Origin of the sequence: Microbacterium sp. ZW T5_56, assembly GCF_044987425.1 — a bacterium.
In the GTDB taxonomy this organism is placed as follows: Bacteria; Actinomycetota; Actinomycetes; order Actinomycetales; family Microbacteriaceae; genus Microbacterium.
Genome location: NZ_JBJDRI010000001.1, coordinates 113388 through 171058, shown reverse-complemented (window position 1 = coordinate 171058; position 57671 = coordinate 113388). Strand labels below are relative to the sequence as shown.

50 protein-coding genes (1 of these 50 only partly in view) are annotated in these 57671 nt (G+C 66.4%); 13 read left to right on the top strand and 37 right to left on the bottom strand.

From position 1 onward, the window contains the following. Positions 1–303: 303 nt before the first annotated feature. The 10 genes from dnaB to ACI3KU_RS00720 all read right to left on the bottom strand — a co-directional run bounded on the left by dnaB (position 304) and on the right by ACI3KU_RS00720 (position 7638). Positions 304–1683 carry a replicative DNA helicase gene (dnaB, locus tag ACI3KU_RS00765; protein WP_404920490.1) on the bottom strand — a complete coding sequence of 460 codons (1380 nt, stop codon included), beginning with the start codon at positions 1681–1683 and terminating at the stop codon, positions 304–306. Between the two features lie 677 nt (positions 1684–2360). Beyond that, a complete protein-coding gene (gene rplI / locus ACI3KU_RS00760) occupies positions 2361–2813 on the bottom strand; it encodes a 50S ribosomal protein L9 (RefSeq protein WP_404920370.1) in 453 nt (150 codons plus the stop codon). An 11-nt stretch (positions 2814–2824) separates the two neighbouring features. Continuing rightward, positions 2825–3079, bottom strand: coding sequence for a 30S ribosomal protein S18 (gene rpsR, locus ACI3KU_RS00755; RefSeq protein ID WP_017203799.1), 255 nt, complete (start codon positions 3077–3079; stop codon positions 2825–2827). 37 nt (positions 3080–3116) lie between these two features. Beyond that, positions 3117–3635: a single-stranded DNA-binding protein gene (locus ACI3KU_RS00750; RefSeq protein ID WP_404920369.1), complete on the bottom strand. Its 519-nt coding sequence runs from the start codon at positions 3633–3635 to the stop codon at positions 3117–3119. A 5-nt stretch (positions 3636–3640) separates the two neighbouring features. Then, positions 3641–4012 carry a 30S ribosomal protein S6 gene (rpsF, locus tag ACI3KU_RS00745; RefSeq protein ID WP_404920368.1) on the bottom strand — a complete coding sequence of 124 codons (372 nt, stop codon included), beginning with the start codon at positions 4010–4012 and terminating at the stop codon, positions 3641–3643. A 168-nt stretch (positions 4013–4180) separates the two neighbouring features. After that, positions 4181–5206, bottom strand: coding sequence for a hypothetical protein (locus ACI3KU_RS00740; protein WP_404920367.1), 1026 nt, complete (start codon positions 5204–5206; stop codon positions 4181–4183). Further along, positions 5190–5774 (bottom strand): RNA polymerase sigma factor, encoded by a 585-nt coding sequence (locus ACI3KU_RS00735; RefSeq protein WP_404920366.1) that lies wholly within the window; start codon positions 5772–5774, stop codon positions 5190–5192. Before ACI3KU_RS00735 ends, ACI3KU_RS00740 begins: the two co-directional genes overlap by 17 nt. Before the next feature lie 59 nt (positions 5775–5833). Continuing rightward, entirely contained in the window at positions 5834–6478 is a 645-nt protein-coding gene (locus ACI3KU_RS00730) for a peptidase M23 (protein ID WP_404920365.1), read from the bottom strand. A gap of 69 nt (positions 6479–6547) precedes the next feature. Beyond that, positions 6548–7045 (bottom strand): GNAT family N-acetyltransferase, encoded by a 498-nt coding sequence (locus tag ACI3KU_RS00725; RefSeq protein ID WP_404920364.1) that lies wholly within the window; start codon positions 7043–7045, stop codon positions 6548–6550. Next, positions 7039–7638 (bottom strand): hypothetical protein, encoded by a 600-nt coding sequence (locus tag ACI3KU_RS00720; RefSeq protein ID WP_404920363.1) that lies wholly within the window; start codon positions 7636–7638, stop codon positions 7039–7041. Before ACI3KU_RS00720 ends, ACI3KU_RS00725 begins: the two co-directional genes overlap by 7 nt. On the opposite strand from ACI3KU_RS00720, the gene ACI3KU_RS00715 reads away from it, so the two are divergent. Next, positions 7637–8758 (top strand): hypothetical protein, encoded by a 1122-nt coding sequence (locus ACI3KU_RS00715; RefSeq protein WP_404920362.1) that lies wholly within the window; start codon positions 7637–7639, stop codon positions 8756–8758. The two genes, ACI3KU_RS00720 and ACI3KU_RS00715, sit on opposite strands and share 2 nt — an antisense overlap. Positions 8759–8872: 114 nt before the next feature. On the opposite strand, the gene ACI3KU_RS00710 is transcribed toward ACI3KU_RS00715, so the two are convergent. From ACI3KU_RS00710 to ACI3KU_RS00695, 4 genes are all read right to left on the bottom strand, one after another. Next, positions 8873–10564 (bottom strand): dipeptide ABC transporter ATP-binding protein, encoded by a 1692-nt coding sequence (locus ACI3KU_RS00710; protein WP_404920361.1) that lies wholly within the window; start codon positions 10562–10564, stop codon positions 8873–8875. Further along, on the bottom strand, positions 10561–11556 hold the full coding sequence (locus tag ACI3KU_RS00705) for an ABC transporter permease (RefSeq protein WP_404920360.1): 996 nt from the start codon (positions 11554–11556) through the stop codon (positions 10561–10563). The genes ACI3KU_RS00710 and ACI3KU_RS00705 overlap by 4 nt, the downstream gene beginning before the upstream one ends. 1 nt (position 11557) lies before the next feature. Continuing rightward, positions 11558–12631: an ABC transporter permease gene (locus ACI3KU_RS00700; protein ID WP_404920359.1), complete on the bottom strand. Its 1074-nt coding sequence runs from the start codon at positions 12629–12631 to the stop codon at positions 11558–11560. Between the two features lie 77 nt (positions 12632–12708). Beyond that, entirely contained in the window at positions 12709–14367 is a 1659-nt protein-coding gene (locus tag ACI3KU_RS00695; protein ID WP_404920358.1) for an ABC transporter substrate-binding protein, read from the bottom strand. 268 nt (positions 14368–14635) lie between these two features. On the opposite strand from ACI3KU_RS00695, the gene ACI3KU_RS00690 reads away from it, so the two are divergent. Next, positions 14636–15871: a hypothetical protein gene (locus tag ACI3KU_RS00690; protein WP_404920357.1), complete on the top strand. Its 1236-nt coding sequence runs from the start codon at positions 14636–14638 to the stop codon at positions 15869–15871. A gap of 58 nt (positions 15872–15929) precedes the next feature. Here the strand turns inward: ACI3KU_RS00690 and ACI3KU_RS00685 are convergent, their stop codons facing one another. Next, positions 15930–16604, bottom strand: coding sequence for a YitT family protein (locus ACI3KU_RS00685; protein ID WP_404920356.1), 675 nt, complete (start codon positions 16602–16604; stop codon positions 15930–15932). An 87-nt stretch (positions 16605–16691) separates the two neighbouring features. On the opposite strand from ACI3KU_RS00685, the gene ACI3KU_RS00680 reads away from it, so the two are divergent. Continuing rightward, positions 16692–18086, top strand: coding sequence for a PLP-dependent aminotransferase family protein (locus ACI3KU_RS00680; protein ID WP_404920355.1), 1395 nt, complete (start codon positions 16692–16694; stop codon positions 18084–18086). A gap of 5 nt (positions 18087–18091) precedes the next feature. On the opposite strand, the gene ACI3KU_RS00675 is transcribed toward ACI3KU_RS00680, so the two are convergent. The 4 genes from ACI3KU_RS00675 to ACI3KU_RS00660 form a co-directional block, all read right to left on the bottom strand. Continuing rightward, entirely contained in the window at positions 18092–18484 is a 393-nt protein-coding gene (locus ACI3KU_RS00675; protein ID WP_404920354.1) for a DUF779 domain-containing protein, read from the bottom strand. Between the two features lie 58 nt (positions 18485–18542). Continuing rightward, positions 18543–20093 (bottom strand): aldehyde dehydrogenase family protein, encoded by a 1551-nt coding sequence (locus ACI3KU_RS00670; RefSeq protein WP_404920353.1) that lies wholly within the window; start codon positions 20091–20093, stop codon positions 18543–18545. 81 nt (positions 20094–20174) lie between these two features. Continuing rightward, positions 20175–21485, bottom strand: a complete 1311-nt coding sequence (locus tag ACI3KU_RS00665; RefSeq protein ID WP_404920352.1) for a GAF domain-containing protein — start codon at positions 21483–21485, stop codon at positions 20175–20177. Between the two features lie 82 nt (positions 21486–21567). Then, complete coding sequence (locus ACI3KU_RS00660) at positions 21568–22170, bottom strand: HD domain-containing protein (protein WP_404920351.1); 603 nt, start codon at positions 22168–22170, stop codon at positions 21568–21570. A gap of 134 nt (positions 22171–22304) precedes the next feature. Between ACI3KU_RS00660 and ACI3KU_RS00655 the strand changes: the two genes are divergently transcribed. Next, positions 22305–23438: a hypothetical protein gene (locus tag ACI3KU_RS00655; RefSeq protein ID WP_404920350.1), complete on the top strand. Its 1134-nt coding sequence runs from the start codon at positions 22305–22307 to the stop codon at positions 23436–23438. 25 nt (positions 23439–23463) lie between these two features. Here the strand turns inward: ACI3KU_RS00655 and ACI3KU_RS00650 are convergent, their stop codons facing one another. From ACI3KU_RS00650 to ACI3KU_RS00615, 8 genes are all read right to left on the bottom strand, one after another. Beyond that, positions 23464–24456 carry a malate dehydrogenase gene (locus tag ACI3KU_RS00650; RefSeq protein ID WP_404920349.1) on the bottom strand — a complete coding sequence of 331 codons (993 nt, stop codon included), beginning with the start codon at positions 24454–24456 and terminating at the stop codon, positions 23464–23466. Between the two features lie 39 nt (positions 24457–24495). Next, a complete protein-coding gene (locus tag ACI3KU_RS00645; protein WP_404920348.1) occupies positions 24496–25578 on the bottom strand; it encodes a magnesium and cobalt transport protein CorA in 1083 nt (360 codons plus the stop codon). A gap of 108 nt (positions 25579–25686) precedes the next feature. Continuing rightward, positions 25687–27117, bottom strand: a complete 1431-nt coding sequence (locus ACI3KU_RS00640) for a CCA tRNA nucleotidyltransferase (RefSeq protein ID WP_404920347.1) — start codon at positions 27115–27117, stop codon at positions 25687–25689. Between the two features lie 33 nt (positions 27118–27150). Then, positions 27151–27810 carry a GNAT family N-acetyltransferase gene (locus tag ACI3KU_RS00635; RefSeq protein WP_404920346.1) on the bottom strand — a complete coding sequence of 220 codons (660 nt, stop codon included), beginning with the start codon at positions 27808–27810 and terminating at the stop codon, positions 27151–27153. 22 nt (positions 27811–27832) lie between these two features. Then, on the bottom strand, positions 27833–29122 hold the full coding sequence (locus ACI3KU_RS00630) for a hypothetical protein (RefSeq protein ID WP_404920345.1): 1290 nt from the start codon (positions 29120–29122) through the stop codon (positions 27833–27835). Positions 29123–29194: 72 nt separating this feature from the next. Further along, the gene (locus ACI3KU_RS00625) at positions 29195–29779 is read right to left on the bottom strand and encodes an RNA polymerase sigma factor (protein WP_404920344.1); all 585 of its coding nucleotides are present in this window, start codon (positions 29777–29779) and stop codon (positions 29195–29197) included. Positions 29780–29829: 50 nt separating this feature from the next. Continuing rightward, on the bottom strand, positions 29830–30258 hold the full coding sequence (locus ACI3KU_RS00620; protein ID WP_404920343.1) for an SMI1/KNR4 family protein: 429 nt from the start codon (positions 30256–30258) through the stop codon (positions 29830–29832). Further along, positions 30255–31790: a methyltransferase gene (locus tag ACI3KU_RS00615; protein WP_404920342.1), complete on the bottom strand. Its 1536-nt coding sequence runs from the start codon at positions 31788–31790 to the stop codon at positions 30255–30257. Before ACI3KU_RS00615 ends, ACI3KU_RS00620 begins: the two co-directional genes overlap by 4 nt. Positions 31791–31940: 150 nt before the next feature. Here ACI3KU_RS00615 and ACI3KU_RS00610 point away from each other — a divergent pair, with 150 nt between their 5' ends. The 4 genes from ACI3KU_RS00610 (at position 31941) to trxA (ending at position 37250) form a co-directional block, all read left to right on the top strand. Continuing rightward, positions 31941–34211, top strand: coding sequence for a DUF6049 family protein (locus ACI3KU_RS00610; protein ID WP_404920341.1), 2271 nt, complete (start codon positions 31941–31943; stop codon positions 34209–34211). Next, positions 34204–35820, top strand: a complete 1617-nt coding sequence (gene murJ / locus ACI3KU_RS00605; RefSeq protein ID WP_404920340.1) for a murein biosynthesis integral membrane protein MurJ — start codon at positions 34204–34206, stop codon at positions 35818–35820. Before ACI3KU_RS00610 ends, murJ begins: the two co-directional genes overlap by 8 nt. Before the next feature lie 67 nt (positions 35821–35887). Beyond that, on the top strand, positions 35888–36841 hold the full coding sequence (trxB, locus tag ACI3KU_RS00600) for a thioredoxin-disulfide reductase (protein WP_404920489.1): 954 nt from the start codon (positions 35888–35890) through the stop codon (positions 36839–36841). An 85-nt stretch (positions 36842–36926) separates the two neighbouring features. After that, on the top strand, positions 36927–37250 hold the full coding sequence (gene trxA, locus ACI3KU_RS00595; RefSeq protein WP_404920339.1) for a thioredoxin: 324 nt from the start codon (positions 36927–36929) through the stop codon (positions 37248–37250). A gap of 682 nt (positions 37251–37932) precedes the next feature. On the opposite strand, the gene ACI3KU_RS00590 is transcribed toward trxA, so the two are convergent. The 10 genes from ACI3KU_RS00590 to rpmH all read right to left on the bottom strand — a co-directional run bounded on the left by ACI3KU_RS00590 (position 37933) and on the right by rpmH (position 50712). Then, on the bottom strand, positions 37933–38277 hold the full coding sequence (locus ACI3KU_RS00590; protein WP_404920338.1) for a tryptophan synthase subunit alpha: 345 nt from the start codon (positions 38275–38277) through the stop codon (positions 37933–37935). Between the two features lie 1049 nt (positions 38278–39326). Then, positions 39327–40418, bottom strand: coding sequence for a ParB/RepB/Spo0J family partition protein (locus ACI3KU_RS00585; protein WP_404920337.1), 1092 nt, complete (start codon positions 40416–40418; stop codon positions 39327–39329). After that, entirely contained in the window at positions 40418–41323 is a 906-nt protein-coding gene (locus ACI3KU_RS00580; RefSeq protein WP_404920488.1) for a ParA family protein, read from the bottom strand. Before ACI3KU_RS00580 ends, ACI3KU_RS00585 begins: the two co-directional genes overlap by 1 nt. A 948-nt stretch (positions 41324–42271) precedes the next feature. After that, positions 42272–42457 (bottom strand): hypothetical protein, encoded by a 186-nt coding sequence (locus tag ACI3KU_RS00575; RefSeq protein ID WP_404920336.1) that lies wholly within the window; start codon positions 42455–42457, stop codon positions 42272–42274. Positions 42458–47579: 5122 nt separating this feature from the next. Continuing rightward, complete coding sequence (rsmG, locus tag ACI3KU_RS00570; RefSeq protein ID WP_404920335.1) at positions 47580–48221, bottom strand: 16S rRNA (guanine(527)-N(7))-methyltransferase RsmG; 642 nt, start codon at positions 48219–48221, stop codon at positions 47580–47582. 2 nt (positions 48222–48223) lie between these two features. Then, complete coding sequence (locus ACI3KU_RS00565; RefSeq protein WP_404920334.1) at positions 48224–48721, bottom strand: protein jag; 498 nt, start codon at positions 48719–48721, stop codon at positions 48224–48226. 11 nt (positions 48722–48732) lie between these two features. After that, positions 48733–49875: a membrane protein insertase YidC gene (yidC, locus tag ACI3KU_RS00560; RefSeq protein ID WP_404920333.1), complete on the bottom strand. Its 1143-nt coding sequence runs from the start codon at positions 49873–49875 to the stop codon at positions 48733–48735. Further along, positions 49872–50234, bottom strand: coding sequence for a membrane protein insertion efficiency factor YidD (gene yidD, locus ACI3KU_RS00555; protein WP_404920332.1), 363 nt, complete (start codon positions 50232–50234; stop codon positions 49872–49874). The genes yidC and yidD overlap by 4 nt, the downstream gene beginning before the upstream one ends. Continuing rightward, the gene (gene rnpA / locus ACI3KU_RS00550) at positions 50231–50566 is read right to left on the bottom strand and encodes a ribonuclease P protein component (protein WP_404920331.1); all 336 of its coding nucleotides are present in this window, start codon (positions 50564–50566) and stop codon (positions 50231–50233) included. Before rnpA ends, yidD begins: the two co-directional genes overlap by 4 nt. A gap of 8 nt (positions 50567–50574) precedes the next feature. Further along, complete coding sequence (rpmH, locus tag ACI3KU_RS00545; protein ID WP_156242570.1) at positions 50575–50712, bottom strand: 50S ribosomal protein L34; 138 nt, start codon at positions 50710–50712, stop codon at positions 50575–50577. Positions 50713–51029: 317 nt separating this feature from the next. Between rpmH and dnaA the strand changes: the two genes are divergently transcribed. The 5 genes from dnaA to gyrB form a co-directional block, all read left to right on the top strand. Continuing rightward, positions 51030–52433 (top strand): chromosomal replication initiator protein DnaA, encoded by a 1404-nt coding sequence (dnaA, locus tag ACI3KU_RS00540; RefSeq protein WP_404920330.1) that lies wholly within the window; start codon positions 51030–51032, stop codon positions 52431–52433. A gap of 650 nt (positions 52434–53083) precedes the next feature. After that, positions 53084–54226, top strand: a complete 1143-nt coding sequence (gene dnaN, locus ACI3KU_RS00535) for a DNA polymerase III subunit beta (protein WP_404920329.1) — start codon at positions 53084–53086, stop codon at positions 54224–54226. A gap of 84 nt (positions 54227–54310) precedes the next feature. Then, complete coding sequence (recF, locus tag ACI3KU_RS00530) at positions 54311–55486, top strand: DNA replication/repair protein RecF (protein WP_404920328.1); 1176 nt, start codon at positions 54311–54313, stop codon at positions 55484–55486. Further along, complete coding sequence (locus ACI3KU_RS00525; RefSeq protein ID WP_404920327.1) at positions 55479–55961, top strand: DUF721 domain-containing protein; 483 nt, start codon at positions 55479–55481, stop codon at positions 55959–55961. Before recF ends, ACI3KU_RS00525 begins: the two co-directional genes overlap by 8 nt. A 119-nt stretch (positions 55962–56080) precedes the next feature. After that, on the top strand, positions 56081–57671 hold the 5' portion of the coding sequence (gene gyrB, locus ACI3KU_RS00520) for a DNA topoisomerase (ATP-hydrolyzing) subunit B (RefSeq protein ID WP_404920326.1). 461 nt of this gene lie beyond the right edge of the window; the window shows 1591 of its 2052 coding nt (coding positions 1–1591); its start codon is at positions 56081–56083; its stop codon lies beyond the right edge, outside the window.

The following is a 57671-nucleotide window of genomic DNA, read 5'->3' as shown; positions in this document are numbered from 1 at the left end:
TCCCAAGGCGAACCTTCCTGACCCTACGCGACCGACCGTAGCGGAGTGGGTCCCGATTCTGCGAGGTCGCGCGCCACCGTCAGTCTCCGTGTGATCACAGTGATGCTCGCGGTGCGTCGATGGAGAGCCCGAGCATCGACGTCAGTTCGGCGTCAAAGAGCGCGTCGAACTCTGGTGCCATGAGCGCGAAGTTGCCTGGCGATCTCCATCTGGTCTGACGGACGCTTCACAATCGACGACCGGCCTCGTCAACACGCCGACGTCAGGCAGCCGACCGACGCCGATCAACATGACGTTTCCGCGTCAGTCGAAGCCGCCGCTGCCGCCTTCGGGACCGGGGCCACCGGGGGCTTCGCCCTGAGCCATATCGGTGAAGCGGGAGTAGTGGCCCTGGAACGCGACGGGAACCGTCGCGGTGGGACCGTTACGGTGCTTGGCCACGATGAGGTCAGCTTCGCCGGGCCGCACGTCCTTGTCATAGGCAGACTCGCGGTGCAGCAGGATGACCATATCGGCGTCCTGCTCGATGGAGCCGGACTCACGCAGGTCGCTGATGGCGGGCTTCTTGTCCTGACGCTGCTCCGGACCACGGTTCAGCTGGGACAGCGCGATGACCGGAACCTGGAGCTCCTTCGCGAGCAGCTTCAGCGCACGCGAGAACTCCGAGACCTCCTGCTGACGCGACTCGACGCGCTTGCCGCTGGTCATGAGCTGGAGATAGTCGATGACCACCATGCGCAGACCCACGCGCTGCTTGAGTCGGCGGCACTTGGCGCGGATCTCGACCAGCGTCATGTTGGGGCTGTCATCGATGTAGAGGGGCGCGTCGTTGATGCGTCCGCGAGTGGCGGCGACCTGCGTCCAGTCGCGGTTGTCCATCATGCCCTTACGGAGGTTCTGCAGCATGATGCCGCCCTCCGCGCTGAGCAGACGCATGGCGATCTCGGCGCGACCCATTTCGAGCGAGAAGAAGATGGTGGGCATCTCGTGCTTGATGGCCGCAGCGCGCGCGAAGTCGAGCGCCAGGGTCGACTTTCCCATGGCGGGACGCGCGGCCACGACGATCATCTGACCGCCGTGCAGACCGTTGGTGAGTTCGTCGAGCTCACGGAAGCCGGTGGGGATTCCGGTCATCCGGCCTTCGCGCCCGCGCGCGGCCTCGATCTCCTCGACGGCGGCGTCGACCGCGATGGTCAGCGGGACATAGTCCTCGGCGGTCTGCTGTCCGGTGACGCCGTAGATCTCCGCCTGCGCGCTGTTCACGATCTCGGTGGCATCGCCCTCACCGGCATAGCCCATCTGCACGATGCGCGTGCCGGCGTCCACCAGGCGACGCAGCAGCGCGCGCTCCGCCACGATGCTGCCGTAGTAACCAGCGTTTGCCGCTGTGGGGACGATCGAGGTGAGCGTGTGGAGGTAGTCCGCTCCCCCGGCGCGCTGCAGATCGCCGGTCTTGATCAGTTCGTCGGTGACGGCCACCACATCGGTGGGCTCACCGTGGGAGTACAGCGAGAGGATCGCCTCGTAGATGACCTCGTGCTTAGGGATGTAGAAGTCGGTGCCGCGCAGCGTCTCGATGACATCGGCGACCGCGTCCTTCGACAGCAGCATGCCGCCCAGGGTGGACTGCTCGGCGAGAAAATCGTGCGGCGGGGTGCGCTCCGGGCGCGGAGCACCGCCCATCCGGTCCTCCGTGATGTCAGCGATAGACACACGCACTCCTTCCCCGCGCCGGGCGCAACGATGTGACGGGACGTGCCACCCGTCGATTCCGACCGAACTCGCGTCTTCTGCATGAGATCACGAGCCTCCGACATCCCTCTGGATCGAGGGGTGCGGGGCACGCGCGCGGGGACGAGATCCGGTCGTGAACTCACGCTATGACCCGCTCCTCCACAGGTCAAATGCCCCTGTGGATAACTCTGTGGAGAGCCTGAGCGAAACGCCGTTCGAACTGTGGACAAACCCTGGGGAGAACTGGGGATAACTTGTGGATGGCAAACTTTTTTATGTGAATCTACCTGGCCTTTTTCCATCCACAGTCGGTCTGGGGAAAGAATCTTGAAGTACCTGTTGAATGTTAACGACCGCCGGGCGTGCCCTGTGTACAAAACGGGGGATAACCGCGGCGCGATCCTGCTCGTATGAGCGAAGCGGCATGTTCCCCATTGCTCGCTCGTCGAGGCCCTCCGGTGTCCTGAGACGAGGAGATTTCGCCGGGATGAGGGCTGGGCGGTGGCTCTCGTCCTCTGCTCGCGACAAAGCCCTCGTTTCAGGACACGCGCTCGACCGGCGGCGAGCGTAACAGCAGAGCGCCCCTCCTCCCGAGGGAGAAGGGGCGCTTACTGCGGTGCTGCTGCTTACTTGGCAGCGACAACCTGAAGGGTGATGACCGCGGTCACGTCGTCGGTGAGACGAACCGTGGCCTCATGCTCGCCCGTCGACTTGATCACAGAGGTGATGTGCACCTTGCGCTTGTCGATCTTGCCCAGGCCAGCGGCCTCGACGGCGTTCGCGATGGTCTCGGTCTTCACCGAACCGAACAGACGACCCTCGGCGCCGGCCTTGACAGCCAGGCGGACCTTGGCGGCCTCGATGCTGTTCTTCAGCGCGACGGCCTCATCGTGGTCGTGGATCGCACGCGCCTGGCGAGCGGCCTGGATCGAAGCAACCTGCTTCTCGCCACCACGCGTCCAGTTGACGGCGAATCCCTGGGGAACGAGGTAGTTACGGGCGTACCCGTTCTTGACCTCGACTACGTCACCGGCGCTACCGAGCCCGGCGACCTCATTCGTGAGAATCAGCTTTGCCATTCCGGTGCTCCTTAGCGGCCAGCGCCGGCGTAGGGCAGGAGCGCCATTTCGCGCGCGTTCTTGATCGCGGTGGCGATCAGACGCTGCTCCTGCACCGAGACACCGGTGATACGACGGGCGCGGATCTTGCCACGCTCCGAGACGAACTTGCGAAGGGTTGCGACGTCCTTGTAGTCAATGACGCCAACCCGGATCGACTTCGCGGGAGCGGCGTTCTTTGCGCCCTTCCGCGGCTTGCGGCGGTCGCCGCTCGACTTTCCAGCCATGGTTTTTCCTTATCGAGAATGTGTGCCCGGAGGCGAATCAGAACGGGGTGTCGTCGCCGTAGGCGCCGGGAGCTGCCCAGCCGTCGCCACCCGAGGAAGATCCCGGGGTCGACCAGGGCTCTTCCGAGACCTGCTGCTGGGGGCGGCTCTGGCCGCCACCACCACTGAAGCCTCCGCCGGCACCGCCGGACGAGGCTGCACGGGTGACCTGAGCCGTCGCATAGCGCAGCGAGGGGCCGATCTCGTCGACCTCCAGCTCGATCGCCGTGCGGTTCTGGCCCTCGCGGTCCTGGTAGGAGCGCTGCTTCAGGCGGCCCGTCGCGATGACGCGCGAGCCCTTCGTCAGCGATCCGGCGACGTGCTCGGCGAACTCACGCCACACGCTCGCACGCAGGAACAGCGCTTCGCCGTCCTTCCACTCGTTCGCCTGACGGTCGAACGTACGCGGGGTCGAGGCGATCGTGAAGTTCGCCACCGGCAGGCCGTTCTGCGTGTAACGCAGCTCGGGGTCTGCCGTGAGGTTACCCACGACGGTGATGATCGTTTCGCCGGCCATCGTGATTACGCGTCCTTCTTCGGAGCCTTAGGCTTGCGAGCGGCCTTCTCCTCGGCGCGCTTGGCCTCAGCAGCGACCAGGGCGATCGCCTCTTCGGCACGCAGCACCTTGGTGCGCATGACGAGCTCGCTCAGCTTGAGCTGACGGTCGAGCTCCAGCGTGGCCTCGCTGGTCGCGGTGAAGTTGACGACGGCGTAGATGCCCTCGGTCTTCTTCTGAATCTCGTATGCAAGACGGCGCTTGCCCCAGACGTCGACGTTGTCGATCGAGCCACCATCATTCGTGATGACCTTCAGGAACTTGTCGAGGTTGGGGGCCACCTGGCGCTCGTCGAGCTCGGGGTGAAGGATCACCATGAGTTCGTACTGGTGCGTCACAGACCCACCTCCTTCGGACTAATCGGCCGCGAAGACTTTCCCCGCGGCAGGAGGGTGTGTTGCATGTGCCCGGGCAGAATGAGCCCAGGCAACCACAACAGCCTACCGTATGGATGCGCGCGGAACGCCCCGGGTCCACAGAGCGACCCGAGGCGTTCATTCGCAGAGCTACTGCGGTGTCGGCGCCTCATCCACGATCGACGTGGTGAAAGTGATTACCTGCTCCGGGATGTCCGCGGGCACAACGTTCCCCGGATGCCGCTGCACATCGGTGAAGCTGAGGATCTGGCCCGTTGAGGTATCGATGGTGAGCAGGGTGTTGCGCGCTTCCGGCCCGTCGGACAACGGAGCTTCCTGCACCACGGCGATGTTCCCGTCGCGCGACACCAGCGTATAGCCAGGGACACGCGCCAGCGCCCCGAGCATCGCGGCCCGGATGTCTGCGGGCGGCAGGTTCTGGAACAGGGCATTCGTCAGCTCGAACCCCACATAACTCTCGGGAGCTCGAGTGCCGAACCAGGCCAGGAGCTCATCCGGATCGCGGGGCATCGTGTCGTAGTCGTCGCGATACTTGTCGATCGGCTGACCGTCACGAACGCCTTCCGGATAGGCGGTGAGCACGTCCTGACTCAGTCCCTCACTCAACACGTTCGCCGTGAAGGCCTCCGCATCGTCACCGTAGAGCGCGACCACTTCCGCAGCATCTGCCTCGACGATCCAGTCCTCGCTTCGATCGGCGGGCACATACAGCACGCTCACTTGCCGTAGCAGGAACCCCGCCTTCTCGGCGGCAACGTCACTCTGAGAGCCGTCCGTGGTGAGCTGCTCGGTGACCTGCTCCACCCGCAGATACTGTCCGGGCTCCAGCGTCACATCGGCCGCGCCGATACCGTCCAGCACGGATTCCTGTGCCTGCAGGAACACCTCTGCCGCCGCCGCGTCCGGGCTCGGAACCGGAGCGAAGACGCTGCCCGCGACGATGCCCACCACCGCGAGCGCTCCGGCCACGCCGACGCCGCCGAGCCCGAGGCTCAGGCCCAGCCGTCGCGAACGCGGCTGCCGCGAGCGGGACCGACCATCCGACGCCGTCCGATCGATCTCCCGCTGAAGCGCGCGTCGCGCGGTCGCAAGCTGCGCCTCGGTCACCTGTGTCTCATCTGTCCGCACTGTGCGGACCTCATCTACCCACGACATTCGCTTCCTCCTTCGCAATCCACGTCACTCGTCCTGGTCCCCGAGAATCGGGTGGTCCGAGCTTCTGGCGAACACGACTGAGTCGCGAGCGGACGGTTCCCACCGGGATGCTGAGCGCGGATGCGATCTGCTCGTAGGTGAGTTCTTCCCAGGCGTAGAGAAACAGCACGTCCCGTTCCCGCTGAGACAACGCCGCGATCCGCGGGGCCAGTCGCCGCAGCGCCGATTCAGCATCCAGCTGAGCATCGGCTCGCGATTCGTGAGACGACACCGTCTCGGCCTCTCCGAATCCCGCTCGCCATTGGCGCGCCTCGATGCGTCGCAGCCGGTGGATGACGCGTGTCGCAATCCCCAGCAGCCACGGCCGGGCCGACGTCGCCTCGCCATCGAAGGTGGAGCGACGACGAAACGCGATGAGGAAGGTCTCGCTCAGCACGTCGTCCACCGCATCGGCACCCACCCGACGACGCGCGTACCCGCCGATGGCGACGGCATGCCGCTCGAAGAGCTCGGCGAAGGCGCCGGGCTCATCTTGCGACCGGCTCAGGATCTCGCTGTCAGTGTTCACACCTGGTATTCCTCATCGTTCGCGAAGGAGTTCCATATTCGCGTGCGATGAGCCGGGGGTCAGGACTGGGCCAGGGCTGCGATCACGGCGACGGCGGAATCCCAGTACTTCGCGTAGTGCTGCTCGTCGCTGTTCACCTGCACGAGATGGGCGACGACAGTCGGTTCCAGACCGTCGCGGTCGGGGACCTTGCGCAGCATCGCCGCATAGAACAGGTGAGCACTGGTGGACGGATCCAGCCGCTCGTCGCGCGTTCCCCACCAGTCCTGCTGCTGGAACAGCCCCACAGACGACGTGGGCGAGCCATCGGGATTCGTCCGCTGCGCGGTCTCCCAGTCGCCGTAGTCGATGTTGCGCAGACTGGATTCGCCCATCGCGGTCATCACGGCGATCGCCTGGTCGCGGGGGCCGAGGCCCAGCTGGTTTCCGACGTCGATGATCACCGCTGCGTTGACCAGCTGCTCCTGGTCGTACCCGTCCACCGTCATCGCCGGCACGGAGGAGGGGTCGACACGGACGCTGGCCACATCCGGCAGGACGGGTGCCGGGGGAGTGGCGGCGATGATCGCGACCGTGATGCCCACGACGCCGACGATGGCCGCGAGGATGATCCCGCGCAGTCGCCATTCGCGACGGGCCGCACGCTGCTTCTTCGTGAGGCGACGCTTCCGCCGTTGCGGGGAGCGCCGGGCAGGCGAGGTCATCACGCGATCATGCTCTCCGCAGCGCGCCGACTCACGAGCACCGGGAGGTCGTGTTCGCTGCGCACCCGCTCAGTCCAGCACGGCAACACCGGCGCGCGCTGGTGCGCCGCCGTGAGGATGCTCTGCATCGACCGAGGGTGCGTGGCGCACGAGAATGTCATCGATGCCGTCGGCGCTCACCAGCACGAACCCGTGGCGCTCGTAGAGGCGGCGCGCGTTCGAGCCGTCGAGCACCTGGAGATGGATGTGTCGATCACCCGCCTCGGCCAGCACGATCTCCAGCACGGCCGAGCCGATGCCGCGACCCTGCGCGGTGGGCTCCAGATAGAACATCTCGAGCCAGATCACCCCGTCTTCGGGACGCATCGTGATGGTTCCGATGCGCTTGTCATCGTCGCGCACGATCCGTGTCGAGGCGGGGGAGAAGTGGTCCCGAACACGCTCAGCGGACCGGTCCGGATTCCAGGCTCCGACCGCGCGCTCCAGGTCTGCTCTCAGAACTCTCGCCTTGAGGTCGATGACGTAATCGACGTCGTCGGGGGCGGCAGGGATGAGCGTGATCACCACATCAACCAGGATCGCACCGATCGGCGAACCTCCGGAACACGCCTTCGACACCAGGGAGCGTCGGCCCCGTCGCTAGCCAGCCGGATCCTCGAGGACCAGATCGGTACGCCGCGTCTCGGCATCGCGAACTCCGAACCCCGCAAGCACCCGACGCGCGATACCCGCCTGCAGCGATACCCGCCTGCAGCGATACCGCAAGCACGGAGCCGGCAATGCCCATCGCCAACAGGAGGCCTCCGATCCATCGGCCACACGAGGAGAAGGGCCACGATCAGCCCGCTCACGACACCCAGCAGAACCCGCGCCTCCGACGGGAAGCCCAGGTCCTCGATGGGGTAGTCGATCTGCTCGTGCAGGATGCCCAACACCATCGCGATCACGAAGGTCACGCCGGCGCCGAGCAACGTGCCGACCGACAGGTCACGCACTATGGCGGCGATGGACCCGAGCGCTCCCGGGGCGTAGGCGACGAATCGGTCATCGTCCGCTGTCTCGTGCCTCACCACGAACCCACCGTAGGCCCCGCCGAGCGTCATCTCCAGCGCCCGGATCGGCTCGAGATGTGCTGGATATCCTGTCGGAATGATGTCCATGAGCCCCTCGTCCGTCCCCCGCGACGACGACGAAGCCGCCCGTTCGCCGCTGCGCACGCGCGCGCTCACCGACGCGATCCGCTTCGGCGACGTGCGCCGCTACGCGCGCGAGGTCCGATCGCAGCTGCCGAAACGGCTGGCGTCGGGTGCGCGCTACATCGTGCTGATCGGCGTGCTGCTCGCGTTCGTCATGATCACGATGGCGTGGCCGATGGTGGACGATCTGCTCTCGGGCGACACCGACCTGGCCGATCTCGGCATCATCGCCATCGCACTCGTCGCACCGCTCACGGTTCTGGTGATCTGGATCTGGCTGTGCATTCGCCTCATCCGTGAGGATCGGCGCCGCTATCGGCTCTCGCGCTTCGCGGCGGACAACGGCTGGCGCTACGATCCGTGGCTGCCCACCAGCTGGTACTACGGGATGTACGCGATGCCGGGAGCCGTGGAGGACGTCTTCGACCGCACCGTGATTCCCGGGGCGGCCCCGATCGAAGTCGCGACCTACCGCGGGACGACCGGAACGGGCAAGAACCGCACGATCCGACAGACGGACTATGTGCGCGTGCAGCTGGGAGTCGTGCTGCCGCACATCGTGCTGGATGCGCGGGCGAACGATCGACCCTTCGGACGCACGAACCTGCCGATCGAACTCACGTCCGATCAGCGGCTGATTCCGGAAGGACCGTTCGCCGACGCGTTTCGTCTGTACTGTCCGCGCGGTTACGAGACCGACGCGCTCTACCTGTTCCCCCCGGATGTGCTGGCCGTGATGCTGGATCACGCTCGCGATCTGGACGTGGAGATCGTCGATGACACGCTCTACCTCTGTGCGCCGAAGAACGTGGTGAGCACGGACCCGCAGCGGTGGCGGTCCCTGCTCACCGCGGTCGAGGCGATCACGGCAAAGACGCGACAGTGGGAGGCGTGGCGTGATGATCGCCTGGCCCCCGACTCGGCCGACCCGCTGGATCGTCCGATCGGCGTCGCTCCGGGCGGGCGTCGCCTCCGCCAGCGCTTCGAGTGGTGGTGGGTGGTGGGCGGCGTGCTCGTGCTCGGGTTCGGGCTGTACTCCCTCATCACCGACTTCGTGACGTGGCTCATCTCCCTGTTCGCGTGACGCCTCGAGCCTGCGGTTGCCCCACTGCCTCGTCGCTGAACCAACGAAGGGGCCCGCGACGCGTGTCGCGGGCCCCTTCGGGAGTATATGCCTACTCCGGAATACGGTCAGGAGTCATTGACCGCGAGAGGCGGCCCGTGCCTTCTCCCAGTCCGCGCGGCGCAGCTCCTGCGCCACCGGATCCGGCACGGGCAATGATGCCAGGAGCTCCACCGTGTACGGATCCGCGGGGTGATTCAGCACCTGCGACGTGGTTCCCTGCTCGCGGATCACGCCGCGTTGGAGCACGATGATCCGGTCGGCCACCTCGTCGATCACGGCGAGATCGTGGCTGATGAACAGACAGGCGAAACCGAGTTCCTTCTGCAGCTGCACGAACAGCTCCAGCACCTTCGCCTGCACCGACACATCCAACGCGCTCGTCGGCTCATCGGCGATGAGCAGCTTCGGATCCAACGCCAGGGCACGCGCCAGCGACGCGCGCTGGCGTTGGCCACCCGACAGCTCGTGCGGGTAGCGGTCGCCGAAGTTGGTCGGCAGACGCACGGCGTCCAGCAGTTCGTTCACCCGCCCGCGCGCATCGGCCGTCGAGCGGGCGCGACCGTGGACCACCAGCGGCTCGGCGATGCAGTCCGCGATCGTCAGCAGCGGATTGAAACTCGTCGCCGGATCCTGGAACACGAATCCGATATCGGAGCGCTGCGCACGCAGCTGCCGTGGTTTCACGTGGAACATCTCTCGACCGAGCACCGACAGCGATCCGCCGACCACCTGGGTCAGTCCCACCATGGCCCGACCGATTGTCGTCTTGCCCGAGCCGGATTCGCCGACGAGACCGACCACTTCGCTCGGCCCGATCCAGAAGCTGGCACCCTTGACGGCCACCACGCCCGCGCTGCCGAAGCGGCCCGGGTATCCGATCTGCACGTTGTCGGCGATCACCAGGCTGCCGGCCGGGGGCGCGCTCGGCGCCTCCCGTGCCGGATCCTGCGAGGCGGACTTCCCGCGACCCACGTGCGGAACAGCCGCCAGCAGCTCCCGTGTGTACTCCTGCTGGGGTGCGGCGAAGAGCTCTCGCACCGGCGCCTGTTCGACGATGTCGCCGCGATACATCACGATGACCCGATCGGCGAGGTCGGCAACCACACCCATGTTGTGCGTGATCAGCACGATCGTCGCACCGAACTGATCGCGACAGCGACGCAGCAGGTCCAGGATCTCGGCCTGCACCGTCACGTCCAGCGCGGTGGTCGGCTCGTCGGCGATGATCAGTCCGGCGTTGAGCACCAGCGCCATCGCGATGACCACGCGCTGCTTCTGCCCGCCGGAGAACTGGTGCGGGTAGTCGTCGATCCGCCGCTCCGGATCGGGAATGCCGACCCGGCGCAGGATGTCGACGGCCTGTTCACGCGCGTCCTTCCGGTTGATCTTGCCGTGAGCACGCAGGCCCTCGACGATCTGCCACCCGATCGTGTACACCGGGTTCAGCGCCGTGGAGGGCTCCTGGAACACCATGGCGGCATCGCGGCCACGCATGGCGCGCAGCTGCTTGTGCGTGGCGTGCACCACGTCGGTCTCCTGGCCCTCGCGGCCACGGATCACAACAGCGCCGGACATCGTGGCGGTCTCGGGCAGCAGGCCGAGCAGCGTGTTCGCCGTGACGGTCTTGCCGGATCCGGACTCGCCCACGATCGCCACGACCTCGCCGGCATGCGCCTGCAGGTCTATGCCGTTGATGGCATGTACCGGTTCGCCGTCCGTCGCGAACGTGACCCGGAGGTCACGGATCTCTGCGATATCGGTCATGCCGCACCTCCCGCACGACGGCGCTTGCGCAGTCGTGGATCGCTCAGGTCGTTGAGACTCTCACCCACGAGGGTGATGCCGAGCACCACCAGCACGATCGCCACACCGGGGAACACGCCGGTCCACCAGATGCCGCTCGTGACGTCGGCGATGGCGCGGTTGAGGTCGTAACCCCACTCCGCCGCCTGCGTCGCCTCGATGCCGAACCCGAGGAAGCCGAGGCCCGCCAGGGTGAGGATCGACTCCGAGGCGTTCAGGGTGATCACGACCGGCAGTGAACGCGTGGAATTGCGCAGCACGTGACGGACCAAGATGCGCCCGGTCGGAACGCCGATGACCTTGGCCGACTCCACGAACGGCTCCTGCTTCACCCGCACCACCTCGGCGCGGATCACGCGGAAGTACTGCGGCACGAACACCACGGTGATCGACAGCGCCGTCGCCATCACACCACCCCAGAGGTTGGACTGACCGCGACTGATCACGATCGTCATCACGATGGCGAGCAGCAGCGACGGGAACGCGTAGATCGCGTCGCAGATCACCACGAGGATCCGGTCGAGCCAGCCGCCGAAGTAGCCGGAGATCAGGCCGAGGGCGATGCCCAGGAAGATCGAGCAGACGATGCCGGCGACGATCACCAGGAACGCGGTCTGCGCCCCCCAGATCACGCGGGAGAACACGTCGAAGCCGGACACCGTGGTGCCCAGGATGTTCGTGGCGTTCGGTGGCTGCTGGGTGCCGAACGAGGTCCCGTCGGGCAGCTTCTGCTGCGCCCAGCCGAAGGGGGCGATCAGCGGGGCGAACACGGCGATCAGGATGAACACCGTGACGATGATCAGACCGGCCACGAGCATTCCGCGCTGTAGGCCGACACTCTGTCGCAGCTGCGAGATCACCGGCAGGCGATCCTTGAGCGGCCGCTTCTGCGGCGCGATGGCCGCGAGCGTGGAGGTCTTCGGGGTGGGCAGGTCGCGAGAGGACTCGGACATCTCAGTACCTCACCCTCGGGTCGATCATGGCGGCCACGACATCCACCAGGAAGTTGGTCACCGCGACGATCACTGCGATCATCACGACGATTCCCTGCACCGCCACGAAGTCACGCGCTTTGAGGTACGCCGCCAGCATGAAGCCGAGACCCTTCCACTCGAAGGTCGTCTCGGTGAGCACGGCGCCGGCCAGCAGCATCGCGATCTGCATGCCCATCACCGTGATGATCGGGATGAGGGCAGGGCGGAACGCATGCTTGGTGACCAGTCGGGATTCGCTCACGCCGCGCGAGCGGCCGGAGGTCACGTACTGCTGACCGAGGGTCCCGATGACGTTCGTGCGTACCAGTCGCAGGAAGACACCACCGGTGAGCAGGCCGAGCGCGACCGCGGGAAGGATCGCGTGCTGGATCAAGTCGCCCACCGCGCCCAGATTTCCGACCCGCAGGGCGTCGATGAGATAGATGCCGGTCGGGTTCTGCACTCCGCTCATGAGCAGCTCGGTATCGGTGCTCGCGCGCCCGGCGACGGGAAGCACGTCCAGCCACACCGCGAAGATCAGCTTGAGCAGGAGGCCCACGAAGAAGATCGGTGTGGCGTAGGCGAGGATCGCCATGATCCGCAGCACCGCGTCCTGCCACTTGTCGCGTCGGTACGCGGCGATGAGACCCAGCGGGATGCCGACGACCAGCGCGACGATCACCGCGTAGATCACCAGCTCCAGGGTCGCCGAACCGTACTGGAGGAGGATCTCGATGACCGGACGACCGTCGGTGATCGTCGTGCCGAAGTCACCGCGGAAGACGTTTCCGAGGTACTCGAGGTATTGCACGATGACGGGCCGGTCATAGCCGGCCTGGTGGATGCGCTCCTGCAGTGCGTCCGGGGTGAGCCGACCGCCAAGAGCAGCGGTGATCGGGTCTCCGGTGAGACGCATGAGGAAGAAGACCATCGTGACCAGGATGAACACGGTCGGGATGATCAGGACGAGGCGGATGAGGATGTACCGCCAGAGCCCGCCGGAGGGTGCTTTGGCAGCACTCTGCACGACAGGGTCCGCGACGACTGTTGTCATGCGTGAACCTTAGCTGTGAGGCGACAGAGGCCGGGGGATCCGGCGCGCGAAACGCTGGATCCCCCGGCCTCGAGTCGTCACTTCTTGGTGAGCGGTCCGTAACGGAACTTGAACGACGCGTCCAGCGTCGTGCCGTCCACGTCGGTGCCGACGATCGCGACCTGCTTACCCTGCAGCAGGGGCAGGGTCGAGAGGTCAGCGGCCACCAGGTCCTGGATCTTGCCGATCTCCTCGAGGCGCTTGGCCGAGTCGGACTCGGTCTGCTCCTTGGTGATCAGGTCCTGAACCTCGGTGTTGTTGTAGTGGTTGTTCAGGAAGTTGTCCGCCGTGAAGAACGGGGACAGGTAGTTGTCCGGGTCGGAGTAGTCCGGGAACCATCCGAGCTGGTACATCGGGTAGACGTCCGTGCTGCGGTCCTTGGAGTACTGCACCCACTCGGTCTGCTGCAGGTTGACGGTGAACAGGCCGCCGTCCTCCAGCTGCGTCTTCACAGCCGCATACTCGTCACCCGACGACGGGCCGTAGTGGTCGCCGTTGTACTGCAGGTTGAGCGTGACGGGGGTGGTGACGCCCGCGGCCGTGAGGATCTCCTTGGCCTTGTCGAGCGAGGGGCCGCCGCTTCCGTCGCCGTAGAGCTCCTTCAGCGGCTCGGTGGCACCGGGCATACCCTCGGCGACGAACGAGTACAGCGGGCTGTAGGTGCCCTTGTAGACATCGGTCGCGAGGGCCTCGCGGTCGACGAGCGATGCCATCGCCTGACGAACGGCCAGGGCCTTCGCGGGGTCAGCACCCTCAGCCTTGGCACCGAACGGCATCGTGTCGAAGTTGAAGACGATGTAGCGGATCTCTCCACCGGGACCGTCGACGACCTTGACTTTGTCGTTCTTGCTGAGGTCTTCCACGTCCGTGGCCGACAGGCTGCGGAAGGCGACGTCGATCGCGTTCTTGCCGATGTCCAGCTTCAGGTTGGACGCGTCGGCGTAGTACTTCACCGTGACACCGGCGTTGTCCGGCTTGCCGAGGTTGCCCTGGTAGTCCGCGTACGGCTTGTACTGCACGAGCTCGTTGAACTTGTACGACTCGATCGTGTACTGGCCGGCAAACGCCTTGCCGTCCACGATGGCGGAGTCGTCGGTGAGCGCGTCGGCCGAGAACACCTCTTCGTCCACGATCGGACCCGCGGGGCTGGAGAGGATGAGCGGCCAGATCTGGTCGTTGCCGTTCTTCAGCGTGAAGACGACGGTGGTGTCGTCGGGCGTGGCGATCGAGTCGAGGTTTCCGAGCAGCGACGCGGGGCCGTTCTCATCGGCGATCTTCACGACGCGGTCGAAGGAGAACTTGACGTCGGAGGAGGTCAGGTCGTGGCCGTTGGCGAACTTCAGACCCGCTTTGAGCTTGACGGTGTACTCGGTGGGGGAGGTGAACTCCGCCGACTCGGCGATGTCCGGCGTGACCTCGGCGGTGCCGTACACGCTGTTCATGAGGAACGGGTACACCTGGTTCATCACCGCGAACGAGCCGTTGTCGTAGGAGCCGGCCGGGTCGAGCTTGGTGATCTTGTCGGTAGTGCCGACGACGATGTCAGAGCCCGACGACCCGGAGTCGCTGCTGGCCCCCTCGGACGGGGAGGTGTTGCCACCCGTGCTGCTGGTGGTGCAGCCGGCAAGGATCAGTGCTGAGGCGCCCACGGCGCCAAGGGCGAGAACCAGACGGCTCCGCTTGTTATGCGATGACATATATTGCTACCTCTGTGAAATCGGGTACGGGGCCGGCCCTGCGGGCGCGACCGTTGCGTCATCCTCTCCCTTCAAGCGCATTCACAGGAAGCACCCGTTTCACATCGTGACGAGACTGAGACTCTTCGGCGATGACACCGCGGACCGGCGAACGGTGCACGCTCTCGGTAAGATCTGTGCATCGTGCGGGGCACGAAGGGGGAAGCATGACTGTCACGTTCACTGCGGGCCCAGCGGGTCGACCGATCACCACACGTTGGCGGACGGCATGAGCATTCCGTTCGATCCCCGCCCCCTTCTCGACCCGGTCGACGAGCACGCCGCCCGTATCGAGGGGAAGCTGCGCCGTGAGCGCGATCCCCTGATCGCCCGCACCGCCAATCGGCAGCAACGGACCACGTGGATCCTGCTCGCCACGCTCGGGCCGTTCCTGCTGTCGCTGGTCAGTTCCGCCTTCGTGCCGATGATGCTCAGCGCGGTGAAGACCCCCTCACTCCTGCCCGCGCTCGTCTTCTTCGCCCTGCTGCTGGGTGCCTTCATCGCCGGCATCATCGCGCTCGTCGTCGTGCTGATGCGCTCCGCCCGACGCGCGCAGGACGTGCAGTGGTTCCGCTTCTCCCGCTTCGCCGCAGCCAACGGTCTGGAGTTTCATCCCTACATCCCGAACCCCCCGTTGCCGGGTCTGCTGTTCAGCGGCGGCAACGGAACGGATCCCGCCAGCGAGAACGTGCTGCGCGGCATGGCACCAAGGGTGGTGGAGTTCGGCGACTTCGCGTACACCGTGAGCAACGGCAAGAGCTCCACCCGGGTGCGCCGCGGGTACATCGCCATTCGCGTCGACAATCTGCTGCCCAACATCGTGCTGGACGCCAGGGGAAACGACGGTCCGTTCGGCGGTCTCAGCTTGGACCGCGCGCAGCGGCTGAGCCTGGAGGGCGACTTCGACCGCTTCTTCACGCTGTACTGCCCCACCGGGTACGAGACCGACGCGCTGTACCTGTTCACACCCGACATCATGCTGCGGCTCATGACCCAAGCCGCGGTGCTGGACGTCGAGCTGGTGGACAACTGGATCTTCTTCTACGCCAACCGCTCGATTCCGTCGATGGACCCGGCGGTGTGGGCGTGGCTGTTCTCACTGGTGCACGCGATGCTCACCAAGCTGGAGCAGTGGGAGCGCTGGCGTGACGAACGTCTGGCCGGCGTACACCCGGGCAGCGGGATCGCCGTCATTCCGTCCGCGCCGGGTATGCCGCCTGCGACATATATCAGCGGAGCACCGGCGCCGCTGGCAGGCGTTCCGTTCGCCGCACCGGGAAACCCGTCGCCACCGGCCGCATTCGTTCTGCAACCACCGGGGGTCGCCCAACCCGGCCGGCGTCTGCGCAGCGGATGCAGCGGACGCGCCTGGGTGGTCGTGCTCGTGGCGCTTGCCGTCGTGGTGATGCCCACGATCGCCTTCTTCGGGATCCTGGCGGCGACGGTGATCGGATCCGTGCGCTGAGAGAGGGAAATCGCACCCGGGACGGGCGTCTGCGGTGCGCTTTCGATCTCCGCTGAGGTCAGGAGGCCAATGCCGGAGCCAGCCGCGCCGATCGACGTGCCCGCCAGGCCGTGATGCGCGGCAGGAACAGTCCGATCAGTGGTCCCACGCCGAACGCGAAGATCACGGTTCCCACGCCCACCGGTCCGCCCAGCAGCCAGCCGACCAGCAGCACGCTGCCCTCGATGATGGTGCGAACGATCCACACCTTCCATTTCGTGACGCGCACCAGTCCGGTCATCAGGCCGTCGCGCGGACCGGGACCGAAGTCCGCGGAGATGTACACCCCCGTGGCGATCGACAGCACGACGACACCCGCCAGAAACAGCGCCGCACCGGCGACGACGTTCGGCATGTCGGGGATCAGCCAGAGGCCGACGTTCGCCGAGGGACCCACCAGGAGCGCGTTCAGCAGGGTGCCGAGCCCCATCTTCTGGCGCAGCGGGATCCACAGCACCAGCACCACGAACGAGATCACCAGCGTGGCGGTGCCGTAGTCGATCGGCACATGGAGGGTGGTGCCCACCGAGAGCACGTCCCAGGGCGAGAGCCCGATGCCGCCGCGGATCATCATCGCCAGGCTGATGCCGTAGACGAACAGACCGATCAGCAACTGCGCGAGGCGCTCCACCAGATCGCGCGGCGACGTGGCGGTGATGGGAAGCAGAGGTGAGCGGAAGGCCATAGGTGCCATGGTGCTCCTCATGCGGCCTGTTGTTCCCAGTCCACTGCCGGATAAGTGGTCTGTGCCTGGCAGTCCACATCGTGGCACAGTGTTGGTATGGCCTCCCGACTCGTCATGCTCCTCGGCACCTGGCAACCCGACCGCGCCGTCGCGGCGTCGTTGGCGGATCGCGTGCGAGCGCTGATCCTGGACGGCCGGCTGACCGTGGGGGAGCGGCTGCCCAGCGAGCGGGTGCTCGCGCAGGAGCTGGGTCGCTCCCGCGCCACGATCACGGCGGCCTACGGTCGACTCGAGTCCGCGGGCTATGTCGTGCGAACTCACGGCGGTGGCACGCACATCGCTCTGCCGCACTCCTCGCCGGTGCGTCCGACACTGCCCGGCAGCGCACCGATCGACTTCTCGATCGCGTCGACGGGTTCCGCTCCGGGCCTGCATGAGGCCACGATCCGCGCCCTGCCGCGCCTCGCCGCCCAGCGTGGCGGTACCGGGTACACGCTGGAGGGCGTCACCGAGCTGCGCGAGGTGATCGCCGCCCGCTACCGCGAGCGCGGTGTTCCCACGGACGCCGACGAGATCGTGATCACTTCCGGTGCGATGCACGCCCTGGCGCTCGTGCTCGCCGCGTTCTCCCGGCCAGGACGTGTGGCCGTGGTCGAGGAGCCCACGTTCCCGCACGCCATGGATGCGATCCGTCGCGCCGGGCATCGTCTCGTGACCACACCAGTCACGGCAGCGGGGTGGGACGTCGGCCACCTGACGACCACGCTGCTGGACCTGCACCCGCACCTGGCGTATGTGATCCCCGATTTCCACAACCCCACGGGCGCGAACATGTCGGACGCGGATCGCGCGGTCGTCGTGGCTACGGCACGCAGCGCGGGCACCATGCTCATCGTGGACGAGACCTGCGCCGACCTCGATATCGATCGCCCGTTCACGCCGCGCCCGTTCGCCACGTTCGGTGACGTGATCACCCTCGGCTCCCTGTCCAAGATCGCGTGGGGCGGATTGCGGATCGGCTGGATCCGCGCGTCACGCGCGGTGGTGAGTCGCGTGCTCGCCGTCCGCCCGACGATCGATCTCGGCACCGCCCCGCTGGAGCAGTGCATCGCCATCGAGCTGCTCGACGACGTGCCGGCACTGCAGCGGCACGTCCGCTCCCGGCTGGCCGCCGGCCGCGCCGCTGTCCACGCCGGGCTGGAGACGATCGGGCTGAGCATGCCGCAGACCTACGGCGGGCTCTCGGTGTGGATCGGTCTGCGCGGTTTCGATTCGACCGCCCTCTCGCTCGCCGCACACGACCACGGCCTGCGGCTGCCGCCGGGGCCGCGCTTCTCGGCCTCCGGCGTGCTCAACGGCTATCTGCGTGTGCCGATCACCCTGGATCCCGAGACCACCGCCGACGGCATGGTGCGGTTGGCCGAAGCATGGCAGGACGTGCATCGTGGATCCGTGAGCCAGGCGGCGATGGAGCACCTTGCCGTGGTGTGAGGGCGTCAGCCGCGGGGGATCAGCTCGAAGAACTCCAGCTCCGGCGTCGTGAGCATGCGTGAGCGCACGATGAACCGCAGCCCGGTGGGACTCTCCACGCTGAAGCCGGCGCCGCGTCCCGGCACGACATCGATGGTCAGGTGCGTGTACTTCCAGTACTCGAACTGGCTCGTCGACATGAACACGTCGATCGGATCGATCCCGGTCACGGGAACTGTCGCGAGATGGACATCGCCGGGTCCTGTCAGGAACATGCCCACGGGATAGCACATCGGGGCGCTGCCGTCACAGCAGCCGCCGGACTGATGGAACATCAGCGGTCCGTGCTGAGCCGCCAGGGTGCGCAGCAGATCCGCAGCGTCCGCGGTGACCGCAACGCGGCTCGGCTCCTCGGTCATGTCGTCACCTTTCGGCAGCGGAGCACCCGTCGGTGAAGGACGGGTGCTCCGCAGCGGATCAGAAGAAGCCCATGCTTCCTTCGGCATACGAGACCAGGAGGTTCTTCGTCTGCTGGTAGTGATCCAGCATCCGGAGGTGGTTCTCCCGCCCGATGCCGGACTGCTTGTACCCGCCGAACGCGGCGTGCGCGGGGTACTGATGATAGGTGTTCGTCCACACCCGACCCGCCTCGATCGCACGACCGGCGCGATAGGCGGTGTCACCCGATCGGCTCCAGACGCCCGCGCCCAGGCCGTACAGCGTGTCGTTGGCGATCGAGATGGCGTCATCGAAGTCGGTGAAAGAGGTCACCGACAGCACGGGTCCGAAGATCTCCTCCTGGAAGATGCGCATGTCATTGGTTCCCTCGAACACCGTGGGGGCGACGTAGTAGCCCTCGGAGAGATCGCCACCGAGATCCACTCGCTCGCCACCGGTGAGCAGCTTCGCGCCACCCGCCTTGCCGATCTCGATGTAGGACAGGATCTTCTCCAGCTGGTCGTTGGAAGCCTGCGCTCCGATCATCGTGCGCGGATCCAGCGGGTTGCCCTGGATCACCTTGCCGACGCGCTCCAGACCGTCGGAGAGGAAGCCGTCATAGATCGATCGCTGGATCAGCGCCCGCGACGGGCAGGTGCACACCTCACCCTGGTTCAACGCGAAGAGCGTGAATCCCTCGAGGGCCTTGTCGTAGTACGCGTCCGACGTGTCGCGAGCCACATCCTCGAAGAAGAGGTTCGGGCTCTTGCCACCGAGCTCGAGCGTCACCGGGATGAGGTTCTGCGAGGCGTACTGCATGATCAGTCGTCCCGTCGTGGTCTCACCGGTGAACGCGATCTTGCGGATCCGCTTGTGCTGGGCCAGCGGAGCTCCCGCCTCGATGCCGAAGCCGTTGACGATGTTCACGACGCCGGCCGGAAGAAGGTCGCCGATGAGGTCGAACAGGTACAGGATCGACGCGGGAGTCTGCTCGGCCGGCTTCAGTACGACGCAGTTGCCGGCCGCGAGCGCGGGTGCCAGCTTCCACACGGCCATGAGGATCGGGAAGTTCCACGGGATGATCTGACCCACCACACCCAGGGGCTCGGCGAAGTGATAGGCGATGGTGTCGCCGTCGATCTCGCTGATGCCGCCCTCCTGGGCGCGCAGGGCACCCGCGAAGTAGCGGAAGTGGTCGATCGCCAGCGGGATGTCGGCCGCCAGCGTCTCGCGCACCGGCTTGCCGTTCTCCCACGTCTCGGCGACGGCGATCTCCTCCAGGTGCGCCTCCATGCGATCCGCGATGCGGTGCAGGACCAGCGCCCGCTCTGCCACGCTGGTGCGTCGCCAGCTGCTGAAGGCGAACCATGCAGCCTCCACGGCGCGATCGATGTCCTCGGCGGTGCCGCGGCCGACCTCGCAGAACGGCTTGCCGTTCACGGGGGAGATGTTCTCGAAGTACTGCCCCTGGGCGGGCTCGACCCACGCGCCACCGATGTAGTGGCCATAGCGCGAGCGATAGTTGGCGACGGCTCCGGGCTGCCCGGGTGCAGCGTACGCGGTGGTGACGTCCTCGTCGACGAGTGTCATGGTGTCTCCTTTGACCGATCCATCAGCGGTATCCCGCCGTGGCAGAGACGTTAGGCGCGAGGACGTTGCAACAGGTTGCGGTCAGTGTTCGAGACGCTCGATGCGGGTCACCAGGCCGGCACGCTTCGGCGAGCGCGGCGGCAGCAGCTCGAGCGCCAGTCGCAGTACCTCCTCGTCCTCCTCGCCCGCCGCGGTGTCTGCGTAGGTGAGCAGCACGTCAGCGCTCGCCTCAGCGATGAGCGCATCGCGGAGAGTGGTTCGCACGGTGTCGCGGAACTGCTCCACCCCGGGAGCGACCGAGTCGATGAGCACGTCGCCCGCGTACGAAGCCAGCGCCACCCGGTGGGCGCCGCGATCCAGCAGAGAGAGCACGCGCTGCGCGTCGGTGTCGATGTCCGCGGTGAGCCGATACGGCCGCGACTCCACGCCGACGAACGGCGCCGACCGCGCGAGCATCTTGCGCAGCCGCACCATCTCCGGCCGCAGGGTGTCGACCGGAGCGTCCGGTCCGTAGACGAGTTCCGTGAGGCGTTCCGCCGTGAGGCCCTGCCGATGCAGGCTGAGCAGCAGAAGGATCTCCGCGTGACGACCCGACACGGCGTGACGAGTGAGCTCACGACCGTCATCCACGTCGAGGTGAGCCCGCTCCTGACCCAGCACGCGCAGCGTCGCGCGCTGCGGCCGCGTCGCGCTCGCCCGTCGTGGCGCGCTCTCGCGAGCACGCATACGCGAGATCAGCAGTTCACCCTCCACGGCGCGTGCGGCCGCATCGACCAGGAGCTGCGCCTGCGGCGTGATCACCTCGGTGCCGCCGGTGACATCGATGACACCCATGATGAGTCCGGTCTCGGGATCACGCACGGGTGCAGCCGTGCACGACCAGGGCTGCACGAAGCGGTTGAAGTGCTCGGCTCCCAGAATCTGCACCCCGGTGCCGAGCGTCAGCGCTGTGCCCGGAGCGGAGGTCCCGACAGCCGATTCCGACCAGTCGGCGCCGGCCACGAAGCCCATCTCACCCGTGAGGGTGCGCACCTGGCGATCGCCCTCCACCCACAGCAGTCGCCCCGCCGCGTCGCCCACAGCCACGACCACCCCGGCTTCCTCCGCCGCTCCGGGAAGCAACAGCGAACGGATCATGTCGCGGACGCCGGCCAGCGGGTGAGCTCGGCGATACTCCTCCAGGGCCGCGCCGGCGAGGGCGACGGGCGGCAGCGCCTCGGCGGCCACCGCACCGTCGCGACTGCGCCGCCAGGATTCTCGCACCAGCTGCCGCACGTCGGCGAGACGGCGATCATCGGCGTTGCCGGTGACGAACTCCTCGTGCGCGCGCTCCACCATCAGACGCGACGTCTGCGGGGAGACATCGCGTCGCTGCGACCAGCTCGATGACATGGATGATCCTGGGGCGACGTTGCGGCTGTGGCGCCAGTGTAAGCCAGCACCGCCCCCATGTCTGCGGCGCGGGCGGTGCCGATCAGAGCCGTTCGAGAGGATTGCTCGCGAGTCGGTCGATCACTCCACCGTCGAACAGGCGGCGAGCGTGACTGTGCGGCTTGCGCTGTGACTGGTCGCGCACGCCCGCACCGAACTCTGCGGCGAGGGTGAGACGCGGGTACTTCGCGAGCACCTCGTGTCGGAACTCGAGCGGGATGTCGGTGTCGCGTCGTCCGCCGATGTCGAGCCCCGTGGCGATCTCCAGCAGATACCCCTCGAGATCGAGAGCCGGATCGACCTCAGGCCAGTTGTGGCGCACGATGACCTCGTTGATGCGCTGCCGACGTTCCTGGGGCCACCCGGCGCCGGCGGCCATCGCCTCACCCACGTGTCCTCCAGCCTCCTCGTAGCCGAGGACGTGGTTGTCAAAGGCCGGGGCCAGCCCGATGTCGTGCAGCAGCGCAGCGGCGTACAGCAGCTCGTGGTCGACGCCTTCTCGTCCCTCGACCACGGCGAAGGCCTCGGCCCACAGCCACGACCGCAGCACGTGGTTGATGAGCGCCGGGGAGTGGTACTGCGCCATGAGTTCCCGTGCACCGCGGGCGGCTGCGGTATCCGGCACAGGGAAGTCGGTGATGCGCATGAGGCCAGGTTAGTGAGCGCCCGCGCGATCCGACACGCGAATGGTGCCAAGCTCCTACGGGAAACCGCCAGGTGGCGGGTCTGCGCCATCAGCCCAGCGCTCGGTACGGTAGAGCAATGGTGATGCGTGTGGCGATGACGAAGACTGCGCTCACCCGCCCGCTGTCGCACCGCGAGGCACGCGCGCTGATCGCCGCGGCGACCCCCGCCCCGACGGAGCAGCCGACGGGTCGAGGCAGCTTCAAACTCCCCCTCGCGTCACGTATCCAGCTGGGCGTGTTGGCGAGCATCGTCTGGATCATCGGCGCGGTCATCGTGGTGAGCGCGATCTTCGGCACCGTCGCGATCGCGGCGACCGTCTGGCATGATCCGATCGGTGCGCTGCGCTGGATCATCCCGCTGGCGGTGGTCGGCATCGCCCTCGGAATCCTGAAGCAGTATGAGGACCGGCAGCGTCTGATCCGCCGCGCTCGCACTGTGCTGCTGGCTCGCGAGAACGGCTGGGACTTCGAGCTCGAGACGCTGGCGATACCACCGGCACGCTCGATGAAGGTCGGCACCGAACGCAAGGTTCTCGACCTGGTGCGGCTGCGTCGCGCGCCGCGCATCGAACTCGGCGTTTTCCAGACGAAAGTCGACGCCGGCAGGTCGACGGCGATCGTTCGTCAGGACTACCTCGCCCTCGCACTCCCGCAGAAGCTGCCCAACATCCTGCTGCAGGCGATGCCGAGCGGTCCGCGCCTCGGCAACGCGATTGCAGTTCCGACCGGCATCGATCCCGACCAGTTCCTCAGCCTCGAGGGAGACTTCGACAGGTACTTTCGCCTCTACTGTCCGCCGGGTTACGAGCGCGACGCCCTGTACCTGTTCACCCCGGACATCATGGCCCTGTTCATCGACCACGCGCACGGCTGCAGTGTGGAGATCATCGACAACTGGCTCATCGTTTCGGGGAAGGAAGGGCGTCTGCGCGGCACGAAGATCGCCCAGTGGACCGGCACTCTCGACCTGATCGCCGCGGTGGAGGACAAGCTGGAGCAGTGGGATGAGTGGCGCGACGACTCCAAGCGTCGTGTGGCACCGCGCGGAACACCACGCGCCCTCGCACGCCCGAAGCCGGGCGTGGCCGCTGCAGGCGCGCGCCTGCGCGACCTGTCCCGCGGCGATCACATCAAGCGTCAGCTGACGATCGGCGCCGTCATTCTGGGCTCCCTCGCCGCGGTGTATGCCGCAGTCTTCATCCCGATCCTCATCGCCGACGCCCGCTGAGGCACATTCCGTACGCGGAATATGCTCAGATCAGCCCGAGCTCCCGCACAGCGTCGCGCTCCGAGATCAGCTCAGCGACCGACGCGTCGATGCGGGAGCGAGCGAAGTCGTCGATCGCGAGATCCGCCACGATGCTCCAGTCACCGTTCGCCGTCGTGACCGGGAACGAGGAGAACAGGCCCTCGGGCACGCCATAGGAGCCGTCCGATGCCACGGCCATGGACGTCCAGTCGTGGCGGGGCGTGCCGGCGAGCAGATCGCGCGCTGCGTCTACCGTCGCCGAGGCGGCCGACGCCGCGGACGACAGTCCGCGCGCCGCGATGATCGCCGCGCCCCGCTGCGCCACGGTAGGGATGAAGAACTCCTCCACCCAGGCGCGATCCACGTAATCCACCGCGGGTGCGCCGTCAATCGTGGCCGCGGAGATGTCGGGAAACTGGGTGGCCGAGTGATTGCCCCAGATGCTCATGCGCTGAATGGCCGACACCGGTCGGTGCGTGTGTTGCGCGAGCTGCGCCAGAGCGCGGTTGTGGTCGAGGCGAGTGAGCGCACTGAAGCGGGACGCCGGGACATCGGGCGCGTGGGTGGACGCGATCAGCGCGTTCGTGTTGGCGGGGTTACCCGTCACGATGACCCGCAGATCATCCGCCGCTGCGGCGTTCAAAGCGGCACCCTGAGCGCTGAAGATGGCACCGTTGGCAGCCAGCAGGTCGCCACGTTCCATGCCCGGGCCGCGCGGACGCGCGCCGACGAGGAGGGCGAGATTGACGCCCTCGAACACCTTCTCCGGGTTGGATCCGATCTCCACTCCGGCAAGGCCCGGGAACGCTCCGTCTTGAAGCTCCATCACCACGCCCTCCAGCGCGGGAAGGGCGGGTTCGATCTCCAGCAGACGCAGTTCCACCGGACGATCGCCGGCGATCGCTCCACTGGCGATGCGGAACAGCAGGCTGTATCCGATCTGCCCAGCGGCTCCGGTGACGGCGATGCGAAGCGGGCTCTGCGCGGTGTGGGTCATCCCCTCACGCTACGCCACCCCGCATCGCCGTCGGGAGGCCTACATCCAGTCTTTTCGGCGGAAGACCAGCCACAGACCCACCCCGAGCAGGAGCATCGCTCCCACGGCGAGGGGATAGCCGAAGTCCCAATGCAGTTCGGGCATGTTGTCGAAGTTCATGCCGTAGATCGCCCCGATGAGCGTGGGCGCGAACAGGATGGCGGCCCAGCCGGAGATCTTCTTCATGTCCTCGTTCTGGCGCTGTGTCACCAGGGTCGAATTCACATTGAGGATCTGGTTGAGGGCGTCCCGCAGATCGGTCGTGCGTGTGTTGACGCGAGCGAGGTGGTCACCCACATCCTGCAGGTGCGTCTGCAGCTCCTCCGCGACGCGATACTTGCCGAAGCCGGCGCGCAGTCGCACCAGCACGAGCCCCATCGGGCTCGCGGCGTGCTGCAGGTCGATGACCTCGCGACTCAGACGATAGATGCGCTCCGTGACCGAGCGCTCTCCGGTGAACACCTGACGCTCAATCTGCTCCTTGTCCACGTCCAGGCCGTCCAGCGCAGAGGCGTAGCCGTCAACGATCGTGTCGAGCACGGTGTAGACAACAGCTTCGGAGCCCAGCGCGAGCAGCTCCGGATCGCCCCCGAACTGCTCGAGGTCCCACTTCTGCTCTTTCTCGCGGTCCTGGCAGATGACGGCCACGGTGTTACCGCGGACGATCAGGTGGAACTCCGCGAACTCGACCTCTTCCGTCCAGTCCCGGTACAGAGCGGAACGGACCACCACGAACAGCACGTCGCCGTAGCGCTCCACCTTCGGGCGTTGGCCGGCATTCTCCAGATCCTCCACGAGGATCGGGTGCAGATCGAACTGCTCGGCCAGCTCCGCGATCTGCTCGGTGGTGGGCAGGTCATAGCCGATCACGGCAAGGTGGTTCGACTCGCCATCGGCATATGCGACCGCCTCGGCAAGCGTTGCCGCCTCGTCCCCGGGGATGCGCGATCCATCGCGGAACAGATGCACGGTGCGACTGCCGCGGCTGCCGGCCGGAGGCGCAGGCGGGATGGGTCTGCGCGCCGGGATGAGGCGATGCGGATCCAGACGGTTCACTCGCGGCTGATCATTGCGGATACTCATCGGACCTCCCCGGGTTATGTGTGCGTGTGCAACGTTCCACCGTACGCCCTGAAGGGGAACGAACCGTGTACGCGCTCGTCACACAAGCCGACGAGACGACGAAGGGTGTCAGCCGATGCGGTCGGCCCACCAGGAGCGCAGTCGATCCTCCGCGTCTTCCTCGGAGATGACGCCCTCGTCCAGACGGATGTCCATCAGGAAGCGGTACGCCTCGCCCACCTCACGACCCGGGCGAATGCCGAGCACCTCCTGGATGCGGTTCCCGTCGAGTGCCGGACGCAGCGAGTCCAGCTCCTCCTGTGCAGAGAGCTCATCGATGCGGCGCTCGATGTCGTCGTAGGCACTGGCCAGACGTGCGGCCTTGCGCCTGTTGCGCGTGGTGACGTCTGCGCGGGTCAGGATGTGCAGCCGTGCCAGCTCGTCTCCGGCGTCTCGCACATAGCGGCGGACGGCGGAGTCGGTCCACGTGCCCTCGGCGTAGCCGAAGAAGCGCAGGTGCTGTTCGATCAGCTGAGTGACCGAGGAGATCGTGTCGTTGTCGAAGCGCAGCGCCTGCAGTCGCTTGCGCGCCATGCGGGATCCCACCGCGTCGTGGTGGTGGAAGCTCACCACCCCACCGGGTTCCAGCTTGCGCGTGCGAGGCTTGCCGATGTCATGGAGCAGTGCCGCCAGACGAAGCGCGACGTCGGGCGCCGCGTCCGGGAACCGCGTCTTCTCGAGCTGGATCGCCTGAGCGAGCACTGTCAGCGAGTGTTCGTAGACGTCCTTGTGGTGGTGGTGCTCATCGGTCTCCAGGCGCAACTCGGAGATCTCCGGGAGGAATTCCTCGATCAGCCCGGTGTCCACCAGCAGACGCAGACCGCGAGCCGGATCGTCCGTCTGCAGCAGGCGAACGACTTCGGACTGGATGCGTTCGGGGGAGACGATGCCGAGCGTGCCGCGCAGCGTCGCGATGGCGGCGACCGTCTCCGGGGCGACCTCGAACTCCAACTGCGAGGAGAACCGGGCAGCACGCAGCATCCGCAGGGGATCGTCGCCGAAGCTGATGGCGGGATCGATCGGGGTGCGCAGCACGCCGGCCACCAGGTCTTCGATGCCGCCGGTGGGATCCACCAGCTGCACTTGGGGAACGCGCAGAGCCATGGCGTTCACGGTGAAGTCGCGACGGGTCAGATCGGCCTCGAGAGAGTCGCCGAACGCCACCACCGGCTTGCGCGTGACGCCGTCATATTCATCGGCACGGTAGGTGGTGATCTCGACGTTCTCGCCCTGGACGCGGGCGCCGATCGTGCCGAAAGCGCGGCCGATGTCCCAGTGCGTGGTGGAGAGGGGCTTCACGACCGCGAGGATCTCGTCCGGGCTCGCGTCGGTCGTGAAGTCGAGGTCGTGCACCGGACGGCCGAGCAGGGCGTCGCGTACCGGACCGCCCACCAGCGACAGGTCGTGACCGGCAGCGGCGAACGCCTGCGCGACGGTGGCCACCACCGGATTCGCTGCGATGGCGCCCAGGCGCGCGACTCCTTCAGCCATGTTCAGCATGAACTCCAGCCTACCGGCGCGGTTCTCCGGCGTTCACGCGCGGCCGCTCAGCCCCAGGAACTCTCGGACCGGATCCACTCCCGTCACCGCGAGCGCCCACTCGGGACGGACGAAGTCCTCCTTGCGCACGCGGAGACGAACCATCGTCTCGGCGGTGTCGGGACGAGTGACAGCGCGCTGTATGCCGTCATCGACATATCCGAGCGCCCGGGACACACCGAGCGAGGAGGCGTTCCATTCTGCGGCTCCCGACGTGGCCTCCCGTGCACCGAGATGGTCGAACGCGAAGCTCAGCACCGCCTGACGCATCTCCTTCCCGAGCCCGCGGCCGTGCACCGACTGCGTCAGCCAGGATCCGGTGGAGACTTCGCGCAGCTGCGGGAACTGATGCCCGCCCAGATCCTGAACGCCGATCACGATGCCGTCATGGATGATCGCGAACAGAATCGTCCACGACTGCGGCTGGATGGCTGCACGCATGCTCCAGTGATAGCGAGCGATCGCTGCGCCCATCACCTCGGGAGACTGATCGGTCCAGGGGAAGGAGAACGGCATCACCGCGGGATCGTGCACTCCCGCCAGCGCTGCATCCACCACGGCCGGGATGTCCTCGTCCCGCGCCGGTCGCAGCACCAGCCGAGGCGTCCGCAGCTCCAGCCCGAACAGCGGCCACACGTCCTCGATCGTCGTCATCGCGACAGCCTACGGGGATGCGCTACTCGGCGGAGAAGGCCAGTGCCTCATCGGCCACCGCGATCACCGACCAGCCTCCGCCGTCGCTATCCGTGAACTCATAGGCCGGCACGAGGACCGTGCTGCCGTCCGGCTGCATCTGGGTCGCGAGGCCGAGACGCGCATCCACGATGTGCACGTCAGTGACGGGCCACACGATCGATGAACCGGCGACCGGCGTCGTCGGCGGCGCGGTCGGCGGGGTCCAGGTTTCGGTCTCCGACGCGTTAGTGACGTAGAACGGGCCGACTGGCTGGGTGCCGAACCGGGGGTCGGAGAGACGCTCGAAGGCCTCCGCGGCGCTGACCACGGGATAGTCGCCGAGACTCACGAGGGGCGCAAGCCCTCCGGAAACCGAGGAGATGCCGCTGGCAGACAGCTCCAGCGACCATGCCGCATCGGCACGCTGACCATCCACAAGCCGCCAGGCTTGCGCCGTACGACTTGTCGCGCCCTCCCAGGTCACGGAGTCGTACTCGAAGCCGTTCACGTCTTGGCCAGCGGCGGCCATGATCGAGCGAAGGGCGTCGATCGCGGCCTCTTCGCTCGGGATGTCACCGACCGGCGTGCACTCCGCCCCATCGCTGGGACAAGCCCACGGAGACCCTGCTGGATTCGAGTACCAGAAACTGAGGGTGCCGTCGAGGCTGACCCACAGGGATGTGCTCGTACCGTCCTGAGGGCCGACGCTCCAGGCGCCGTCGATCAGCTGGGGCTCACCTTCCACCCCGAGGGCCTGAGCCAGCCCGCGGATCGTGTCGACGTTCGATGCGGCGGCAGGATCGAAGGCGTATCCGGCGGCGGAGGTCGCCTGAGTCGACAGATCGGAGGAGGTGAAGTGGTTTCGCCCCCAGCCCGGCATCACGGAGTCTGATGTGGAGCCCGTTGCAGGATCAACCGTCGCTCCCTGCTCGGTCGGACCCCCTGCGCTATCCGCCACGCCCGACCCATCCGCCGCGTTCGAACCCTCCGACAGCGAGATCGGAGGGGCGGCCGCCGTCGTGCCGCCTCGGTCCGCCCCGAGCGCCGCGATCCCGTAACCGCCGGCACCGCCGACCACCAGCAGGGACGCGGCGACTGCGGCAACCGCGAGCCAGCGCGGTCGACGTCGCTCGCGTTCGGCGGAGAGGTCGGCGACGGGCGTCGGAGATTCGGCGGACGTGTCGGCGACGACCCGCTCCACGAACCCGCTCACCGGCTCCACACCCGCTGCCGGGTCTGCAGCGCGCAGCCGTGCCATCGCTTCATCTTCGGGGTTCGTGTCGTCGTTCATGTCTTCGCCTCTCGTCACCGGGCAGTCATCACGGAATATGTCGTCGGAGCGGCGGAACTTGCATCGCCTCGCTCAGAACCGGGCGCGATCGCCCCACGCTTCGCGCAGACGTGTGCGTGCACGGGAGAGCGCCGCGTCGGCGCCAGACCGACTGATTCCCAGCACGGCTGCCAGTTCCTCGCCGTTCAGGCCCTCCCACGCGTGCAGCAGCAGGATGTGCCGATCTCGTTCGCTGACGCTGGCGAGCGCTCCACGCACCTCCGCATCGAACAGAAGATGGAGTTCGGGATCCTCCGCGACCGGTGTGGTGCCGCGTTCGGGCAGCACATCGACCGTCAGGTCCACGCGCTTGCGTCGATGATTCGCGAGCACGAACCCCGCCGAACGATAGAGCCAGGGCAGCACGGCCTCAGCGGGAATGTCCGAACGACGACGCCACGCGATCATGAAGACGTCGGCGGCGAGGTCCTCGGCGTCCTGACGCGGTCCGCGGCGAGCGAAGTAGCGCACGAGCGACGACGCGTGCTCGCGCACGATGACCTCGAACCACGCCGTGTCGCGCGGAGTCAGCGCACTCGATTCCGCCTCACCGCATGGCTGCTCGCGCATCGACGCCCCCTCGACCGGGGTGATCTCGTCGATGTCAGCACGCTCCACACCCTGCTTATGTCACCTGGCGCATGAGTCTTGCACGCAATCCATGCTTTTCACGTGAAGGGGAGCGGATACGGGTAGCGGTCGCCGAGGCCCGGGGAGATGGACTCCAGCATCATGTCGAGACGCATGACGGCGTCGTCGGTGGGCTCCGCAATGCGTTCGAAGGTGCGCAGCGCGTGAGCCAGCACCAGCCACTCCGTGATGTCGATGCGGACGGCGTCGAAGAGGTGGGCCGACTGCAACCCGTGATTGCTGTCGAAGAGCCACACGCCGCCATCCGGACCGAGAAGCCAGGTGTCGCCGTGATCGTTGCCGCCGATGACGGCCCAGCGGGGGTCGACGTCGAGATCCTCCCAGCGTGCCGGGTCGCGGAAGCGAGCGGTCTCGCCCACCGCCATCGCTTCGTCGAATGCGGTGATGTCGGTGCAGATGCGCGACGAGTGCTCCGGCAGCATCCGCAGCAGGGAATCGACGCTCATTCCGCATCCTCGCTCGGGAAGCGAAGGAATCCGGTGATCACGAGTTCGCGGACCCGAGGCAGCACATCGGCACCGAGCTCGCCGGCGTCCACATCGAGCAGCTGCGCGATCGCGGCGATGAGCGGTCCGACTGCGAGCTCGCCATCACAGGCTCCCACGAGCCCCGCGACAGCCGGATCCACCGACAGCGCACGGCCGAACCCGGTGCCCTGACGCAGCTCGATCACCGTGGGATCCTCATGGCCGGGGAGGTGATGGCGAACCTCGGACACGTCCGGTGCCGTCACGAGCGGAACAGCCGCGAGTGCATCGTCATCGAGCTGCGCGAGTCGATCGTGCGCGGCCAGCATCGCGGCCAGGTGCGAACCGAGGGAGCCTTCGGCGGGAATCGGGGTGTCCACGCGTTCGAAGCGACGCAGGGTCGGCTCGCCCATCGCGCGGCGCAGGAGCACGTATCCGAAGCCGACGCGGGTGACGCGGCGGTGCGCGAAGTCCTCCAGCCACGCGCTGAGCAGCGCCTCATGGCCCGCCGAACCCGCCACGGTTCCCCCGTCGCGGACCCACAGCGACGCGTACTCGATCGGGTCCAGCTGCTCGCGCTCGATCACCCAGGCGTCCAGCGGAACCGGCGACGCCGCCACCCACTCGCGCACGCGATCCAGACCGTCCGATCCCCAGCGATACTCCCAGTTGCCGAGGAACTGCGCGATGCCGCCATCGACCAGGTGCTCACCGACGCCCGCGAACACCGCCGCCACGAGGTCGTCCCCCTGCATTCCGCCGTCGCGATAGTCGAAGGCGGGAACGTCGTCGCGCCGAGGAGTGATGACGAAAGGCGGGTTCGACACGATCCGGTCGAAGCGTTCGCCGGCAACCGGTTCGAACAGGCTGCCCTCGCGCAGCTCGATGTCGGACACCTTGTTCAGCAGGGCGTTGAAGCGGGCATAGGCGAGGGCGGTCGGCGAGATGTCGGTGCCAACGGCCCGCTCCGCGTAGCGGCGCGCGCGCAGGGCTTGGATGCCGCAGCCGGTTCCGAGATCCAGCACCCGCCCCGTGGTCAGCGGCAGCTGGAGGCCCGCCAGGGTCAGCGACGCCCCTCCCACGCCGAGCACGTGGTCATCCGGCAGCGGCCCGCCCAGCACGAGTTCGTCCAGATCGCTGGCGATGAGCCACTCACCCATTCCCGACTCGTCCACATACGACTGCGGGCGCAGCAGGGAGCGAGCACCCACCTGCTCACCGTCGACGGCGGCGATTCCGAGCGCCTGCAACCCTTCGATACCGATCGACGGGAGTGCTGCAGCCACGGCCCCGACCGGCTGCGAAACTCCCAGCACGAACAGCCGCGCCAGGGTCGCGAGCGGATCGACGCGGTCGCCCAGCGCCCGCAGCGCCGCGACACGGATCCCGCGGCCGTAGGCGTCATCCGCGCTCTCGCCCCAGGCGGCGCGGATGCGCTCCGAGGTGTAGTCGGCGGCACGCAGGTCGTGCGCGAGGAGCGCGACGAGCTCGGGATCGGGATGCACGTTCACCTCCCTATTCAAGCGCCAACGTCGGACCCTGCGCGTTCCCCCCGGCGCGAGACGGGGCAGGACACGGTGCGCACGGATCGGAACTGTCAGGTGGCACGACCTAGAATCGACACGGGTTCGCGGGCGTCCGCCCGGGCTCCCGACGACACAATGACTGCCACCAGCCTCGATGTCCGGGCGTCCCGGATCGCGCGCAGCCGTCGCCTGCGCCACGCGGGTGCCGCGGCCCTCGTCGTCATGGCCTTCCTTCTCGCGATGCTCGGCGGCGCGGTGTCTGCCCCGGCACATGCCGCCGCCACCCCGTCCCCCTCGGCCACCCCCGTCACGCCCGATCTTTCGGTGTCGCCGTCGGCGAATGGCGTCCTGCGCCCGGGCCAGTCCCTTCGGGTCACCGCGGACGTCGCCAATCCGGGACAGGAGCCTCTTCCCACGGGCACGGTCTCGCTCTCCCTCGGTCGCGAGCCGCTGGCGGACCGTGCGGCGGTTCTCGGCTGGATGAGCGGCTCACGCAGCGCAGACACGGTCCCGGTCGCCAGCACGGCGATGCCCGCGATCGATACCGGAGGCGTCGGCTCCGCCGCCATCACGACGACGGTGACCGATCCGGTCGTGCTGGCGTTGATCCCCGGTGTCTACGCCGTGCAGGTGCATTACTCGGCCGGTACGCAGTCTTTCACCGAGCGTGCGGTGATCACCGTGGTCGCCGCCGACGCGGCACCGGTCACCACCACGACGGTGCTCCCGATCACCGTGCCGGTCGCCGGCAGCGGTCTGCTCTCCTCCGAGCGGCTCGCGGAGCTGACGAGCCCGACCGGCGCGCTCACGGCCGATCTGGAAGCAGCCGTCGAGCCGAGTGTGGTGCTCGCGATCGATCCCGCGATCCCCGCGGCCATTCGCGCACTCGGATCCGCCGCGCCGCCGTCTGCGGTGACCTGGCTGACGGAGCTGCTCGCGTTGAAGAACGAGCGCTTCGAGCTGCCGTTCGCCGACGCCGATCCACAGGTCCAGGCTGATGCGGGACTTCCCCAACTCCTCGCTCCGCTGTCCTTGGACGCGTACCTCTCCTCCGACAACTTCCGCGAGCCCGCGGTCGGTCTTCCCGGTTCTGAGCCTCGACCCGCTGATACTCCGACCCCCACGCCCACAGAATCCGTGACGGCCAGCGCCGCGGCTGCGCCGACAGCCACGCCGACCACGGAGGCTCCCTCGGACGCCCCGGTGCTCCCGACGCTGGAACAGCTGACTGACCTCGGCGACACGCTCGGCACCCTCGTCTGGCCCACCCCGGGCTCCGCCACGGACGCTGTCCTCCCACTGGCTGCGGGCAGTCCCGTGCTGGTATCGAACGACCAGTTGGCGTCGACGGCGGGTCACCAGGCCGTGGGTGATTCCTCGATCCTCGGCTACGACGCCGCGCTGGCGGACGTGCTCCGCGCGGCGTCGGAGGAGCCTGCTGCCACAGCTCGCGGCGCGCTTCTGGCGACGGCGACGGCGCTGCTCCGCCTGGATGCCCAGCAGTCGGCCGACCCGGTTGTCGTCGTGGTCGGCCGGGGGACCGCCGCACAGCCGGAGGCGCTCCGTGCCGCTCTCGGCGCGGTGTCGTCTGGGACCCTGATCACCGGGCAGCCGATGTCGCGCCTGCTCGCCGCGCCTCCTGTCGCCGGCGCGTTGACCTCGGCCTCGCCCAGCGATTCCGGTACCGATCGCGCCGAGGCGCTGCGCAACCTGCTCGCCGATGAAGAGCGGGTGACGGCGTTCTCCTCCGTGCTCGCCGATCCGTCGGTTCTCGTCGGCCGCGAGCGCGCGCGCATCCTCCAGCTGCTGTCCGTGAGCGAGATCTCCCGCGACGACTGGGATGCCCTCGTCGCCGCCCAGCGCGCCCGCACGCAGGACGAGATCGTCGGCGCGGTGAGCATCGTGCGACCCGAGACCGTGACTCTAGTGAGTTCGGGTTCCAACATCCCGATGAAGATCCGCAACGATCTGGATCTTCCCGTGACCGTTGTCGTGACGGCTACCCCGAACGATCTGCGGCTGGGCGTGCAGAAGACCACCGTCGTCGAGGCAGCCGCGCACAGCAACACCAGCTTCTCCGTGCCGGTCACCGCCGGCATCAGCAACGGCGATGTGAAGCTCGCGCTGAGCGCGGCCTCGCCTACGGGGGTGCCGATCGGTGGCGTGCAGTACGCAGAGATCCGCGTGCGTGCCGACTGGGAGACCATCGGCCTTGTGATTCTCGGGACCATCGTGGTGGTCCTCTTCAGCCTCGGCACGTGGCGCACCATCCGCCGGCGGCGCGCTGACGCGGCCACGGGCGTGACACCGGAACCCAACCGCCGGGAGGCACGCGCTGCCTACCGCGCCGGCTCGGCCGCGAAGAACGATGCGGCCGATGCCGCAGACAAGGAGCCCCGTGGCTAGTCTCGGACGCAGCAGCGCGATGATCGCCGCCGGAACCATGGCTTCGCGCGTGCTGGGTCTGGTTCGCACGGTGCTGCTCGTGCAGGTGCTCGGCGAGTTCTTCGTCGGCGACGCGTTCGCGGTGGCCAACGGGCTTCCCAGCACGATCTTCAACATCATCTCCGCCGGTGTGCTGACTGCAGTCTTCGTGCCGCAGATCGTGAAGTCACGCCAGCACGAGGATGGCGGAAACGCGTTCGTCTCCAAGCTGTTCACGCTCTCCACCGTGGTGCTGACCGCGGTGACGATCCTCGCGACGATCGCGGCGCCGCTGCTGGTACTGATCTACGCGGGCGCGTTCAAGGGCGGAGCTGCGCAGGTGGCTCTCGCCACAGCGTTCGCCTACTGGTGCATTCCGCAGGTCCTCTTCTACGGCCTGTTCGCGCTGGTGGGGGAGACCTTCAACGCTCGCAATGTGTACGGCCCGTACACGTGGGCTCCGGTGGTCAACAACGTGTTCTCCATCGCCGGGCTCATCGTCTTCATGACGATGTTCCAGACGCCGATGACCGCGATGGCCGACTGGACCCCGGACCGGATCGCCTTCATCGGCATCGTGACCACCGGCGGGATCATCGCGCAGTTCCTGGTGCTGTTGCTTTTCTGGCGCCGCGCAGGTCTGAAGCTCCGTCCGGATTTCCAGTGGCGCGGAGTCGGTCTGAGCGAGATCGCACGTCTCGGCGGGTGGACATTCGCGATGGTGATCATCGCCCAGATCGCCGGTGCGATCCAGTCTCAGCTGGTCTCGAACGCGTCGGGCGATTCGCCCGCGCAGTTCAGCATGAACAACGCGTTCCTCGTCTACATCCTCCCGTACTCGATCATCGTGCTCTCGATCGGAACTCCCTACTTCACCCGCATCAGCGAACATGCGGCGGAGGGTAGAAAAGACGAACTGGTGAAGGACATCGACTCGTCGATTCGGACGCTGGGAGTCTTCATCGTGCTCGCCACGGCCGCTCTGGCCGTCGCCGCGGTGCCCGCGAGCCGTCTGTTCACTTCGGACGCCGATTCGGCGCTGCAGGTGGCACCCGTGCTGTGGGCGTATCTCGCCAATCTCATCCCGGTCGCGATCCTGTTCATCGTGCAGCGCACGTTCTACGTCTACGGAGATACCCGGACGCCGTTCTTCTTCACGGTCCTGCAGCAGTCGATCGTCATCGCCACAGCATTCGCCGCCTACTGGCTGCTGCCGGAGGACCAGCTGGGCGTGGGCATCGCCGCGGGACAGACCTTCGCGACCATCGTGCAGACAGTCGTCGCGATCCTGCTGCTGCGTCGTCGGATCGGGTCCCTGCACTCGCGCAGCTGGCTCACCGCGTACGCGCGCTTCATCGTGGCCGGCATCGCTGCCGCCGCGGTGGGCTGGGTCACCTACGAGCTGCTGGGCGGGTCGCACAGCTGGATGGTCTCGAACGAACCCACCCTGGTCGGCAAGCTGATGGCGATTCCGGGGCTGGCCATCATCGGCATCGTGGCGGCCATCGTCTACGTGATCGTGCTGCGTCTGCTGCGCGCTCCGGAGCTGCAGGTGGCTGTCGATACGGCCAAGCGCATGCTCGGACGCTGAGCGCGCACAGCCGGCGGGAATGCGCCGCGCGTACGATTGGTTGAGCATGACGAACTCTGGAGGAACAGTGCGGAAAGTCATCATCATCGGGTCGGGCCCTGCCGGATACACGGCGGCGATCTACACGGCTCGTGCAGGCCTGGAGCCTCTCGTCATCGCGAGCTCCGTGGAGGCGGGCGGCGAGCTGATGAAGACCACCGAGGTCGAGAACTTCCCCGGCTTCCCGGAGGGCATCATGGGCCCCGAGCTCATGGACCTCATGCAGAAGCAGGCCGAGAAGTTCGGTGCCGAGGTCGTGTACGACGACGTCGAGGATCTCGACCTCTCCGGTGACGTGAAGAAGGTCGTGCTCGGCAGCGGTCGCGAGGAGGAAGCCGAGACGGTCATCTACGCCACCGGCTCCGCGTACCGTCGCCTCGGACTGGAGTCCGAGGATCGCCTCAGCGGCTACGGCGTCTCCTGGTGCGCCACCTGCGACGGCTTCTTCTTCCGTGAGAAGACCATCGCCGTGGTCGGCGGTGGCGACTCCGCCATGGAAGAAGCCACGTTCCTCACTCGCTTCGCGGACAAGGTCTACGTGATCGTGCGCCGCGACTCGCTGCGCGCCTCCAAGATCATGCAGCAGCGCGCCATCGACAACCCCAAGATCGAGTTCATCTGGAACTCCGAGGTCGCCGACATTCATGGTGAGTCCGCGGTGACCGCGGTGACGCTGCGCAACACCGTCGACGGCACGCTCACCGAGCTGCCGCTCGAGGGCCTGTTCGTCGCGATCGGCAACGACCCGCGCACGCACCTGGTCCACTCCAAGCTGGACCTCACGGCCGAGGGCACCATCGCGGTGCAGGGACGCACGTCGCGCACCTCCATCCCCGGTGTGTTCGCCGCAGGTGATGTGGTCGACCCGTTTTACCGCCAGGCCGTCACGGCGGCCGCCAGCGGTACGGTGGCGGCGCTGGACGTCGAGCACTACCTCGCAGCACGCGAGGCCGGCGCAGAGGACCTGGTCACCATCGCGTGATGCCTGTCGGGAATGATCCAGCATCCTTCCCGGTTCTACCCATCGGGCTCTCGAAGCGTCAGCCCCAGATCAAGGAGATTCCGATATGACCGCTCAGGCGACTAGCTCGCAGACGTGGGATGCGGACGTCATCAAGGCCGAGGGTCCCGTGCTCGTGGACTTCTGGGCCGAGTGGTGCGGTCCGTGTCGCATGGTTTCGCCCATCCTCGACCAGATCGCTGCCGAGAACGAGGGCAAGATCACCATCCTCAAGCTCAACGTGGATGAGAACCCCGACCTGGCGATGAAGTACCAGATCACCTCCATCCCCGCGATGAAGGTGTTCAACGCCGGTCAGGTGGAGACCACCATCATCGGTGCCAAGGGCAAGCCGGCTCTCGAGGCCGACCTCGCCCCTTACCTGGCGTAAGCGCACGCGCAAAGGCCTCGGGTTCGCCCGGGGCCTTTCGGCGTACCCGGGGTGAGTTCCGCGAGGACGCTTCAGGTGTGCGCCGGGGGCTTCGATCCGGTCGGTGAAGTCGGGCTGTGGGGCTTTCGCCCGCAGGTCCAACGCGTCCGAGGAAGCCGGACCGCGGGAGGCCGACCTCGCCCCGCACCTCGCGTCATCCCACGCGTAAAGGCCTCGGGTCTTTGGCGTACCCAGTGAAGTTCCGGCGGGTCGCTTCAGGTTTGTGTGGGGCCTTGATCCGCCCAGTGAAACCGGGCTGTCGGTCACCTCAGTTTCGCCCGAAAGTTGACGCGCTCGGTGGAGCCGGACTGCAGGTCCCCTCGGCTCTCGCCAAAGCGTTGGACGTGCCTGTGGAAGTCGGACCTATGGGGTGCTTCAGGCCTTCGCCCGAGCGTCAGGCGTCCGTGACGGCCGAACCGCGAGCCGTCTCAGGCTTCAGAAGCGGCGTGGGACGAGCTATGCCTCGCCTCAGATCCGCGCCCCAAACCTCAATCGGAACCATCGAAGCGCAGCCACGGACGCCCCTGATGGACTGCCGATGGGAAGGACAACTGCCCCAGTGCCTATCGGGGCGGAACTGCCGAGGGTAGAAGTAGGGTGCCGTGCCCCCTACCGTCGTCGCGTTACCGTCTTCCAGCGACGATCATCCCGCGTCGACGCGTACCGTCGGATCCCACCGGCGATGCGTGTTGGTCTCGCCAAGCAGCTTCCACACTGCCGGCGTGAGCGGCGGGTAGTCGAGCGAAATATGACGCAGCACACGATAGTGACGCACCTGGTTCGGGCGGACGCCATCGTTGGCCTGGATGTTCTCCGCACGCAGCGTGTAGACGACGAGTTCGTCGACGCTCGGGAGCTCCTCCATGAAGTCCCAGGGATCCTCGCCGTTGCGGATGCGTTCGGCGATGAGCACGCTCAGTTCATCGATCGCCTCAGCGCGCAGCAGCTCCAGGCTGGCGCGTCGGCGGGGTTCGTACTCGGAAGTCATCCCTTCCAGACTACGACGAGGTGCCGACATCGGCTCCGGCGGGAGCCCTCGTTCGCGACGAGCGAGCGCGACTGCGATGCGGGGGAGCGGGTGGACGCTGCGGTTCTGGCGGCGGTACTGAGCTGCCGCTGCCATCACTCCTCCGGGCGTCTCAGCGGCCGTCTCAGCGCCGTCTCAGGCGCCGTCTCAGCGCCGCTGGTGCGCCTGCGGCTGGCTGGGCTCCCTATCACCGATTCATTGGGATGCCGCCCGTCCGTGGCCATTCCACGCACCACCCAATGTCTCGCTGCGCGCACCACGACCCGGACTCGGAACGTCCCGGCTCAGCTTCCTGCTCGCACCCGGACCCGCACCCCACGGACCCGCACCCCACGCCGGTGGGACAGCACTGTCACCTCAGAGGGTGACGTGACTGCCCCGGCTCGTGTCGCGAAACGCGGACAATGACGCGAAAGGAGGACGATCGCCTCGACTGCGTCCTCTTTTCGAGCAAATGCCCTCATCTGGCGACACGCTCAGGAGGAAGCACCCTGCTGCGATGGCCGAAGGCAACCTCCATGTGACCCCAGGACGCAAGATCTCAAGGCGGGCCTCCGAGCTCCGCCCGGGCTGCGGATTCAGAGCTTCGAGCCGACTGGGTCACGTCCCGTAGCGTGGTGCCAGAGTGGTCATCCCACGGTGGCCCATCAACGTCAACGATCATGAGAACCCCGGTGAGAATTGACACCACGCCATGCGACTCAGCCTCGGGCCGCGTGCTCAGAGCTCCGCCCTGGCTGGGGGTCCGGGGCCCCACGGCGCTGCGGGTTCAGGGCTCCGACAAGGCTGCGGGTTCACATCTCCGCTCGGGCTGCGGGCTCACACCTCCGCCGGGCTGCGGGCTCAGGGGTCGCCCGAAGCGGCCGACTCCGAGCCCCGCCCCGGCTCGCAGCCTCGGCCCCGAAGAACGCTCCCAGGACGCGATACGACGCCCCCAACCAGGCGTCCAGATCACTCCGCGCGCCCACGCGCATCGACACATAAATGCCGCTGATCAGGGAATTGATGTGCTACTTTGCAGCGCCGAACTCATCCTCACCGAGCTCGCCGAGAATGCGATTCAGGTCCTGAATGCTGGCAAACTCGATGCTGACCTGTCCCTTACGCGCGCCCAGGGCGATCTTGACGCGTGTGTTGAGGCGGTCGCCGAGGCGAGTCGCGACGTCGTCGAGGAACGCCCGCCGAGCGCCGGCGTGTGGCTTGGTGGCGCGACCGGTGGAGCCTTCGATGGTCTTGGCCGCAGACTCGGCCGCGCGTACGGAAAGGTCCTCGTTCACGATCTTGTCCGCGAGTCGAGACATAGCTTCGGGGGAGTCGAGCGAGAGGATGGCGCGTGCGTGTCCGGCAGACAGCACCCCGGCCGCGACGCGCTGCTGCACGGCCACGGGGAGTTTGAGGAGGCGCAGGGTGTTGGAGACCTGCGGACGCGAGCGGCCGATGCGGCTGGCGAGCTGCTCGTGCGTGATCCCGAAGTCATCGAGGAGCTGCTGATAGGCCGATGCTTCTTCCAGCGGGTTCAGCTCGGAGCGGTGGAGGTTCTCCAGCAGAGCGTCGCGCAGCAGATCGACGTCGTCGGTCTCACGGACGATGGCGGGGATGGTGGCCAGACCGGCTTCACGCGCAGCTCGCGTACGGCGCTCACCCATGATGAGCTCATAGCCGTTCCCCCCGGGCGCGGATCGCACGACCACCGGCTGTAGCACGCCGAACTCACGCACGGAGTGCACCAGTTCGGCAAGATCCTCCGCATCGAACACCGTTCGCGGCTGGCGCGGGTTCGGAACGATCGAGTGCGGGTCCACCTGAATCAGCGTGAGCCCAGGAACAGGCACGAGTTCGTCGTCGGCTGCCGGTGCCGGCTTCTCAGCTGTTTTCGGGGCCTTTGCCGCTGGCTTGCGCGCGGCAGGCTTCTTCGCGGCGGGCTCCGCTGCCGTGGACGCGTCCTGCGGCGGCGTGTTTGCAGCAGCCTCAGCGGCCTCAGCGGCCGCCTTGTTGGAGGCGTTGTTGTCGGGGAAGAAGACGTCTACGGGACGCGACTCGTTGGGCTCACTCGTGGGGATGAGTGCCCCGATTCCTCGTCCGAGGCCAGTACGCTTCGCCATCAGCGCGTCCCTTCTTTCGTTTCTGACGCGCTCCGCTGAACGATTTCGATAGCGGCTTCGCGATATGCGATGGCTCCGGCCGACTGGGGGTCGTAGGCGACCACCGTCTGCCCGAAGCTGGGGGCTTCCGATACGCGGACCGAACGCGGGATGACCGTGTCGAGAACTTGATCGGTGAAGTGTGAACGTACCTCATCCGCGACCTGCTGCGCGAGCCTGGTGCGGCCGTCATACATCGTCAGCAGGATGGTCGACACGTGAAGCGCGGGATTCAAGTGCTTCTGGATCATCTGCACGCTTCCGAGCAGCTGGCTGAGACCCTCGAGGGCGTAGTACTCGCACTGGATCGGGATGAAGACCTCGGTCGCGGCGGTGAACGCGTTGATCGTCAAGAGTCCGAGCGACGGAGGGCAGTCGATGATGACGAAGTCGATCGGTTGTTCGGAGGATTCAATGAACGTCGTGAGGGCGGTACGAAGCCGATGCTCTCGGGCCACCTGGGAGACGAGTTCGATCTCGGCACCAGCGAGGTGAATCGTACTGGGGGCACAGAGCAGGTTCGGCGATTCGGGACTCACCTGCACCACGTCGGCCAGGGGGAAGTCGTCGATCAGAACGTCGTAGATCGAGGCGGTGTCGGCGCTGTGGGGGATACCCAGCGCGGTCGACGCGTTGCCCTGGGGGTCAAGGTCGATCACCAGCACGCGACCGCCGACAGCAGCGATAGCCGCGGCGATGTTCACCGTCGTGGTCGTCTTGCCGACGCCACCCTTCTGGTTCGACACCGTCATGACGCGCGTACGGCCCGCGAACGACACGTCGGACTGCTCCAGTCGGCGGCGACGAGCGCTCAGATCCGCGAGCTCACGTGCGAGCGGGGTGTCGTCTCCGAAGCCGTCTGTCATGTCCGCGTTGGGGGACTGTTTCACGTGAAACACACTCCTTACGCGCGCGAATCCAGCACGTTCTACTCTATGCGATCCAACACGATTTGGCGCAGGTTTGCGGGGCCTCCATGGGTCTCATGCAGGTCTTCATCCCCGCTCAGGATGTCGTGTTCTCTATCCCGAATTGGGTGAGTGTGTGAAGTTGCTGGACAAGTAATCCACAGATCTATTCACAGTCGAACACACGTTCCAACCCCGGAATCCTGCGGAACCACACGTCACGGACGGCGACTTTCCCCAGATTCCTCCACAGGTAACAACAGGACGCTGGCGGCACGGTGATCATGAAGTGGACCTCCCATGATGTGCTCGACCGCCGGTGTCGGTGCGGGTGAGTGGGGGAGCCTTTGACGTACGTCAGCAGAGACGCGTTGATGGTCGATCGGCGGTGGCGGATGGCTCGCTTCGGTGCTTCGCGTAAAGGCACAACTGACGCCGCGGGTGAAATGCGATGCACTCCCGACGCTGAGGGGCGGGCGGCCTCTGCGTCGAAACTCGGGGGCAGTGTCGGGAGGAGAGCATCACGGTGCTCGATGATCCAAGCTCCCAGCTTCCACGCTGCGTCGCCAGGGCTATGCGACGGCGCTTTGCACTGCGACAGGGGCTTCCGCCGCAACCCCTCGCCCCGACGCTGCCTTCCGCTGCGCCAGTGGCGTTCGCCCCGACACGACGGTGATTTCCGCTCCGCCAGTAGCGTTCGTCCCGACAGTGCCCGCCGTCGCGACTGTGCCTTCCGTCGCGATGAGCGCGCGCGTGTCCCCTGGCACCTCGGTGTGGTTGGTCGCGTGCCATGAACCCGCCCGACGGCACATTCCGGCCCGGCCGACACACGCGTGACGACTTTGGGGGATCATGCCAGCGCGTTTCCACACATGGTCCCGCAGGTGGAAGAACGACCTTCCCCCGCTACGGCCGCGACGTCAGCACGCGGCTCCGCGCCACTTCGATGCCTTCGATGCCTTCGATGCCTTCGATGCCTTCGATGCCTTCGATGCCTTCGATGCCTTCGATGCCTTCGATGCCTTCGATGGATCTTTCCCGGTGATGTCGATGGATTCTCCCCGCTGGCATCAGGCCGCGACCGGGATGCATCTGCGGTGTTTCACGTGAAACATCCAGAGCTCGACAGATGGAGACAACGCCGGTGGGCAGTCACCGTAACTCGACCATCCCCCGGGCGCCACCGAGATTCTGACGGTGCCCGCCGGCGCTGTTCCCCGCTCTCGCCGAAGGTGGACATTGTGCCTGCGTCACAGTGCATCGCAGTCATGGGCAGTTCGCACAGCCGAGTCCAAGGCGTAGCCCGACCGCCACCGCGCGAGAGGCAGACGGTCGCGGCACCTTCGTATCTTGCCCGCTCCCATCCCGGGTGCCCACACCTCCGGACCGCGCCTCAGCCCCCGAGTTCTTCCGTCCTCATGCCGCCGGCGCCGGATTCCGGCACCGCGCACCGGGCACCGGGCGCCGACGAGGACCCGCACATGTCCCGAAGGACTGCTGCTGATTCCCACCACGAGACGAGGACGCACGTTCCTGGACAAAGACAGCGGACGCATCAGGTCTCATGTGCGGTCACCACCTCTCATCGCGATCACACTCGCTGGCCGCCGCGACGATCGGGACACGCCTCGACGAACACGATGCGCCGCCTGCCATTGAGCATGCACACCGACGGTGACATGGGGTGTTCACCATACAAGCTGCTGAACCCGCACCACTCCGGAATGGAGAATCGCCGGCAGATGGGGGAGTACGCGAAGGGAGCAGCAGCGCACCGGGACGTGGCCGCCTCACGTGACGTAACGCAGCGTGCAAACCCCTGCGAACGCCGTCAACAACTCGAAGACGGGCCCAATCTCACCGTATGGTGACGACACAGAACGGCGCCGCGACGCAAGGCGCCATGCCGGAAAGCACAGGCGGCTGGCTCAGGTGCCAGGGCTCGGATGCCAGCAAGCAGCCCGGCGAATCCGAGTCAGGAACCCGGAGGTGAACCGGCGAATGCGAGCACCCAGCTGTGCGTCCGCAGCGAATGGACCACCGGCAGACGGCTTTCTGGGCACGAGTCACGCCACGTCCCGAGTTCTGTCGTGCAGGGCCCGCTCCTCACGAGCGCTGAACAGTCAGCGTTGCCGAGCTCAAGCCTGGCTGGTGAGACTGCAGCCGCCACGGATCGCCTACGTTGGGCGTTGTCGAGTGATTGTTCTGAATGCAAGTCGGTGAACGCATCGCCTTCTGCACGGACGCAGTCCCGTTGACCAGGCATTCGGTCCAACAGGCAGTCGCCGCACTGCCCGCGGTGTGACCGCGAATGGTGCGTCGAAGGCAGGTCTATCGCGCCCCACTGGCATCTGCCGCAGGTAAGACTCAGGCTTGTAGCTCGACGCGGCCAACCCATTCTGATTGGCGACCGCTGGTGATGCGTTGAATCGGACAGGGCCCCGCGACGTGGCGGTCCCATTTCCTCAATAGCGCGATGTTTCACGTGAAACGCAGCGCAGCGGCGTCGGTAGCCTCCGAGCTAGCTCAAGAGGCCACAGGTGAAGGGGGCGCGAAGTGGTGGGCCGCCGGAGATCCCTACGACGGGTGGCAAGTCTCACGACACATGCGACAGCCCGGATCTACGGACGAGATCCGGAGCCTGCGAACAAGCCCGCGGAGCTGCGCAGGAGGCTCGGAACCTGGAAACAAGGCCCGCAACCCGCGCACAAGGCCCTGGAGCTGCGGGCAAGGCCCTAGAGCTGCGGAAGTGGCCCCGGGGTTGCGCACGATTCCCGAACTTCCGCACCATCCCCGAGCCTCCACATGAGCCCGAACCTGCGCGTGAGCCCGAACGTGCACATGAGTCCGGAACCTGCAGACAAGGCCCTGGAACCTGCGGAAGTCGCCTCAGAGCTGCGCTCGATTCCCGAACTTCCGCACCATTCCCGAACCTGCACATGAGTCCGAACTCGCACATGAGTTCGGAACCTGCAGACAAGGCCCTGGAATCTGCGCGCGAGTTCGAGCCTGCGGACAGGACAGGGAACTGCGGACGGGACCCGGAACTGCGGACGAGACCAGAACCCTGGACGAGACGAGAACCCGCGGACGAGACCGAAGCCCACGGACGCGGCGCGGTCCGGGAGCAGCGGCGATTGGAGGTTGCGGGAAACAACACCGGCACCACCGGAGCGCTGGGATCCGCAGTGAAGAGCCGTGACCGAGAATGGATCGTATGCGCCCCGCTAGCTATTGGGGGAGGCTCTGTCCACGAACACACACGCCGGGGCGTGCATGCCTGCCTTTCGCATTGGTCCCAATCTGTTCATTGCTATGCGATGCCCAGGCAAACGCAGTAGGCCCTTCCGATGCGGTAGCGGATGTTCCACGTGAAACATCCGAGAGTCACGTGGCCCGCGCCCGACGACAGCCACTCCTATCACTCGGCGACATGACGCGAGTCTCGTTGAGCGGCCGTACGTGGCGATCGGCGCAAGCACTCGTCGCAATGGATAACATCCTGAAGCGCGACCTCGTGCACCTCGCACGGCACCAGCGACAGCCTGTTTCACGTGAAACATTGGCTGGGAGAGACGCGCAATCGTCAGGCTCACAAGGCGTAGACCGGCCACTGCGCCGCAATTGCGATCGATACCCAGAGCGTCGACGCCCGCAGGATTGTTTCACGTGAAACAGATCGATGGGTGGGACTCGATGCGGCGTCGCACCTCGCGTGAGTTTCGGGCGGGAGTGATGGGCTGGTTCGAGCGCCTGTCGAGGATGTGAATTTGTCCGTCGTCCAAAACGACCGTGGCCACTCACGCGCCTATACACCGCGGGCGGGCGCCAATGTTGGGGCGGCCAGTCCCTCCCTGAGGTCTGTGCACACACGCATCCCGACGTGCTTCATCTGGATGAACGCATTGCCTCGAGAAGCGGTGCAGTCGACGTCACACTGACGGCGCTGGGCGCTTCGCGTCAACATCCTTCACATCCACCGACACCAGGCGCACCACCTGTGATCGCCGCGGTCGGCACTGAACCGGACGTGGCATTGTTTCACGTGGAACATCGCCGTGCACAACCACGGCGGATCAGCCCTCCCCTCGCCGGCACGCGAGGGACAGAGGCGGACACGCACACGGACACAACCACAACTAGGCACAGGCACAGGCGCAGCTACAGGCACGGCTACAGCTACAGACACAGGCACAGGCACAGGCACAGGCACAGGCACAAGACGCGGAGCGGGCGCGCAACCCCATCACGTCCGCGCCGGGCACGCGCATCGAACAGCTCATTGGTTCGCGAACACTCGACCCATCTCCACTGATCGGCATCAACCCACCGCTTGATCGATGATGTGACCTCTGATCTCCGTCGGGCCGTTTCACGTGAAACGGCCCACAGGGCAGGCCGCGCGATAACCAAGCCACTGCCTCAGAATAAGCGAATTCGAGTCGCCACGCTCACCTGGCCCACGACTAACAAGCCTCTACGCCGCCGCACGCGTTGGCATTGAAACGGGGGAGAGGTGTCCTGCACCCGCACGGACAGCGCTGATCGGCCACGGATAGGCGCCCGTGGAGCACTCGTCGGGCCCTGATGCCACAGGCCGAGCGGTGCAGGCGCAGTGCGCGACCTCCTCCAAGGTCGAGTCCAACGCCGTGCCGCGCGTGGCGTAGCGGTGACCCTAGAACATGACCAGGGCCCGCTCAAATGCGCGACCATAGCGCGCCTTCATTGCGCTGAGACTCAGCCTCTCTCGCCCCAGGCCGTCAACCTCAGCAGAGGCTTCAATTCTTGCCCCGACAGCAGGTAGCCAGCTCACCGCACCTCATTCGAAGCTACCGCTCGATCACTGGCTCAGCACCCCAAGCTTGCAAGGCGCCGCGGAAGCCCATGAACGAACAACCCGGCGTGACCCACTACCACCCGCGCACCGTAGCGATGGGCGATGGAGATGAGACCACATGCGCCCGGTCCGGGTCCGACAGTCCGCGTCCTCCACCCCATCCGACAGCTAGTCCGGCAGGGGGTCCGGCACACCGCGTCCGGCGCACCGTCAGACACCCCGTATCCGGCACCCGTCAGGAACACCGCGTCGGGCACACCGCGTCCGGCACCCTTCGTCCAGCACCCTTCGTCACTCACACCGCACTCGACACCCTGCGCACTTCGCCGGGGCCCTGCGTCTCGCTTCGCTCACTCAGCAACCGGCGGATCGACAAGCGCGGGCGTGAAGTGCTGAAGACCAAGTCGACCGAACCGGATGGTCCCGCCCCATGCCGTACTGAACGAAGCAGGGCAGACCAAGCGTACCGAGCAGAGCCGCGCCACACGCGGCGCGCCGAGTCGCGTTGGGCCGTCCCGATGCAGACCGGCCGAGGCGACCGGCTGACGCAGACCAACCGACGCAAACCAACCGAAGCAGACCAACCGGCGCAAACCAGCCGAAGCAAACCTGGCCAACCGCTAACCGGACCAACGCCAACCGGACCAACGCCAACCGGACCGACACTAACCAGACCGACACTAACCGGACGGAGGCGAGCTCGGCCGGGCAGAATGACGCCGACACTAATGTCGATCCACTTCCGGGTTCTCGACATGAGACACACCCCGACACCACACCTGCCAGAACGAGCCCGCCGGAGTTCGCACGCGATCGTCAGCCCGCGAGGCGAGCGAATGCGGGCGTCGCAGCAACGGCGACGCAACCGAGCTGTTGACGATCAATCCGCCGAACAGGACGGGGCGGCCACGATCAGTCCCACACGGGAACGTCGTCGAGAGGTGCACGTCGGGACGACGCTCGATAGTCCGTGCGGCCAAATCGGAGCCGTGTGGTAACACCGCTCGGTGAGGCCGCACCCATCCGCCGCTCAACGAACGAGGAGACGAGCACACCGTGTGACGACGTCGATCGCCGGACCGTGCCACTCGTGAAGGACGGGCACGAAGGTGGTTGCCGTCCCACGCCGATGACGATCGACCGTGCCACCGCCATCGCTCTCTCGATCGACACCGCGCCGGCAGCGACGTTCGATCGGACCGGAAACAGCACCCCGGACATCCACCCGCGTATTGAACGAAGCCCAATCACGAACATCCGCCGAACCCGGGTCAAAGACCCGAATGCACGATGGACCCCAGGTCCACCGTGCATTCAAATCGCGGAGAATCGCTCCCACAGAGCCAGATTCGCGACAAACACCCGTTGACCAGGGATTTATCGAACTGTAGCCCGAACCACGCGTGTGGTCTCGGAGAGGATGCCTTCGCCGAGCACCTCGATCCGCACGTCAGAGAGCTTGAACTTGCGGATGGGCTTCTCGGCCGCCGCGATCTCGTTCGGTGCCGACGTCCCCTTGAAGAGGATCAGCTCACCGCCATCTCGAACCAGGGGAGCGGTAAACGGGATGAGGGTACGAAGCGCGCTGACTGCGCGCGCCGTCACCGAGTCGAACGTGCCGTCATCACCGAACTCCTCGCCGCGCCCACGGAAGATGGTGACGTTCGTCAGACCGAGCGCCTCGGTCTGCTCGGTGAGCCAGGAGACCCGACGCTCCATCGGCTCGATGAGCGTGAACTCGACATCGGGCCGGGCGATAGCCAGCACGAGACCCGGGAGACCTGCGCCGGATCCGACGTCGGCGACGTGACCCGAGAAGAGCGGAGCGCCGATCGCGCTGTTGAGAATGTGTCGCGTCCACAGACGAGGGAGCTCGAGCGGACCGATGAGTCCGCGCTCCTCACCCTCGGCGGCCAGGGCCGCAGTGAAACGTCGGGCCAGATCGATGCGATCGCCGAACAGCTGCACCGCCGCAGCCGGCTCGGTCTCCACCGCAGCGGCGGCGCCCTCGTCACCCACAGTCAGGCGCGACGGATCACGGTGTGACGATCAGCGCCCTCACCGTACGACTCGGACACGAGGCCGCGATCGGCCACGATGTCGTGCACCAACTTGCGCTCGTACGACGACATCGAAGGCAGGGAGGCCTGTGAGGCGCCCTCGTCGAGACGCGCGATCGCCCGCTCCACCAAGGCGGTGAGCTCGATCTGCCGAGCATCGCGGGAGCCGCCGACATCGAGGATCACGCGTGAGAAGCGCCCGGTCTTGCTCTGCACCGCCAGGCGCGTGAGCTCCTGCAGCGCCTGGACGGTGTCGGAGTCGGACAGCACGCGCAGCGTGTCGTCGTCCGACTCCACCGAGACGTAGGCGCGACCCTGGCGAACATCGAGCTCGAGGTCACCCTCGATATCGGCGATGTCGAGCAGACCCTCGATGTAGTCCGCCGCGATGTCGCCCTCTTCTTCGAGCTGAGCGACAGTCGCCGGAGTGCGGTCGTCGGAGACGGGGGAATCAGTCATGAGGTCATCTCCTACTTCGACGAATCGTCGGAATCTGTGGATCGGGTCTCCGGTGAGGTACCCGGCTGCTTCTGCGCCTGCTTCTTGGCACGGTTCTTGCCCATCGGCTGCTGACGCTTCGGCTGCTGAGCCTTCAGACGCTCTGCCTCTTCGTACAGGCGCTGCTGCTCAGCCTCGTGGTCGGCAATCGAGATGATGTTGCCCTTCGGGTCGAGCGTCTTGCCCTTGCGCTCCAGACGCGCCACACGCTCCTTCCACGCCTCCGAGTTCGGAGTGGGAAGGTTGCGGATCACGATGAACTGCTGAGCCATGGTCCACAGGTTCGACACGAACCAGTAGATGACGACACCGAGCGGGAAGAAGACACCCGAGAAGACGAAGGCGAACGGCAGGATGAAGAGCATGATGCGCTGCATCTGGTAGGCCTGGCCGGTCTTGGCCTCGGGGGAGAGGTTCTTCGAGATGATCTGCAGCTGCGTGATGAACTGCGACGCGATCATCAGGACCACCAGGATCACGAGGATCGTGACGGTGACCTGCCAGCCCTCGGTGTGCTTGGTCCACGCGTCGACCAGAGAGTCATGCAGGGAGGCGACATCGAAGAGCTTCGCGTCATTGAACTTCTGGGTGAGCTCAGGCGAGAGCCAGAACACACCGCCCTTGCCGGCGTCGGCGTGAGCCTTCACATCGCGCAGCACCGAGAACAGGGAGAAGAAGATCGGCATCTGCACGAGGATCGGCAGACACCCGGAGATCGGGCTGGTGCCGTGCTTCTTGTACAGCGCCATGGTCTCGCGACTCATCGCCTCCCGAGAAAGCTGGTCGCGCTTGCCCCGGTACTTGTCCTGGATCTTCTTCATCTCAGGCGCGATTTCCATCATGCGCCGTTGAGACTTGATCTGCTTCACCATCAGTGGGACGAGGGCAGCACGCACCACGATCACCAGACCGACGATGGAGAGCACCCAGGTCAGACCGCCGGCCGGGTTCATTCCCACGGTGGAGAACAGCCAGTGCCAGGCGACCAGGATGAGCTCGACGACCCACTTCAGCGGCCAGAGAACGATGCTGATGAGGTCGAACCCACCACCCGCATCAGCGGAAGAAGAGGGGCTCGGCGTGGCGCTCGCCGCGGCGAACAGGAGATTCGTCACGAAGCGGTCCTTTCTGCGGGGGAGGGAACGACGAACCCACGCGAGGTGAGTCCGTAGTGGAAGTGCTTGTGCGGGCGGACATCGTCGACGCCACCCAAAGACCAGGGGTTGCAGCGAAGGATCCGCCACACGGCGAGGACCATGCCCTTCACAGCACCGTGCTGCTGGACGGCGCCCACGCCGTAGGCCGAGCAGGACGGGTAGTACTTGCACACCTCGCCGTACAGCGGCGAGATCACCTTGCGGTAGGCGAACAGGAACGCGAGGGTCGCGTCGCGAGGCCACAACGGGATCGAGCGGAAGAAGTCACGACCCGTGAAGCGAGCCGTGCCGGTGTAAGCGCCGGGAAGGACGCTCATGATGCGCGCTTGTCGAGGCAGCGGACGACCTCATCACGCAGCTCCGGAAAACCGGTGCCGGCAGACGACGGAAGGGCGCGGATGACAACATCCGCGCCCGATCGCACGGAGGGCAGAGCCTCCGCGCAAATGGCCTTCAACCGACGGCGCACAGTATTGCGCACCACGGCACCACCCACCTGCTTGCTCACGATGAACCCGAAGCGTGCCGGACGATCCTCACCGGAGTGAATCACGTAGGTCACGGTCGATGGGCCCGCGCATCGACCTCCCCGACGGACGACCGACTTGTAGTCGGCGCCGCGGGTGAGACGATGCGGACGCGCGAGCACCGAGGGTGTTACGCCGAGAGCTCGACGCGGCCCTTGCCGCGACGTGCCGCCAGGATGGCACGGCCGGCGCGGGTGCGCATGCGGGCACGGAAGCCGTGCTTCTTGGCGCGACGACGGTTGTTCGGCTGGAAAGTGCGCTTGCTCATAGTGTTAACTCCGGAAGTGCTGTCACCCGGGATCACTGCGACCGGAGACGTGCGGACAAAGGCTCATGCCTTAACAGGCACAAGTCAACCGATCTAGGCTACGTCGAGTGGGTGCTTCCGTGCAAACCAGCGGGCGGAACAGACAATTATCCCCAGGTGATGCCCAGTCGATCACAGCGACGCGCACCGAGTTCCCACAAGGAAGTTTGCTCTCTCCGGGCCACTCGTTTAGCGTGTCTCCAGCACGAGTTATCCACAGGTCCACCCCGACGTGACCGGCAGCCGTGCCGAGATCCGACCAATTCAGGGGGACGAACATGACGCAGCAGGAGATTCCAGATGTACCCGTCTGGCGGGCGGTGCTTGCACACCTGGAGACGGACGAGCGGGTCACTCCCCAGCTACGCGGGTTCCTGAATCTCGCCGTTGCCCAAGGGATCATGGGCGGGACCCTCTACCTGGATGTTCCCAACGACCTCACGGCCGTGCAGATCAAGCGCATCCGCGCCTCCATCCTGGAGGCACTCGCCACCGTGGATGCCCAGCCGCCCGCCAGCACGTTCCGCGTGGTGGTCAACCCGGAGCTGGAGAACCTGCCGCTTGCGGCGGCTCCCGATGAGATCGCACCCGTCATCGAGTCACCGTCCACACCGGCGCCCTCGCAGGCCGCGGTGCCCTCTTTCACCTCGCGCAGCGATACCCGACTGAACCCGAAGTACACCTTCGACAACTTCGTCATCGGCCAGTCCAACCGCTTCGCCCACGCCGCGGCGGTCGCCGTCGCGGAGGCGCCGGCCAAGGCTTACAACCCGCTGTTCATCTACGGCGACTCCGGACTCGGCAAGACCCACCTCCTCCACGCCATCGGCGACTACGCGATCAGCATGTACGCCGGGGTGCGGGTGCGATACGTGTCCAGCGAGGAGTTCACGAACGACTTCATCAACTCGATCGCCAACAACCGCGGTGCCGCCTTCCAGGCGCGATACCGCGATGTCGACATCCTGCTGATCGACGACATCCAGTTTCTGCAGGGACGCGCGGAGACGCAGGAGGCGTTCTTCCACACGTTCAACACCCTGCACGACCACGACAAGCAGGTGGTCATCACTTCCGATGTCGCACCGAAGCTGCTCACCGGGTTCGAAGACCGCATGCGCAGCCGGTTCGAGTGGGGTCTGATCACCGATGTGCAGGCTCCCGACCTGGAGACGCGTATCGCGATCCTCCGGAAGAAGGCACAGAGCGAGCGCCTGCAGATCCCCGACGAAGTGCTCGAGTACATCGCCACGGTGGTCTCCTCGAACATCCGTGAGCTCGAGGGCGCCTTGATCCGGGTCTCGGCGTTCGCGAGCCTCAACCGATCGAGCCTCGACATCACGCTGGCCCAGACGGTGCTGCGCGACATCATCGATCAGACCGAGACCAACGTGATCTCGCCGACCGACATCATCAACGCGACGGCGGCGTACTTCAAACTGAGCGTCGACGACCTCTACGGCTCGAGCCGGTCGCAGGCGGTCGCCACGGCACGGCAGATCGCGATGTATCTGTGCCGGGAGCGAACGAGCCTGTCGCTGCCCAAGATCGGTCAGCTCTTCGGCGGCCGCGACCACACCACCGTCATGTACGCGTACAAGAAGATCAGCGACCTGATGAAGGAACGTCGCTCGATCTTCAACCAGGTGAGCGAGATCACCACGCAGCTCGGTCGTCGCTGACGCGCCGGACCCCGAGTCCTGAGCGAGCGCAGGCGAGACGCTGACGAGGCACGCCCAGCAGGTCGCTTGCTCTCGGCTGGGCGTGCGGAGTTAACCGGGCCGAGTTAACCCGAGGGTTAACAGGTTCATCCACAGCACTGCCGGTTCACCACGTTGCCACAGCGGGTACATGCGACCGCCTCACGCACTCTCCTTCACGATCCCCGAAACCGTGGTGGGACGCGGAAAAACGCGGCAGATCGACACCTCGTCGCGCCCTGGCGCACGTGCGACACGCCACAGAATCGCCCTGTGGATAACCTGTGGACAACTCAAGCGATACGGTGGGTGATTGTGAGCGATTTCGAGCGGCCTGTGGAGAACTCCCGAGTTAACCCGTTCCCGTCGATCGTTGATTTCCCGGGGCTTTCCACCGCTCTCAACAGGTGCCTTGAGTCGCAATCCCTTGTCTCGACTAGGAAGCACTGAGTTATCCACAGTCTCCACAGGCGTTAACACTGTTAACCAGATCTCTCTCAATGAATCCCCGTTCGATCACCTTGGGGATGGTGGGGGTCCCAGAGGCGTTGCGGCGTCTTCGGTCATGGACTCCGGAGGCACGGGCACTACCATGGGAAACCCGGGAACCGGGATGAGCAGAGGGAGCAGTCGTGAAGTTCCACGTCAATCGTGATGTCTTCAGCGAAGCTGTGTCGTTCGTGGTGAAGCTGCTGCCGCAGCGCAACCCCCAGCCGATCCTGGCGGGCGTATTGATCGAGGCCACCGAGTCGGGTCTGTCTCTGTCGGCGTTCGACTACGAGGCTTCCGCACGCACCACGATCGACGCCACTGTTGACGAGCCCGGCACGATCCTTGTGCACGGTCGTCTGCTCTCCGACATCGCCAGCCGACTCCCGAATGCCCCGATCCAGATCGCGGTCGAGGATGACGGAACCATCGTGCTCACCTGTGGTTCGGCTCGGTTCACGCTGGCGGCGATGCCCGTCGCCGAGTACCCGGCGATCCCCGAGGTCACTGGTGAGTCCGGTCTCGTTCCGGCGGAGGACTTCGCCACCGCCATCGCGCAGGTCGGTTTCGCTGCATCCCGAGACGATGTCACCCCGGTCCTGACCGGTGTGCTGCTCGAGGTCAGTGGCACACAGCTCAGCCTGGTCGCCACCGACCGGTACCGTGTGGCCGTCCGCGACATCGCCTGGGACGGACAGGCCGCCGACACCAGCGCTCTGGTGCCGGCGCGCACCCTGCAGGAGGTCGGCAAGACGTTCTCACACGGTGACACCATCTCGGTTGCCTTCTCCGGTTCGTCCGATCGGGAGATCATCGCCTTCACCGCCGGCAACAAGACCGTCACGTCGCTGCTCATCAAGGGCAACTTCCCGCCCGTGCGTCGTCTGTTCCCGGAGCAGACCGAGCACTACGCGGTCGTCAACACCGCCGATCTGATGGAAGCTGTGCGTCGCGTGGCGCTCGTCCTGGATCGCTCCGCGCCGCTGCGCTTCACGTTCACCGCCGACGGGGTCACCATGGACGCCTCGGGCAACGAGCAGGCTCGGGCGTCTGAGATGGTCGACGCCACGCTCACCGGCGGCGACGATGTCACGCTGGGCCTCAACCCGCAGTACCTGCAGGACGCCCTGTCCGCGGTGCGCAGCGAGTTCACGCGCATCACGTTCACCTCCAGCGACAACGCGAACAAGCTGAGCCCGGTGCTCATCACCGCGCAGACGTCGGTGGAGGGTGCCGGCGGCGACAACTTCAAGTACCTGCTGCAGCCGAACCTGCTGCTGCGCTGAGTCGCGATGCTGACGCGCCGGCTCGCTCAGAACGGCGTGACCCGCTCACGCCGTTCTGCGATGGCGCTCGGAGACCGTTGACGCATGTTCGTGGAGCATCTCAGCCTCACTGACTTCCGCAACTATGAGCACGCGGATGTCCCGTTGGCGCCCGGTTCGAACGTGTTCGTCGGTCGCAACGGGCAGGGCAAGACGAATCTCGCCGAATCGATCGCGTATCTGGCGACGCTCGGCTCGCACCGCGTCTCCGCCGACGCTCCCATGGTGCGAAACGGCACGGACGCCGCCTTCGTGCGTGCCCGTCTCGCCCACGGTGAACGTCGGGTTCAGCTCGAACTGCAGTTGAACAAGCAAGGAACCAACCGCGCGCGCATCAACGGATCGCCCGTCAAGCCCGCCGAGCTGCCGCGTTACGCACACGTGGTGCTCTTCGCGCCGGAGGACCTGCAGATCGTCCGCGGTGAGCCATCGTCACGTCGGCGCTTCACGGATCAGCTCCTCATCCAGCGTCGCCCGCGGATGGCGTCGATCATCGCCGACTATGAGCGCGTCGTCCGCCAGCGCAACGCCCTGCTGAAGTCCGCCCGCGCGCGCGGAGTCCGCGGGGAGGGTCTGTCCACGTTGGAGGTCTGGGACGAGAAGCTCGTGGCGCTCGGATCCCAGCTCATCGACGCGCGGGCGGCCCTGGCCCAGGAACTGGCGGCTCCGCTGGCCGATGCCTATACGGCCATTGCGGGTGAGAACCACCATCCCGGTCTGGGGTGGGCGCTCTCGATCACCGGTGCGCAGCCGGAGGATGACGAGCTCTCTGACGAGACAGCGACGGACGGCAGCACAGCCGACCTCTTCCGTGCCGCGCTCGCCGCGAAACGATCTGCCGAGCTGGATCGCGGTCTCACTCTCGTGGGCCCCCACCGCGATGACCTTCTCCTCCAGGTGCGCGGACTGCCGGTCAAGGGATACGCATCGCACGGTGAATCGTGGTCGGTCGCTCTTGCGCTCCGCTTGGCCTCGGCGCAGCTTCTGCGCGAGGAGACCGGCGTGGGCGACCCGGTGCTGATCCTGGATGATGTGTTCGCCGAACTCGACGCGGATCGTCGTCGCCGATTGGCTGATCTCGTGGCGGACTATGAGCAGGTCATCATCACCTCCGCGGTGGAAGAGGATGTGCCGACCGGGCTGCGGGCCCGTACAGTGCGGGTGCAGCACGGCACGATCGTCGGGATCGATGAAGCGACGCGGGACGACGCCGATGAGTGACAACGAGGTCCCAGAAACGCTGGCTACCTATCTGCGACTGCGCGGGTTGAAGGCTCCCCAACGACGCAAGCGCCGTACGCTGATCGATCCGACGGATGCGAACGCGCCGTTCATGCCCGGTCGTGACCCGCAGGGGCTGGGCGACGCGCTGGCCGCGCTCACCAAGCAGGCGGGGTGGAACCCGCAGCTGGCGCAGGAGGATCTGCTGCTGCAGTGGCCGGACGTGGCCGGTCCCGACACCGCAGCACACACCGAGGCCGTCTCCTACGTGAACGGGGTCCTCACCGTGCGCTGCGACACCACAGCCTGGACCAAGCAGCTCCAACTGATGCGTTCGCACATCCTCACGCAGATCCAGTTGCAGCACCCGGAGGCGGGCGTGCAGAGCATCCGCTTTCTCGGGCCGGACGTCCCCTCATGGAATTGGGGCCCCAGAACGGCTCCAGGGCGCGGCCCGCGCGATACCTACGGCTGACCCACGTACGATCCCCTGCGTGACGATTCTGAGAGCGCACAGGCGCGTTCAGGGCACTTCCGAGCTGCTTTCTTGATAGCATGGAGGTTGCCTTTGGAAGATCTGGAGCAACCTGAGCGATGACGTCTGACACCCCTGAAAACCAGCCGGAGAGAACGACCGACGCACAGGGGACGAGCGCAACCCCCACCGGCGACTACGGAGCCGATGCGATCCAGATCCTGGAGGGTTTGGAAGCCGTCCGCAAGCGCCCGGGTATGTACATCGGATCCACGGGGCCGCGCGGTCTGCACCACCTGGTGTACGAGATCGTCGACAACTCGGTGGACGAGGCGCTCGCCGGCTTCGCCGACAACATCGATGTGACGATCTTCGCGGATGGTGGCATCCGTGTGATCGACAACGGTCGGGGTATCCCGGTGGATCCGCACGCGTCCGATCCCACGAAGTCCACTGTCGAGGTGGTCCTCACCATCCTGCACGCCGGTGGAAAGTTCGGTGGCGGCGGGTACGCGGTCTCCGGCGGTCTGCACGGCGTCGGCTCGTCCGTGGTGAACGCGCTGTCCACGCGCTTCGAGGTGGAGGTGCGCCGCCAGGGGTACGCGTGGCGACAGACCTTCAGCAACGGCGGTGTGCCCGAAGGTCCGCTGGAGAAGGGCGAGGAGACCGAGGACACCGGAACGCACATCACGTTCTGGCCGGACCCGACGATCTTCACCGAGACCACGGATTTCGACTACGACACGCTGCGCACCCGCTTCCAGCAGATGGCCTTCCTGAACAAGGGGCTGCGCATCGCGCTGCGCGACGAGCGCGATGCCAGCGCCTACGAGAAGGACCTCGGCGAGGGCAAGCGCGAGATGGTCCAGCCCACCGATGTCTTCCACTACGAGCGCGGCCTGACCGACTACGTCGAATACCTCAACCGCGTCCGCAAGGCGGATGCCGTCAACGACGAGATCATCGACTTCGAGTCGGAGAGCAACGAGCGGAAGATCTCCCTCGAGGTGGCCATGCAGTGGACCACGTCATATACGGAGAACGTCTTCACCTACGCCAACACCATCAACACGCACGAGGGTGGAACGCACGAGGAGGGCTTCCGTGCCGCGCTGACCACGCTGGTGAACCGCTACGCGCGCGCCAACAACCTCCTCAAGGAGAAGGACGACAACCTCACGGGTGAGGACATCCGCGAGGGCCTCACCGCCGTCATCTCCGTGAAGCTCTCCGAGCCGCAGTTCGAGGGACAGACCAAGACCAAGCTCGGCAACACCGAGGCGAAGGCGTTCGTTCAGAAGGTTGTCGGCGATGAGCTGGGCGACTGGTTCGAGCGCAATCCGGCGCAGGCGAAGAACGTGATCCGCAAGGCGATCGATGCGGCGTCCGCGCGCATGGCGGCGCGTCGCGCTCGCGAGACCGCGCGCCGCAAGAGCGTGTTCGAGTCGGCCGCAATGCCCGACAAGCTCAAGGACTGCACCAGCAAGGATCCGTCGATCTCCGAGATCTTCCTGGTGGAGGGTGACTCCGCTGGTGGGTCCGCGGTGCAGGGTCGCGACCCGCACACGCAGGCCATCCTCTCGCTGCGCGGAAAGATCCTCAACGTCGAGCGCGCGCGTCTCGACAAGGCGCTCGCGAACCGCGAGGTCCAGGCGATGATCCAGGCCTTCGGCACGGGCATCGGCGAGGACTTCAACATCGACAAGGCGC

Coding starts and splice junctions, on each gene's coding strand:
- ACI3KU_RS00610 (WP_404920341.1), top strand. CDS start 31,941: ATGACTGCCACCAGCCTCGATGTCCGGGCGTCCCGGATCGCGCGCAGC.
- ACI3KU_RS00715 (WP_404920362.1), top strand. CDS start 7,637: ATGAGCCCCTCGTCCGTCCCCCGCGACGACGACGAAGCCGCCCGTTCG.
- dnaA (WP_404920330.1), top strand. CDS start 51,030: ATGACGCAGCAGGAGATTCCAGATGTACCCGTCTGGCGGGCGGTGCTT.
- trxA (WP_404920339.1), top strand. CDS start 36,927: ATGACCGCTCAGGCGACTAGCTCGCAGACGTGGGATGCGGACGTCATC.
- ACI3KU_RS00700 (WP_404920359.1), bottom strand. CDS start 12,631: ATGACAACAGTCGTCGCGGACCCTGTCGTGCAGAGTGCTGCCAAAGCA.
- ACI3KU_RS00645 (WP_404920348.1), bottom strand. CDS start 25,578: ATGAGTATCCGCAATGATCAGCCGCGAGTGAACCGTCTGGATCCGCAT.
- dnaB (WP_404920490.1), bottom strand. CDS start 1,683: ATGGGCGGTGCTCCGCGCCCGGAGCGCACCCCGCCGCACGATTTTCTC.
- rpmH (WP_156242570.1), bottom strand. CDS start 50,712: ATGAGCAAGCGCACTTTCCAGCCGAACAACCGTCGTCGCGCCAAGAAG.
- ACI3KU_RS00680 (WP_404920355.1), top strand. CDS start 16,692: ATGGCCTCCCGACTCGTCATGCTCCTCGGCACCTGGCAACCCGACCGC.
- ACI3KU_RS00590 (WP_404920338.1), bottom strand. CDS start 38,277: ATGACTTCCGAGTACGAACCCCGCCGACGCGCCAGCCTGGAGCTGCTG.
- ACI3KU_RS00675 (WP_404920354.1), bottom strand. CDS start 18,484: ATGACCGAGGAGCCGAGCCGCGTTGCGGTCACCGCGGACGCTGCGGAT.
- ACI3KU_RS00710 (WP_404920361.1), bottom strand. CDS start 10,564: ATGACCGATATCGCAGAGATCCGTGACCTCCGGGTCACGTTCGCGACG.
- rplI (WP_404920370.1), bottom strand. CDS start 2,813: ATGGCAAAGCTGATTCTCACGAATGAGGTCGCCGGGCTCGGTAGCGCC.
- ACI3KU_RS00585 (WP_404920337.1), bottom strand. CDS start 40,418: ATGGCGAAGCGTACTGGCCTCGGACGAGGAATCGGGGCACTCATCCCC.
- ACI3KU_RS00580 (WP_404920488.1), bottom strand. CDS start 41,323: ATGACAGACGGCTTCGGAGACGACACCCCGCTCGCACGTGAGCTCGCG.
- recF (WP_404920328.1), top strand. CDS start 54,311: ATGTTCGTGGAGCATCTCAGCCTCACTGACTTCCGCAACTATGAGCAC.
- ACI3KU_RS00670 (WP_404920353.1), bottom strand. CDS start 20,093: ATGACACTCGTCGACGAGGACGTCACCACCGCGTACGCTGCACCCGGG.
- ACI3KU_RS00525 (WP_404920327.1), top strand. CDS start 55,479: ATGAGTGACAACGAGGTCCCAGAAACGCTGGCTACCTATCTGCGACTG.
- ACI3KU_RS00620 (WP_404920343.1), bottom strand. CDS start 30,258: ATGAGCGTCGATTCCCTGCTGCGGATGCTGCCGGAGCACTCGTCGCGC.
- ACI3KU_RS00650 (WP_404920349.1), bottom strand. CDS start 24,456: ATGACCCACACCGCGCAGAGCCCGCTTCGCATCGCCGTCACCGGAGCC.
- ACI3KU_RS00720 (WP_404920363.1), bottom strand. CDS start 7,638: ATGGACATCATTCCGACAGGATATCCAGCACATCTCGAGCCGATCCGG.
- yidD (WP_404920332.1), bottom strand. CDS start 50,234: ATGAGCGTCCTTCCCGGCGCTTACACCGGCACGGCTCGCTTCACGGGT.
- ACI3KU_RS00685 (WP_404920356.1), bottom strand. CDS start 16,604: ATGGCACCTATGGCCTTCCGCTCACCTCTGCTTCCCATCACCGCCACG.
- ACI3KU_RS00730 (WP_404920365.1), bottom strand. CDS start 6,478: ATGACCTCGCCTGCCCGGCGCTCCCCGCAACGGCGGAAGCGTCGCCTC.
- ACI3KU_RS00750 (WP_404920369.1), bottom strand. CDS start 3,635: ATGGCCGGCGAAACGATCATCACCGTCGTGGGTAACCTCACGGCAGAC.
- rpsR (WP_017203799.1), bottom strand. CDS start 3,079: ATGGCTGGAAAGTCGAGCGGCGACCGCCGCAAGCCGCGGAAGGGCGCA.
- ACI3KU_RS00575 (WP_404920336.1), bottom strand. CDS start 42,457: ATGCATCCCGGTCGCGGCCTGATGCCAGCGGGGAGAATCCATCGACAT.
- ACI3KU_RS00635 (WP_404920346.1), bottom strand. CDS start 27,810: ATGACGACGATCGAGGACGTGTGGCCGCTGTTCGGGCTGGAGCTGCGG.
- ACI3KU_RS00695 (WP_404920358.1), bottom strand. CDS start 14,367: ATGTCATCGCATAACAAGCGGAGCCGTCTGGTTCTCGCCCTTGGCGCC.
- ACI3KU_RS00690 (WP_404920357.1), top strand. CDS start 14,636: ATGAGCATTCCGTTCGATCCCCGCCCCCTTCTCGACCCGGTCGACGAG.
- ACI3KU_RS00705 (WP_404920360.1), bottom strand. CDS start 11,556: ATGTCCGAGTCCTCTCGCGACCTGCCCACCCCGAAGACCTCCACGCTC.
- ACI3KU_RS00655 (WP_404920350.1), top strand. CDS start 22,305: ATGACGAAGACTGCGCTCACCCGCCCGCTGTCGCACCGCGAGGCACGC.
- ACI3KU_RS00630 (WP_404920345.1), bottom strand. CDS start 29,122: ATGAACGACGACACGAACCCCGAAGATGAAGCGATGGCACGGCTGCGC.
- ACI3KU_RS00565 (WP_404920334.1), bottom strand. CDS start 48,721: ATGACTGATTCCCCCGTCTCCGACGACCGCACTCCGGCGACTGTCGCT.
- ACI3KU_RS00660 (WP_404920351.1), bottom strand. CDS start 22,170: ATGCGCATCACCGACTTCCCTGTGCCGGATACCGCAGCCGCCCGCGGT.
- ACI3KU_RS00640 (WP_404920347.1), bottom strand. CDS start 27,117: ATGCTGAACATGGCTGAAGGAGTCGCGCGCCTGGGCGCCATCGCAGCG.
- ACI3KU_RS00665 (WP_404920352.1), bottom strand. CDS start 21,485: ATGTCATCGAGCTGGTCGCAGCGACGCGATGTCTCCCCGCAGACGTCG.
- ACI3KU_RS00740 (WP_404920367.1), bottom strand. CDS start 5,206: ATGTCGTGGGTAGATGAGGTCCGCACAGTGCGGACAGATGAGACACAG.